Origin of the sequence: Pseudooceanicola lipolyticus, from assembly GCF_002786325.1 — a bacterium.
In the GTDB taxonomy this organism is placed as follows: domain Bacteria; phylum Pseudomonadota; class Alphaproteobacteria; order Rhodobacterales; family Rhodobacteraceae; genus Pseudooceanicola_C; species Pseudooceanicola_C lipolyticus.
This window is the reverse complement of sequence record NZ_PGTB01000002.1, coordinates 113,026-170,374: the sequence shown is the minus strand read 5'-3', so window position 1 is coordinate 170,374 and position 57,349 is coordinate 113,026. Positions and strand designations below refer to the sequence as shown.

Genomic DNA, 57,349 nt, shown 5'->3' with positions numbered 1-57,349 from the left:
TCGTGCGCGAAACCCTGGCCACCACCCCCGAAGCGGCAGCTCAGGCAGCGCAAGAAATGGGATTCCCGGTCGTGCTGAAGATTGCCTCGCCCGACATCTTGCACAAATCCGACATCGGGGGCGTCGCGCTTGATCTGCGTTCGGCCGAAGATGTCCGCTCTGCCGGGGCACGAATCTTGGAATTGGCGTCCGAGAAGATGCCCGGTGCGCGGATCGACGGGCTGGTCGTGGCGGAACAGGCAGCACCTGGACTGGAGGCTATACTCGGCGTGACCCAGGACCCGGCTTTCGGCCCGGTGGTCATGTTCGGTCTGGGCGGGGTGTTTGTCGAGGCCCTCGAAGACGTGTCTTTCCGCGTCGCACCATTCGGACCTGTCGAAGCGCGCCGTATGATTGACGAAATCCGCAGCCGCAAACTGCTGGACGCATTCCGGGGCGCGCCCGAACGCGACATCGACGCCCTCGCCGGCGCCCTTGCCCGACTGTCTGCTTTTGCCGCCCATCACGGGGCCGCGCTTGAGACCATTGATGTCAATCCATTGATCGTCGGAGCAAGCGGGCAGGGAGCCGTCGCCGCTGACGGTGTGATCATACCCGCCAATCGAGGAGGCCACTGACAACCGAACCCGAAATCTTTCCTGATCCCCAAGCCGCTTGCGGCGTGCCCCCGGCAGTTTTCTAACAGTTGACAGAATTTACAAGCGCGGCCATCCTTCCGTATGGAACGCTGTGCATATAACTGCACACGAAGGGAGGAGATCATGGAAACCGCGCATCAGACTTCAGCAAGAACAGGCGGCGATCAAATTGTGAAATCGGTGGCGCGCACCTGTCAGACTTTGGTGTATTTCGATGAAGTTCAGCGACCGCTTTCGGTCGTGGAAGTGTCCAAGGAACTGGGGTACCCGCAGTCAAGTACCTCGGCGCTGCTCAAAAGCTTGGTGAAGCTTGGATTTCTGACCCACGATGCCCGAAAGAAGAGTTATTTTCCCACCGAGCGCGTTCCGCTTTTAGGGTCGTGGATGAATCCAGATCTGTTCGGCGAAGGCACCATCCACCGGCTGCTCAAGGCAATTTCGGAACGCACACGGCATGTGGTGGTTCTGGCAACCAAGAATGGGGACGAAGCCGAGTACGTGCAAGTTGTCCGCCCGAAAGATTCGCCGATCCACCACATATCGCTCGGGACACGTCGTCCGCTGGGTAACTCAGGTGTCGGGCGCGTTCTGATGAGTCGTTTCAGTGACGACGAAGTGCGCAGTCTGTTCCGCAGGATCAACGCCTATCGCGCGCCCGACAAACCGGCAGTGGATGTGAAAGCTTTCGTGGCCTCGTTGGCAGAAACCCGTGCCAAGGGCTATTACCTCTCAACCGATCAGGTGGTTCAAGGGAGCGGCTTGATTTCCATGCCGTTTCCTAACCATCTGAACTCGCGGCTTTTCGCTGTCGGGGTTGGCGCTCCAACTGATGTTATCTTGAGATCCGAAAAAGAGATCGTAGGGATCATGCACGAAGAAATCGTTCGAAATCTGAAGAAGATGGGTCAACAGTCCCTGACCGCCTGACCGCCTGGATCAGCCAGCGCCGTAAAAAATGGCCCGGCTTGACGAAGACGGGACTTGGGGGGCGCGGACGAAACGCGCCACTTGCCAATGTCAGGGTCCGTTTTCAGGCGGCGGAAATAGCCTCTTCGCGTCAGGCTCAAGGTTGAGCCTGACCGGCGGGGCGTCGTTAGCACCGGCATCCCCGAAGGCCGGGCGGTGTAGGATGCGCTGCCCAGAGCAGTGCGACCACGGTTTCGGCCCGCCCCAAGAATACCGGCTTGAAGAGAGGCGCCGCGAAAGAGGCCGACCATCATCGTGTTGATCGTAAGCGGCGTCTACGCCCCACCGGAGTTCAGCTCGACGGCTTGAAGTTCCAGGGTAGCAACTCGTCGATCCGGTTCGCGGGATGCCCTGCCGCGATCGCCTCGAGCGTCGCCTTGAGATAGACAAAGGGTACGATTTCGTTGATCTTTGCTGTGGCGATGAGCGAGGCGATGCGGCCCCAGGTCCGACCACCTTCGTCGTGGCCGGCGAAGAGTGCGTTCTTCCGCGTCAGGGCGATCGGCCTGATGAGATTCTCCACGGCATTGGAGTCGATCTCGACGCGTCCGTCCTGCAGGAAGGTCTGTAGCCCGTCCCACTGCCGTGTCCGTCGTCAGAGTTTTTCGGACTTCTCGGGCCGATTTGTAACGGAGGCTCTGGTTCGGTTTCTGTTCAAGTTTAGGCGGCAGCGGCTTGGTGCTGCAAGCGGCGGTGCCTGATTGTCTGCTTCTTGATCTCCTCTCTCATTTTCAGGATTTTCGCGCCGCGGCCGTGATAGACGTCGGCGGGCGTCAGGTTGGCCAGGCTCTCGTGATAGCGGCGGTTGTTGTAGTGGTCGACGAAGGCGCCGATCTTCCGTTCCAGGTCGCCGGGCAGGAAGTAGTTTTCCAGCAGAACCCGGTTCTTCATGGTTTGATGCCAGCGCTCGATCTTGCCTTGGGTCTGCGGGTGATGCGGGGCGCCACGAACATGGTCCATGCCCTTGTCCTCAAGATAATCGGCTAGATCGGTAGCGACGTAAGACGAGCCATTGTCGCTGAGCAGCCTGGGCTTGTGCATGACCGTGGCCTGATCGCAGCCCGAGACCTGCAGTGCCAGTTCCAGCGTGTCGGTGACATCGGCAGCCTTCATCGTGGTGCAGAGCTTCCAGGCGATGATGTAGCGGCTGTAGTCGTCGAGGATCGTGCTGAGATAGAACCAGCCCCAGCCGATCACCTTGAGATAGGTGAAGTCGGTCTGCCAGAGCTCGTTCGGGCAGCTTGTTTTGTCCCGGAACTCATCCGCCGCGCGGATCACCACATGGGCTGGCGCGGTGATCAGATCCTCGACGCTGAGAATGCGGTAGACCGATGATTCCGAGACGAAGTAGCGCTTCTCGTCGGTGTACTTGACTGCCAGCTCGCGTGGCGTCAGGTCTTCGTGTTCCAGGGCAAAGTCGACGACATCGTCGCGCACCTTGTCCGGGATGCGGTTCCAGACCGCCCCGGGCCGTGGGGAGCGATCAGCCAGGGCGTCGATGCCACCGTCACACCAGCGCGCGTACCAGTCGTAGTACGTGCTGCTTGGGATGCCGAGCATCTTCAGGGTTTGCCGGGTCGGCAGATGCGACGCCTCGATCGTGCGGATGATCTCGAGTTTCTCGGATGCAGAGTACCTCATTCGTCGTCTCCCCCATCCCCGATCATGCTTTTTTTAAGCAATCGGTTTTCCAGGGTCAGCTCGGCCACGACCTCCTTCAGGGTCGCCGACTCCGATCTCAGTTCCTTCACCTCAGGCGCGGTCGCCTGCCTGGCTGTATCCCCCGAAAGCCGAGCTTTCCCGGCTTCCAGGAACTCCTTGGACCAGGAATAGTACAAGCTCTCAGCGATGCCCTCGCGCCGGCACAGCGCTGAAATGCTCTCCTCGCCGCGCAAGCCGGCAAGGACAATCCTGATCTTCTCCTCGGCAGAATAGTGCTTGCGAGTTTTCCGCTTGATACCCCTGACCAACTTGTCAGCGGCGTCCTTCGATGTTCCGGATTTCTTGATCATCTTCGCTCCATAATGGCTTCGATGAACCAGAAATCCTCCGTTGCTCAAACCCCTAATTCTGTCCGGTGGGCGCTGACGTCAGACAGCTATATCTGATGCCCATCATCGTGTTCGGAAGCCTGAGCTATCTGGAAATGTATGATGGCCACGTGCGAGTGGGGATAGTGTTTGATGCTCTGCCCGAAGGGCTGCGGGCCGGTTTCAATGTCGTCTTGCGATTGGCAGCGGCCGCGTTTTTTGCGCTGATCTGTTACGGTGCCTCGCGCGAGGCGCTTAAGGCGTGGGACTTCGGATATCGCACATCCGGCGACATCGACGCGCCTCTCGTCACCACGCTTGTGATTGCGCCGATTGGCTGCGTGCTGATCGTTCTGCGCCTTCTCGTAAATGCGGCGGGTGACGTTCAGCACCTTCGCGGCGCTTCGGATCGGATTGGCTGAGTATGGAATTTCTTGCACCTGTGTCGCTATTGCTGGCGGGGCTTCTCGTCGTCGGGATGCCGATAGGCTTCGCGATGGGCATCGCCGGCACCGTCGGCCTGTATCTGATCGGCGGGCTCAATCTGGCGCTCGGCATCCTGTCGGTGGCCCCGTATCGCAACACCGCCTCTTGGCTGTTGACCGCCATTCCCTTGTTCATCTTGATGGCCGAGATCCTGTCGGCCAGTCGGATTTCGTCGGACATGTTCCGCGCCGCCAACAGGTGGGTGGGCCATTTGCCCGGCGGACTGGCCGTGGCCACGGTCTTTACCAGCGCAGGCTTCGGGGCGGTTTCGGGCTCGTCCACCGCGGCGACGGCCACGATGGCGCGCACCGTCGCGCCCGAGGCTGAGAAATATGGCTATGACCGCGGCATGATCGTAGGCACGGTTGCGGCCGCCGGGACGTTGTCGATCATGATCCCGCCTTCGGTTGTGCTGATGGTTTACGGTATCATCACCGAAACCTCGATCGGCGGGCTGTTCATTGCCGGCATTCTGCCGGGTCTCATTACCGCGCTCAGCTTTGCCGGGATCACGATGGTCTGGGCGACGCTGAACCGCGATCTGGCGCCACCAGTGCAAAGCCATGGGTGGCGTGAGCGCTTCGCGTCACTGCGCGACATCTGGCCGGTGGTTCTGCTGTTCGTCTTTGTCGTGGCCGGGATTTATTCTGGCGCTGTCACCGTGACCGAAGCCGCCGCGGTCGGCTGCTTTGGCGCGATCATGATTGCCGCCGTGTTGCTCAGACGTATGGGCTGGCGCGAATTCATGGGGGCGCTCGAACGTACAACGCGCCCGACTGCAATGATCTTCACCATTATTATCGGGGCGCACATTTTCGGCTATTTTGTCACCCTGACCATGGCACCGCAGGCGCTGGTTTCGTACGTGCAAGGGCTTGAGATCGGGCCGGGCGTGGTGATTTTAATCCTGATCCTGATCTACATCCTGCTGGGCTGCGTGATGGATCAGCTGGCGATCCTGATCCTGACCATGCCGATCGTCTTTCCAATGGTCATGGAGCTTGGCTATTCGCCGATCTGGTTCGGCATCCTGGTGACCAAAACGGTCGAAATCGGGCTGATTACCCCCCCAATCGGAATGAACGTTTTCGTCGCCAGCTCGATCACCGGCGTACCTCTTAAACGGGTCTTTGTCGGGGTGCTGCCTTTCGTGCTGGCCGAGTTCGCGGTCTTGGCCCTGATCGCATTCTTTCCCGAGATCGTAACCGTGTTCTCGGGCGAATACTGACAACCTGAAGGAGCGTAACTTGGAACTGGGACTAAAGGACAAGGTGGCTATCGTCACCGGATCGGGTCGCGGGATCGGCGCAGTGACCGCCCGCGCGCTGGCCGAAGAGGGGGCGAAGGTGGTGATCACCGATATCGACCCCGAAACCACAGAAGCCACCCGCGCCGCTCTTGAGGCCGACGGATACGACGCGATCGGCGTGGTCTGCGATGTCACGAACGAGGCACAGGTCGAAGCCCTCGTCTCGCGCACGATCGAAGCATTTGGCGCCGTCCACATCCTGGTCAACAATGCCGGCTTTCCGCGCGACAACTACATCACCAAGATGCCCGAACAGGACTGGGACGCTGTTGTGGGCGTGATCCTGAAGGGTGCCTATACCTGCTCGCGCGCCGTGGTGCCGTACTTCATGGAACAGAAGTGGGGCCGGGTGATCAACATCTCCTCTCGCGCCTATCTCGGCAATCCGGGACAGACCAACTATGCCGCCGCCAAGGCCGGCATCATCGGCTTCACCCGGGCGCTGGGGATGGAACAGGGGCGCTTCAATGTCACCGTAAATGCCATCGCGCCGGGGTTCATCGCCACCGAGATGATCGAGGCGCTTCCAAACTACGACCGGATAAAGTCGCGCGCTCTGGCAATGAATACCGTGCAGCGCCTTGGCAACGAACGCGACATCGCCAACGGCGTGGTGTTCCTCGCCTCGGATGCGGCGGAATACATCTCGGGCGAGACGCTTCACATCACCGGGGGGCGATATGGCTAAACATGTCCCGGCCTCCGCCTGTGTCGAGGATCAAGAGACGCGGATGCTGCGAGACAGCATCCGGGGCTTCATGGCGCGCGAGCTGACCGAAGAGCGCATCTCGCAATGCGAGGCGACGGGCGATCTGCCCTGGGCGATAATGGGCGAGCTACGCCAGTTCGGCTATCTTGGCGGGCTTCTCTCGGAAGAGGCCGGTGGCTACGGCCTCAGCTATCGCACCTGGGCGATGATGATGGAGGAAGCAGGATACCGCTGGCTTTCACTCCGGGTTCTGCTCAACACCGTGAACATCGTGATCGCACTGTTCCACCACCTGGGCGATGCGCGCCAGAAGGAAAAGTGGCTGAAACCCGTCATGGCTGGCCAGATGCCGGTCTGGGTGGGGATCACCGAACCCGACCACGGCTCTGATGTTGCCTCGGTGCAGACCCGCGCCGAGGACAAGGGCGACCACTGGCTGATCAATGGCGGCAAGCTGTGGACGACGAACGGCGTCAACGGCCGGGTCGGAATCCTGGTGGCACGGACATTCACGGAAGGCTGTGATGGCGATCTGAGTCTGTTCATCGTGGACCTCGAGGAGACCGATTTCGAAGCTTCGCGGGTGGGCACGATGTTCATCAAGGCCACCGCGACATCGCAGCTGGCCTTTCAAGACGCAAAGGTGCCAAAGGAAAACCTGTTGGGTCCTGCGGGAAAGGGCCTCAAGGCGATCCTTACGGGGTTGAATTATGGCCGGCTCAACGTGGCGGCGGGCGCGGTGGGCGCGGCGCAGCGGTCGTTGGACCTGTCCACCGATTACGTCAAGACGCGCAAGCAGTTCGGCAACGTGATCGGAAGCTATCAGCTGGTGCAGAAGCTGATCGTCGACATGACCATCCGCACCGAAGCGGCGCGCGCGTTGACTGACCGTGCCGCCCAAGCGCTGGACGCGGGTCTGCCTGGGCGCAAGGAATGCTCGATTGCCAAGCTCTATGCCAGCGAGGCGGCGCATGAGGTGGCCTCGATGGCGCTGCAGGCGCACGGCGGGCTGGGCTATTCGACCGACTACCCCGTCGAACGGTTGTTCCGCGACACGCGCGGCGGGCTGATCCCCGAAGGCACATCGGAAATCCAGACATTGATCATAGGGCGCGAGGTTCTCGGGATCTCGGCCTTCACCTGAGGAGGCGGCCATGCCGATGACCTTTCTCCAGGCCCTGAGGTTGAACGCGCGGCGGTTCCCCACGAAACCCTCGGTGGTGTTCGAGGGGAGGAGCCAGACCTATACGGATTTCCTTGACCGGGTGGAACGGATGATGACGGTGCTGGCGCGGCGCGGCATCGGACCGGGCGACAAGGTGGCGGTGATCTCGGAAAATCATCCCGATTTCCTTGCCGCCTATGTGGCGGTGACGGGGCTAGGCGCAATTCCCGCACCGATCAACTATCGCATCGCGCCCGAAGTCATGGCCGATGTGGTTGCCCGCTCGGACAGCAAAACCCTGCTGCTGGGCGATGCGGCGCTGGATCATGCCGATCTGTTCCGGACCGTGGTGGACGACATCGTCACCATCGGCGACGGGGCCCCGCAAGGACTGCCGCGCCTGTCGGACCTTCTGGCAGACACACCGCCCGATCCGCCGCAAGGGCAGGACGGCACCACGATCATGCTGCACACGTCGGGGACCACCGGCAAGCCCAAGGGCGCGCTGCGCAGTCTCTTCGGCATGGAGGAACGCGCCATCGAGCAGCGTTTCCGCCCCGACGACCGGGCGCTGTCGGCGCTGCCGATCTGCCTGTCGGCCGGCTGCACCTATACGCTGCTGCCGCTTTATCTGGGTGCCAGCGTCTATCTGATGCGCCGCTTCGACGGGGCCGCCGCGCTACGGCTGATCGAAGACGAGCGGCTGACCGCCACCATGCTGCTGCCCGCCATGCTCCAGCGGATGGTCGAGGCCGAGGGGTTCGCGAGCGCCGATCTGTCGTCGCTGGGGACTTTGCAATCTGGCGGCGGCGAGATGTATCTCGACCTCAAGCGTGCCGCGCTCGACAAGTTCGGCGATGCGCTGATGATCTATGCCGCCTCCAGCGAAGCAGGACCCTATGCCAACCTGACCGCTCGGGATCTGCGCCGCAACCTTGCGGGCAACTGCGTCGGCCGCCCCTTCTTCGGGGTGGAACTCAAACTGCTGGACGACGATGGAAACGAGGTGCCGCAGGGCGAGGTCGGCGAGATCTGCACCCGCAGCGAAAGCCGCTACGACGGGTATTACAAGGATGAGGCGCTGACCGCTGAAACCCGGCGCGGCGACTATCTGACCGTGGGCGATCTGGGCCGGATCGACGACGAAGGGCTGCTCTGGTTCACGGGTCGCAAGCGCGACATCATCAAGAGCGGCGGCATCAATGTCTACGCCCCCGAGATCGAGGAGGCGCTGGCCGGCCACCCGGCGATTGCCGAGGCGCATTGCATCGGCCTGCCCGATCCGCACTGGACCGAGGCGATCTGCGCAGTGATCGTGCCCGCGCCGGGCGCGCAGCTGACAGCGGCCGATGTGATCGCCCATGCCGAAACCCGGCTTGACCGATACAAGCGCCCGCGGCGCGTGGTCTTTATGACGGCGGTGCCGCGCAACCTGACCGGCCGCGTTCTCAAGGCTGAACTGAAAGAGGCAGTGCTAGCGCTGCCAGAGGAGGAAACCCAATGACACGGCCCGATCTTTCGGCCCTCAAGGGCCAGCAACTCTACTGGGAGGACCTGAACGAAGGCGACCAGTTCGATAGCCCCACCCGTACCATCACCGAGGCCGACGTGGCTAATTTCGCCTGCCTGTCAGGCGACTTCAACCGGCTGCACGTCGATGCCGAATATGCCGCCGATTCGGCCTTTGGCCAGCGTATCGCGCACGGGCTTCTGGTGGTGTCGGTGATGTCCGGGCTGACCACGCGGATGCTGATGAACACGTTCCTGGAACCCTCGCTTCTGGGGTTGCTCGACATGCAGTGCAGCTTTCCCAACCCCACCTTCATCGGCGACACGATTGGCGTGCGCGTTACCGTAGCCGAGAAGCGCGAGACTTCGAAACCCGAACGCGGCATCCTGTCGTTCCGGCGCGAGGTCATCAACCAGCGTGGCGAAACCGTGGTGGAAGGGGTCTGGAAACTGCTCGTCCGGCGGGCGCCGCAAGGTGGCTGAGCCGGTGGTCGCCCGCGACTTTCCCGATCTTTCGCGGCTCTTGTCGCCACGCAGCGTGGCGATCCTGGGCGCCAGTGAAAGGCCCCGTAGCGTGGGCAGCGACACCTTGCTGAACCTTGCCGAGCATTCCGACTTCGATGGGCAGATCTTTCCGGTCAACCCCGGGCGTGAAAGGGTGCATGGTTTGCGCGCCTATTCTGCAATGTCGGCCTTGCCTGGCCCCGTCGATGTGGCGGTGGTGTGCCTTCCAGCCGATGCGGTGGTGGGCGCCTTGCGCGATTGCGCGGCAGCAGGAACGGGGTTTGCGGTGGTCTTCACCTCTGGCTTTGGCGAAACCGGGGATGAGGGCCGTGCCGTCGAAGCCGAGATGGCTGAAATCGCCCGGCAAAGCGGGATGCGCATCTACGGGCCGAACTCGCCAGGGCTGAGCAACATCAACCGCCGCCTTGGGCTGACCTTTTCACCGGTATTCAAGAACGACACGCTGGGCGGCGGCATTGGGCTTGTCACCCAGGGCGGCGGACTTGGCCGCGCCTTCATCCAGGCAAGCGAACGGGGTATCGGCGTTGGCCTGTGGTGCTCTACCGGCAACGAAGCCGACCTGACCATGGCCGATGTCGTGTACCACATGGTGGGCGATCCCGACATAAAGGTAATCGCCCTTCTCGCCGAAGGCTTCCGCGACGGGCCGCGCTTTCTGGCAGCTGCCCGCGCCGCTGCTCGCGCCGGCAAGCCGGTGGTGGCGATGAAGGTGGGCAAGTCGGACTATGGCGTTGCTGCCACCCGTTCGCACACCGCCGCGCTTGCCGGATCGGCGGCGGTCACCTCGGCACTGTTTCGCCAGCATGGCATCGTCGAGGTGGAGGATCTGGACGAATTGATCGATACGGTGGCGCTGTTCGAGCGCGTCGGCATCGCCCCGCGGCGGGGGATCTGCGTCTATTCCTTCTCGGGTGGCACAGCGGCGCTGGCCGCCGATATGGTGGGCAGCGCCGGGCTGATCCTGTCCGAACTGGCCCCCGGCACCCGCGCGGGGTTGCGTGCGCTGGCCCCGTCTTATGCGGCGGTCGATAACCCGGTGGACCTGACCACCCAGGTCTTCACCCAAGACAAGCTCAACCGCGATTGCCTGTCGCTGGTGGCGCGGGACCCGGCCACCGATGTTGTGCTTCTGCCGATTCCCGCCGACTACGGCCCGATCACCGACCGGTCCGCCGACGACATGGTCGCGCTGGCGCCGGACAGCCCGGCTCTGCTCCTGCCGGTCTGGATGAGCGGGCATCGCGCCGCTGGCTATGCCACGCTGAACGCGGCAGGGCTGGCGCCTTTTCGCAGCCTCGGCAAGGCAGTGACGGCGTTGAAGCGGCTGATCTGGCGCGGCGACTGGAGCCCCTCGGGGACCTCCACGCTTGCTCTACCCGCATTTCCGCCCGGCGAGCTTGACGAGGCTGCCGCCAAGGCGGTGCTGGCCGACCTGGGTCTGACCGTGCCCGAAGGACGGGTCGTGACCAGTGCCAGACAGGCAGGCGAGGCGGCGCGCGGGATCGGCTTTCCGGTGGTGCTCAAGGCGCTGGTGCCCGGTCTTCTGCACAAGACCGAAGCCGGGGCCGTGGCCGTCGGGCTGATGGATGAGCAGGCGCTGGCGGCGGCCTGGGGCGCGATGATGACATCGCTTTCAGCACAGGGGCACAGGCTGGAGCGCGCTCTGGTTGAGCGCATGGAACAGGGGCCGGGCGTCGAGGTGATGGCGGGACTGCACCGCGATCCGGTGTTCGGCCCGGTGGTGAGCTTCGGCCTCGGCGGCGTGATGGTCGAGGCGCTTTCTGACGTCACGCACCGCGCCGCGCCCTTTGGGCGGGACGAGGCGCTGGCGATGATCGACGAGATCCGCGGACGCGCACTGCTGGGTCCGCTGCGCGGCCGCCCCGGCGCCGATCTGGGCGCGCTGGCCGATCTTCTCGTGATCCTGGCCGCCCTGGGTGCGCGCGGCGACATCGCGGAGATGGATCTCAATCCGGTGCGCGCCGGTCCGGCGGGTGCGACGGTGCTTGACGCGGTGATCCTGCGCGCTCCGACCGAGATAGAAGGAAAGGCAAGGCAATGACGGTAAAGACGGACATCGGTTTCACCACCCGCGACCGCATCTATGTGCGCGGGCGCGATCTGGCCGATGAGATCCTGGGCAAGATGGATTTCGTCGACATGATCTATTTCACCGCCACGGGGAAAGAGCCGGATGCCCGCACCCGCGCGATGACCAACGCGATCATCGTCACCGCCACCGATCACGGCCTTACCCCCAGCGCCATCGCCGCGCGGATGACCATTCTCGGCGCGCCGGAATCGCTTCAGGGTGCGGTGGCCGCGGGCTTGCTGGGCGCGGGGAACCATTTTCTCGGCACCATGCAGAACGCCGCGGCCTTTACCCGCGACGAGATCGGCGAGCTGTCCGACAGCGACGACGACGCAGCCTATGCCGCCCGCGCGCAAGAGGCCGTGCGCGCCTTTCGCGCGGCGCGCCGGATCGTGCCAGGCCTCGGTCATCCGATCCATGTCGACGGCGACCCCCGCACGCCGGTCCTGCGCCGGATCGCCGGCGAGAATGGGTTCGACGGGCGGCACTGGCGCTTCATGGCGGCCGTCGAGGCCGCCGCCCGCGAGGAATATGGACGTCTGCTGCCCATCAACGCCGCCGGCGCGGTCGGGGCCACCGTTTCGGACATGGGGCTTGCCCCGATCTGGGCGCGGGCCTTCGCCCTGATTGGCCGATCCGCCGGGCTTCTGGCGCATCTGATGGAAGAGCTCGAAAATCCGCAGGGTCAGAAGATCTGGGACATGATCCTGGAACAGGACGACTCGGCGGAATGCGCCGGGATTGCCGACCCGGACCGCGCAGACAGCACAGGAGAGCAAAAATGACCGGCACTGCACCGCTTTCGGGGCTTCGCGTTCTCGATCTGACCGAGCTTCTGCCTGGGCCCTATGCAACGCAGCAACTGGCCGAGATGGGGGCCGAGGTCATCAAGGTCGAACGTCCTGCGGGCGACGCCGCGCGCGCCATGTTCCCCGGCCTCTTTGCCGCCGTGAACCGCGGCAAGAAAAGCATCGCCCTGAACCTAAAGGATGACACAGACCGCGCGGCTTTCCTGCGGCTGGCCAAACGGGCGGACGTCGTGATCGAGGGTTATCGCCCGGGCGTGACCGCGCGGCTGGGCATCGACTATGAGACGCTTTCGGCGCTCAATCCCGGCCTCGTCTACTGTTCGGTCAGCGGCTATGGTCAGACCGGGCCGGCGCGCGACTGGCCGGGGCATGATCTGAACTACGCGGCGATGGCGGGCGCGGTGGCGATCTCGGGCGCGCCCGACGGACCGCCTGAATACACGACGGGCGTGCCGATCGGGGATCTCTCGGCAGCCATGTATGCCATCATCACCATTCTTGCTGCGTTGCACGGACGCGACGCCACGGGGCGGGGCCAGTATCTGGACGTGGCGATCACCGACGCGCTGGCCAGCTGGGTCGCCCCGCGCTACGGTGTGTGGGACGCCGGACGCCAGGCCGGGCGCGAGATCACAAAGGCCGATATCCTGCGCCGCGCCGCCTATGGTATCTTCGCGACCGCCGACGGTAAATACATCACCATCGGCGCGATCGAGACGCATTTCTTCCGCCGCCTGATCCGTGCCACCGGGATGACGGGCTTCGACGATCCTGCGCTTGACGACTTCGCCGCACGCACCGACCGCACGGATGATATCCGCGCCGCCCTGACCCCGCTGATCGCCGCGCGTCCCTATGCGCATTGGGCGGAGATCTTCGAGGCCGAGGATGTTCCCTTCGCCCCGGTCAACGGGCTGGAGGATCTGGCCCGGGACCCGCAGCTCAAGGCGCGCGGGATGGTGCGCTCAGCCGGCGCGGCCCAGGTGATGGCCTTCCCGGTGCCGATGGCTGGGATGAGTGATCCGGCGGGCCACGTCCCGGCAGTGGGCGAGCATCAGGCCGAAATTCTGGACCAAGCCGAAAAGCTGGAGTGAGGACCGATGCAGTTTGAGCTGGACGACTGGCAGGAAACGGCGCGGCGCAGCTTCCGCAAATACCTTGACGCCGAGGTGGCGCCCCTGGTCGAGGCGCACGAGGATGCCCACCGTCCGCCGCCGCCCGAAGTGTTGCAGAAGATGGGCGAGTTCGGCCTGCTGGGCGGTCTTTTGCCAGAGGCGCAAGGCGGTGCCGGGCTTGATTATCTGACATATTGCGCGCTGCTGTGCGAGCTGTCTCAGGTATGGCCGTCGCTGCGCAGCATCGTCAGCACGTCGAACCTTGTCCTGATGATCGTCGCGCAGCATGGAACGCCGGAGCAACAGGCAAGGTGGCTGGGCGATCTGGTTTCGGGTCGCAAGACAGCCTTTTTTGCGCTGACCGAGCCGAACGTCGGCTCGGACGCCAGCAACGTGGAAACACGGGCCCGGCGCGACGGTGATGGCTGGCGGCTGAACGGACGCAAACTGTATATCTCCAACGGGACCGGGGCCGATCTCGGGGTGGTTTTCGCGCGGTCGGGCGACGGCGAACGCGCGGAGGTATCGGCCTTCGTGGTCGAGGCGGGAACAGCAGGGTTTTCAACCCGAGAGGTCCGCAGCATGGGCATGAATTCATGCCCGCTAGGCGAGCTGCTGTTTGAGGACGTATTGCTGCCCGCAGACCACCTGATCGGCGCCGAGGGCGAGGCGTTCGCCATCGCCAAGCATTATCTGAACGTGGGGCGCTGTTTCGTTTCTTTCACCTGCCTGGGCCTGTCAATTGCCGCCTATGAGGCGGCGCTGCGATATGCGGGCGCGCGAGAACAGTTCGGACGCAAGATCGGCGGGTTTCAACTGGTCCAGCAGATGATCGCAGATATGTTGACTGGCGTGGAAACCTCGCGGTTGCTGGCGTGCCGGGCCGCTGACGCGCTGGATCGCGGGGCACCGGATCGCGGCCGGGCCTGTTCCATGGCCAAGCGTCACAACTCCGATACGGCTCTGCGGGTTTGCGAGACTGCCCTGCAAGTGCACGGCGGGGCCGGATACACCCGTGATTTCCCCGTCGAGCGCTATTATCGCGATGTGCGACATCTCACGATCGCTGAAGGCACCAACCAGCTTCAGGCGCTGCTTCTGGCACAGGGGGCCCTGGGCATCTCGGCGCTACGGGGCTGATCGGTCCGCAGTTTGCGCACGGTCTGTCGCCGCTGCCGGTCTGAATGGCAGGCGGAATGCGGGCACAGGGCGGGTCAGATTCCCAAATACGAACGGCGCACGTGATCGTCGTGGCGCAAGACGTCAGAGGCTGCGGCGAGGGCGATTGTCCCGTTTTCCAGAACATAGGCGCGGCTGGCGAAATCCAGCGCCATGTAGACATCCTGTTCCACCAGAAGAATGCTCAGGCCGGTGCGGCGCCGACCGTCGAGGGCCTCGTACATCTGCTCGACCATCAGAGGCGCGGGGCCGAGCGACGGCTCGTCGAGCATGATCATGCTGGGCCGGGCCATAAGCGCGCCCGATCGCCAGCATCTGCTGCTGACCGCCTGAGAGCCCTCCGGCAAGTTCGCGGGCCTTCTGGCTCAGCATCGGAAAGGGCGTCCTTTCGGTCTTTCGCGTCGAGTGCGGCGCTCGCACCCACGATCAGATTTTGCTCGACCGTGAGTGACCCGAAGACGTGCCGCGCCTCAGGAACATGGACGAGGCCGAGGCGCGGAATCTCGCTGGCGGCAAAACCGCCGATTTCCTTGCCATCGTGGCGGATCGCTCTGGAACGGGCGGCCACAAGGCCCGAAATCGTGCGCAGAAGGGTGGATTTGCCCGCGCCGTTCGGTCCGATCACAGCCACGACCTCGCCCTCGGCCGATCTCGATGCTGACGCCGTGGAGCGCGTCGAGCAGACCGTAACCGGAGACGAGAGACTCGATCGACAGCTTCATCTTGGGCCCCGGTTATAGTTTTCGCATCAGTTCAGAGGATTGGGCTCTTCCACAGCCACCTCTGGCGGCCAGATCGTGACCTTTTTCGTGCCGCCGTTCTTCCATTGCGCGATCAGGTTCTGCGATCCGACGTTCCTGCCGTGTTCGTCGAATTTGATCCGCGAGAACGGCGAGATCAGCTGATCGCCGGGGATGTCGATCTTAAGGATGGCGGCGCGAAGGTTCTCGGTCGTCAGTTTCTGGCCGGACTCAAGCGTCTTCTCCAGCACGGCCTTCAGCGTGTAGACACCGCGGTTGCACATCGACGCATAGCTTGACGGCACGATGCCGTGCCGTTACTCGTAAGCCTTCACAAAACGCTGGGCGCGGTCCATGTCGGGATTTAAGTAGTCCACCGTGCTGAGATTGACGTCCTCGACGAAGCCCCTGTCCACCAGTTGCGGGGTGCGCACATCAACCGGACCGCCACTGATTCCGACAATGTAGGGCTTGAAGTCATGCTGCTGCATTGCCTGGAGCTTGGTCACCACATCTTCGGTGTAGCCGGCCCAGATCACCATGTTGGCACTCGATGTCTGCACCCGCTTGACCGGCGGCAGAAGGTTGCGATCGCTGCGCGAATACGGCGCGCTGGCGGCGATCTCGATGCCCCGCTCCTCCAGCAGAACTTCGATCCGCTCGATGGTTCCGGCGCCGCGCGGGCTGTCTTCATAAAGCAACGCCGGGACGACGTCGCCTTGCGTCATCAGGTGTTCGAAGAATTCCACGACCGTGGCCGCCTCGGTATCGGCTGTGATCTGATCGGAGAAATACCATTTGTAACCGCGCTCGAGGAGCTCGGCCGACACCGCCGGCGAGTTCAGGTGAGGAACCCGCGCCTGCTCGGCGAACTGCGCCGCAGCCGATGTGCCTGCGCTGATCTCGCAGCCAAGGATGACCGGAGCCCGCTCGAGGCGGGTCAACCGCTCCATCACCTGGCGCACCACCCCGGGATTGCCCTGTGTGTCGTAAAGTTGGATCTTCAGCGGCCGACCGGCGACGCCGCCATCGGCGTTGATGTGCTCAAGGGCAACTGCGATCCCCTTTTGCGCATCCTGTCCGGTCACGGCGATCGCTCCCGACATGGCGACGATCGCCGGCATCACGATTTCTTCGGCTTAGGTGTTTGATCCCACGGTTTAATGGTGTGATCCTTTCGCAGGAATGGAAGGAGGCCCTATGGGACAAGTTCGTCACGGAAGCGCCACGACCACGCGCGCCGTCAGAACAGCAATACAGCGATCGCAAGCTTCGCTCGCGGCGCTGCGCCCTTGGGTCGCGGGTCGACTGACCGCCAGACTACGGCGCGCATTGCTGACTCGAAGGGTGCGATACCGCAAAGGGAAAAGAAAATGGACAGTCAGCCGCAGCAGCCAGCCGAGGGGGACGGACCGCTTGCGGGTTACAGGGTGCTTGATCTTTCGGTCAACGTGCTTGGACCGGTGGCGATCCAGATCCTCGGCGACATGGGGGCCGACGTCATCAAGATCGAGTCACCCGACGGCAACTACACACGCCAGGTGGGACCGTCGCGCAACCCGAAGATGGGGGCACTGTTCCTCAATACAAACCGCAACAAACGCTCGGTCGTGCTCGACCTGAAGAAACCCGACGCGCGGGCCGCGCTCCTTGATCTGGTGCGTTCCGCGGACGTGCTGGTGCATTCGATACGCCCCGGCGCCGCCGAACGGCTGGGCGTCGACTACGAGGCGATCCGCGCGGTCAATTCCCGCATCATTCATGCCTCGTCTTCTGGCTTCCGGCTGGATGGTGAGCGCCGCGACTGGCTTGCTTTCGACGATGTGATCCAGGGCGCCAGCGGCGTAGCCGGGATGATGGCCCGGGCCACCGATGAGCCGCGCTATTACCCACGGTAATCGCCGACAACTATGCGGTTACATCCAGGCATCGTCCATCGCGATGGCCTTCGTCTGGCGCGAGCGCACCGGCCACGGGCAGCAGGTAAACGTGCCGATGATGGATGCGATGGTCAACTTCAATCTGATCGAGCATCTCTGGGGCGCAACGCTCGACCGGCCCGATCTGGGCATGGGTTACAGCCGGGTATTCTCGCCCCATCATCGGCCTTATCCAACGCAGGACGGGCACATCTGTGTGATGGCGGCGATGGACAACCAGTGGCTGCGTCTCTTCGACGCCATAGGCCGGCCCGAGCTGCGCGACGATCCACGATTTGCCACAGCAGAGTTGCGCACCGATCACATTGACTAGTTATATTGGTTCCTCGCCGAGGCAATCGCGGGGAATACAACCGCCGAGTGGCGCCGCCGGTTCGACGCGGCCGACGTGCCGAATGGACCGGCCAACAGCCTGGAGGATCTGCTGGTTGATCCCTATCTGGTTCAAACCGGGTATTTCGAGCGCCACGAGCACCCGACAGAGGGCGCCGTCGTGACGCTCCGGATACCGGTCCAGTTCTCGGACAGCCCCGGCCGGGTGCGCCGGCTGCCACCGCGGCTGGGCGAGCACACGGAGGAGGTTCTGTCCGAAATCCGCCTTCCGCGCGCCGACGCCTGACGGAACCAGGCCAGGCGGGCAGCCGGTGCCCGGCTGGCCAGGATCGGTTCGCGGCCAACCGGACCCGCCTGTCCCAAGCTTCCGGCTCCGCCCATTTTACTGCGCGGTATAGCCGCCATCGACCACCATTTCGGATCCGGTCATATAGGATGCCTCGTCGGACGCCAGAAACGGCACCGCCCCGGCTACTTCTTCCGGTTGGGCCGGGCGCTGCATGATCGTTGTCCCAAGTATATCCTTCTGACCGTCCGGGTCAGCCAGTCTGAAAGGAACCATCGCCGGAATCAAATGTGCGGAAGATCCTGTACGTTATCCATCCAGGATTTCTTTCGAGATGGTCATTCATGCGTCCTTTCGATGAAGCATGGACCGGATCAGTCATACACAAAAGGTCGGACACTCTCGCTGCCGCCCATCTGCGCCATATCGCCGAAACCCAATTCGCCCGCGCCGTTCGCGCATCAACTCGTCGCCGAGATCGGGACCGGCGAGGCGCATCTACGCCAGATCAATGTGGCCGAACGTATGCACGGCTCGCCCGGACTTCAGCTGCATAACGGACGACCAGGCTGAGTGTCGAAGGGCAGGATTCAGATGCACCCACCGGCTGACTTCTGCGCGTTTTTGGTGGCCTGGCCCGACACAGGAGCCGGGCCGACCACGATCTGGTATCAGTTCCTTTTCAGCGCGGACCGGAAGGCTTCCAGGATCTCGGTTCCGGGCTTGCCTTGGGCATCGAGTTGCTCGGCCCATTCGGACCCAACCGTCGACAGGATCTGGTTCAGCTTTTCGACATCTCCGGCGGGCAGGTCAACGAAGGTCACGCCCGCCTCGGCGATCTGCTGCTTGACTTCAAGGTTCTGGCGGTCGGCAGTTTCGCATCCTTCCCTAGTCAAATCTTCGCCGATCTCGGTGATCGCCTGCTGGACGTCTTCGGGCAGACTGTCCCACTTTTCCTGCCTGATCACGTAGGTCGCGACAAAGGAACCAAAGTTCATCCCCTGCGTACCCCAGTCAAGGAATGTTTCCATTCCGTAAGGGGTGACACTGGGATAGGGGAAGAGCCCGGCGTCGATCGTCCCGCGCGACAGCGCCTCGCGCACTTCGGGCGCCGGCATCTGCACCGGCACGCCGCCGATTTTCTGGACGGTCAGGTCAAGCGCGCCGCCAGTGCTGCGGATCTTCAGGCCGTCCATGCTGTCCAAACCGGTGATCTCACGGCTCGACGTCAGCAGGTTGTAGGGCGGCAGCACCATCGCCATCAGCAGGCGCACGCCGTTCGGCGCGAATTCGGCCTGGTCTAGCGCGCCGCCGGGCTTGGCGATCTCCCAATAGGCCATCGTGCCCTCACACGACGTCGAAAACGCCTCGGGCAACTGCCCGACCGCCGAAAGGGGCATCTTGTCGCTGACATAGGAGGGGCCGACATAGCCGATATCGGTCACGCCGGTCTGGGTCAGCGAGAGCAGGTCCTTGGCCTTGCCGAGTTGCTGAGCCGGGAAGTACGCGAACTCGGTTTTCCCGGTCCGCTCGCTCACCCGTTCCATGAAAGGTTCGATCAGGCTCTGGGCAATGTAATGGCCGGTGGGCAGGCTGTCGGCCGCGCGCAGTTCGATCTCCTGCGCTGCAACCGGCTGCACGGCGAGCGGTAGCAAGGCAACGCTCAGGGCCCAGCCCGCTGTCCGTAAGGGCGATGGGAATTTGGATATTCTGGTCATGATTTCATTCTCCTCCTGTCTTTTAGGGTTATGGACTGGCGCTATTGCGCAGGCCGACGTCGTCAGTTCATTGTCGAGGGCAGCCACAGCACCAGCACGGGAAATGCAGTGAGCAACGCGATCACCAGCAAATGCGCCAGAACATGCGGAAACGTCCCGCGAAAGATTTCGCCCAAGGGTCGCCGGGTATATCGGGCCACCACAAAGACATTCATGCCCAGCGGCGGAGTGACCATGCCGACCTCGGCCGTCACCACGACGATCACCCCGAACCAGATCGGGTCGAAGCCCAGCGACAGGACCAGCGGCAAAAGCACCGGCACCGTCAGGATGAGGATGGCGATCTGGTCCATGAAGGCACCCAGAAAGACGTAGATGATCAGGATCACCACCATCACCCCCATCGGCGAAATACCAAGGCCGCCGATCCATTGGGTCAAATCGTTGGTCACCCGCGTGAGGGTGAAGAAATAGCCAAAGATATGCGCGCCGAGGATCACGAAAAGGATCATGCAGGTGGTCTGCGCCGCCCGTCTCAGGCAACCCCAGGCTTGGCTGAATCCCAGTTTGCGCTCGTGCAGCGCCAGCAGCATCGCGCCGAAGGCGCCGATCCCCGATGCCTCGGTCGGCGTGGCAATGCCCGAGTAGATCGTGCCGGTGACGGCCAGGAACAGCAGCAGCATTGGCCCGACACGCGACAGCGACGCAAATTTATCGCGAAAGCTGTAAGGCTGGCCGGCAGGCGCGACCGAGGGATCAATCCGCACCAGAACCGCGACCGTGGCCATGATGGTCAGAGCGACCAGAATCCCCGGTATCACCCCCGCCACCAGCAGCTGTCCGACCGAGACATCGGCAATGATCCCATAGAGAATCAGCGCCACAGATGGCGGAATCAACATCGCCAGTGTGCCCGAAATCGCCACGACGCCGCTGGCCAGCTTGGGGTCGTAGCCTTCGTCGATCATCGCCGGGATCGAAGTGGATGCCAGCGTTGCCGCCGCTGCCGTGCTCGACCCCGAGATCGCGCCAAAGCCCGCCCCGGCTACCGCGGTAGCCATGGCCAGGCCGCCGCGGAGACGGCCGACCCAAATGGTTGCAGCGCGAAAGAGATCTTGCGCCACGCCCGAGATGATCACGAATTCGGCCATCAGGATGAACATCGGGATGGTGATGATTTCGTAGGAATTCGCGGTACTTAGGGGTGCAGTCTTCAGGATGCCGCCCAGTACCGCCATGCCGCCGAACAGATAGAGCCCTACAGACCCCGAAATCGCCATTGCCAAGGCCACCGGCAGCCCGATCACAAGCAGCCCGGCCAGAAGCGCAATTACCAGAGCCACCGTCACAGGACGTCCTCCCCTTGGAGCGCGGTGGTCTCGGGCGGGGGCGGCATTTCAACCAGATCGTGGCGCGAGAAGATGGAAAACGCGTGCCCGACCACCCGGTAGATCAGGCGCAGCGTCAGCAGCGCGGTGCCAATCAGGACGACCAGATAGGCCGGCCAGGTCAGCCATGGGACCAGCGCGGCGATCCGGTCCTGCCCGGCATAGGCGCTCTGGAAGCGGCCCCAGGCCTCGAACGCGATCAGCGCCATGACAACTGCCCCTGCAGCATAGCCCACCGCCTGCCCCAGATGGCGAACCCGTCGCGGAAGTATGTTTTGGAACAGATCGATTGCCACGTGCCCGTGATGATGGAGTGTGTCGGGCAGCATCAGGAAGAATACCGTGACCACAAGGTAGAGACCGATCAGGTCGTAGGACCAGCCCAGTGGCATCGAAAGCGCGTAGCGCATCGCAACATCCACGACCACGATCAGCATGATCACCGCCAGTGCGACACAGGCCAGCGCCGCAAACCCGGTCTCTAGCACGGCCAGCCCCCGCGAAACGGCCAACAGGCCGCGCGCGCCCCCCCTTTTCTTCGGCGGTTCCATTGCGGCCACCCCCCCCCTTTTTTTTGGCGCTATTTCGGGCCATTTCCATCGGCGATTTCCACGCCGGAAACGAGCCGCCTTAGCCTCATTGTGGCGCCAAACTTAGCAAGGCCCCCTTGCATGTCAACGCTCCCCGTGCAAAAAAACTAGCAATACAGTCTTTTAGTCTTTTGTAGCGTGCGGTCGGTGCAGCCGATCCGGTGCCGGGGGGGGGAATCATGTTTCAAATGCTCGACGGGGTGCGCGTGGTAGAGCTGGGCCATATTCTCCTGGCCCCCTACGCCACCCAGTTCCTGGGCGATTTCGGCGCTGATGTGATCAAGGTCGAAGCGCCGGAAGGCGACTATTATCGGCGCCTCGGCGCCTCGCGCGTGCCGGGTATGACCGCTCAGTGGATGGCGGTGAACCGGAACAAACGCAGCATTGCGCTTGATCTCAAATCCCCCGAAGGGCGTGCGGCGCTGCTGGAGATGCTGAGTCAGGCGGACATCGTGGTTCACAATATGCGAGTGCCTGCGATCGAGCGGCTGGGTCTTGGATATGACGCCGTGCGGGAGGTCAATCCGCGCATCGTCTACTGCGCCGCGATCGGGTTCGGGCAGGACGGGCCCTATGCCGACTTGCCCGCCTTCGATGACCTGATTCAGGCCCGGTCGGGTCTGGCCGAGGCCAACGGGCGCAACGCAGGTGCCCCCGCCTTTGTGCCGATGGTGGCCGCCGACAAGATCACCGGGCTGGCGCTGGGTCAGGCGATGCTGGCCGGCCTGTTCCGGCAGCGCACCACCGGCGAAGGGTGCTACATCGAAACGCCGATGTTCGAAACGATGATATCGGTGATGTTGAGCCAGCATTTCAACGGGGCGGCCTTCCGGCCTCCGGAAGGCGGGTTCGGCTATGCGCGGGTCATGAGTCCATTCCGCAAACCAGCGCAAACCAGCGACGGTTTCATCGCGCACGGGATCTACAAATTCGATCAATGGCAGCGGTTTCTGCGTGCTGTGGGTCGCGACGACGTGGCCGACGGCCCCATGATGACCGACGCGGCGACCGCACAGCGGCATTTTCCCGAACTCTATGAACTTGTTGTAACGCATATCCTGCCGCAGCGGACCACCGCAGAGTGGCAGGCGCTGTTCGATGCCCTCGATATTCCCAATGCCCCAGTGATGGCGATGGAGGACCTGCCCGACGATCCGCATGTCCGCGCCGTTGGCCTGATAGAAGATTATGACCATCCCCAGCAGGGGCCGATGCGCCGGGTCCGAAGCCCTTATACGATGCGCGGCGTCGAGATGGGCCCCGATCTTCCGGCACCTGCCCTTGGCGCACAGGGCACGGCGATCCTGGAAGAGTTCGGCTTCTCACCGGAAAGGGTTGCTCAACTGATAAAGGCCGGTGTCGTTGTGCAACCCGAGCAGGACTCGTCGGTAAACGACGGTCTGACAGGAGCGGTGCCTCGGTCCGGCGACCAGCCTTGAGCGGCACCCGGACCACCGGCGTCGGCCACTGTCCCCGCCCGGAGGAAGGCTCGGCCAGGGAACTGCTTCGGCAGCGTGACGGCATCCCCTTGTATCTCAAGCTCGCAAGCCTATTTCGCGAAAAGATTCGCTGCGGCGATTGGCCCATACACAGCCAGTTGCCAACCCTTCCGGCCCTGCGCGACGAATACGGCCTGGCGCGCGAAACCGTCCGCCAGGCTCTTGGGGTTCTGCGCAATGAGGGCATGATCGACAGCACGCGCGGACTGGGCACCTTCGTGACTGCGGCGGCCGAGGAGAGCGAGCCACGTGCGCCCGCCTACGATCCGCTGACGCTCGGGGCACAGGTGCGTATAGATATATTGTCGCGTGCGCCCTGTAAGGAGCTTCCCGATCTTGGCCGCGACCTGACGGGGATGGAAACGCCGCTGGTTCATGTGCGCAAGCGCCATCACGCCGGGCAGCAGCCGTATTCGCTGGTCGATCTGTGGCTGCCGCAACGCTATTTCGAGATGCTGCCCGAGGGCGCTGACGAAACGCAGCTATATTCGCAACTGCTGCGCGACCACACCGGCATGACGGATCTGTCGGGCGACCAGATCATCACCATCGTTCGGGCCGACATCGCCACCGCGCACCTGTTGGGCATCACCCTCAGCGAGCCGGTGGCCCATGTGGTCTCGCGCTTGTTCGATCCCGAAGGCCGCCCGGTCATGGCTCACCTCGTGCAGATCCGCAGCGACGTCTTTTCCGCCGAGCGCCAGTTCGGCAATCTCGCCACAGGAGATCCCGGCTCCTGGCGCCCGCATATGGCGGAACCCGCCCCGCCCGAGCATTCGGGCGAACCACACCCACGTCAGAAGAAGGAGTGATCGCATGGATTTCGATCTCACCGAAGAGCAACGGGCCATCCGCGACGCGGTGGCCAGGATCTGCTCGCGTTTCGACGATGCCTACTGGCTGGAACGCGAACGAACCGGGACCTTCCCCGAAGATTTTGCGGCCGAGATCGCAAAGGGCGGTTTCTATGGCGTCACGATGGAAGAGCAGTATGGCGGATCGGGCCTGGGTATCACAGAGGCATCGCTGGTCATGCAGGAGATCGGGCGTTACGGCGCGGCGGCCAGTTCCGCGGTGCATATCAATATCTTTGGGCTGCAACCGGTGGTCGGCTTCGGCACCGACGAACAGAAGGCTCGAATGCTGCCGCCTCTGATCCGCGGAGAGCACCGCTCCTGCTTCGGCGTAACCGAACCGGACGCCGGCCTTGATACCACGCATATCTCGACCTTTGCGCGCCGACGCGAAGACGGTGGGTATGTGGTCAACGGGCGCAAGGTCTGGACCTCGACCGCACAGCGCGCAGATCACATCCTGCTGGTGACCCGGACCACGCCCATCGAGGACTGCGAGCGACCGACCGACGGCATGTCAGTGTTCTACACCGATTTCGACCGCAGCAAGATCGACGTGCATGAAATTGCCAAGATGGGCCGCAAGGCGGTCGACTCCAACGCTATCTTCATTGATGGGCTGGAGGTGCCCGAAGAGGACCGCATCGGCGCGGAAGGTGAGGGTTTCAAGGTCCTGCTCCACGGGCTGAATGCCGAGCGGATCATTGTCGCCGCGGCTGCGGTCGGGTTTGGGATGTACGTACTGGAAAAGGCGGCCGCCTATGCGCGCGAACGCGTCGTCTTCGACCGTCCAATCGGCCAGAACCAGGCGATCCAGCATCCGCTGGCCTCGGTGTGGATGCGCCTTCAGGCGGCGGAACTGATGACCTACAAAGCCGCCACGCTTTACGATCAGGGCAAGCCCTGCGGGCTGGAGGCCAATACCGCGCGCAACCTCGCCGGCTCGGCGGCCTACGAAGCGGCATTCCGCGCGGTGCGCACCCACGGCGGCTTTGGCTTCGCGCAGGAATACCACGTCGAGCGTTACTTTCGCGAAAGCGTACTGAACTTCATCGCGCCGGTCAGCGAGGAGTTGATCCTCTCCTACGTGGCCGAGAAGGCATTGGGGATGCCCAAGTCCTACTGACTCTTCGCCCGTATCGCGATCACTCCGGGTCGTGCCCACCCTCGACGCTGACGAGCGCCGACGGTGGGGCGGCCAAGGCCCTTTTCAGAACGCGTTAAGCCCGGTCAGGTTGCGCCCGATGACCAGTTTTTGGATTTCGGTGGTGCCATCGGGAATCGGCATGACCTTTGCATTGCGGAAGTGCCGTTCAACGGGGAACTCTTTGGTGATGCCGTTGCCGCCGTGGATCTGCACCGCTTTGCCGGCGATTTCGACGGCCATTTCGGTTGCATACCATTTCGCCATCGAGGTCTGGGTGTCACAGCGCACGCCCAGGTCCAGAAGTTGCAGCCCGCGCTGGCACAACAGGCGCGCGGCATCCAGGTGCGTGGCCATGTCGGCCAGGTAGCCTTGAATCAACTGGTGCCCGCCGATCGGCTTACCATGTTGTTGGCGATCCTGCGCATATTTGACGGCACATTCCAACGCCGCCTGCGCTATGCCAATGCTCGTCAGGCCGACAAACACGCGAGCGCTCTCAAACAGTTTCAATGTCTGGAACAGGCCGCCGCCTGCATTACCCAGAACATGGTCAGCGCTGGTTTCGGCACGGTCGAAAAACAATTCGCAGGTCGATGCACCGACAAGCCCCAGCTTGCGCAATTCGCGGCTCTCGTAGTTGCCGGTATCGCGGTCGACGATGACCATGGAAATACCGTCGTCCAGATTGCAGACAACGATGGCGAAATCCGACTGGGCCCCATTGGAAATCCAGAGCTTCTGGCCAGTGACGAAAATCTTATCGCCCTCGCGGTCCGCACGTGTCTTGACCTCGCGTACGTTCGAACCGACCTCTGGTTCGGAAATACAGGTGGCACAGATCCGTTCGCTGCGCAGGAGCGGCTTCAGATAGGCCTCTTTCTGCGCCACATTTCCCAAGAGGTTGACCGCGAACACGGCATGACCCTGAATCAGCACCGCGATTGCCAGATCGGCCCATATCCGGGCCAGTTCCTCGTATAGGATGCCATAGGTCATGCGGTCGATTCCGGCACCGCCGTCCTCTTCGGGGATCAGGCCGCTGATCAGCCCGAATTCCTCGACCTTGGCGAACAGGGACTTCAGGGTTTTCGCATCGGGGGGGTGGCCGAGGTTCTCGTATTTCTCGGCCAGCGGCGCGAACTCTGCCTCGGCCATCTTGCGGAAGTTTTCCAGCAACATGCGTTGCTCATCTGTATAGATTGCCTGAGCGGCGGCGATCACGTTTTCCATGGTTCGTCTCCTTGTTTCAACGGCCCAGAATGGTGACGCAGGCGGCCGCTTCTTCTACCCCGTGCAACCCCCCGCCGTTTTCGGCGATGGCGTTCTTTGCCCCTTCGACCTGACGCGCGCCAGCTTCGCCGCGTAGTTGCGTGACCAGTTCGAAAACCTGCCCTATCCCTGTGGCACCGACCGGGTGGCCCTTGGATTCCAACCCGCCCGAGGGGTTCACCGGAATGCGTCCACCGATCTTTGTCTCGCCGCGCAGACTGGCGGGACCGCCCTCGCCGAATTCGACAAATCCGAGGTTCTCGATCTGGATCACTTCGCCCACGGCCGTGGCGTCATGCACTTCGGCCACCGATATATCCTCGGGGCCGATCCCGGCCTGTTCATAGGCCTCAAGCGCGGCAAGCCGGGTCAGGTGGTTCTTGTAATCTTCCGGCGGACGATCGGTGCCCGAGCGCAGGATCGCGGCCTTGACCTTGATCGCGCGCGCGGGATCTAGGCCCAGACGTTTTATCCCCTCGCCGGTGCATAAAACGGCCGCAGCGGCCCCGTCCGAGATCGGGGCGCACATCGGCAGGGTCAGCGGATAGGTGATCGGCGGCGCGGCCAATACCCGATCGACGCTCATGGCTTCTCGGTATTGCGCCAGTGGATTATGCACGGAATGCGCATGGTTCTTGGCGGCGACGGCGGCGAACTGTTCCTGAGTTGTGCCAAAGGTCTTCATGTGCAGCCGGGCGAAGCCTGCGTAGACATCCATGAACACGCTGTAGGGCTTGGGCGATTTCGATCCTTCGGGTTCCTCGACCCCTGCACCCAGATCGGCCAGCCGTTGCGCGACCTCTTCGCTGTTGCTGACGTCCCAGCCGCTGTCGAAGGCCGAAAACATCAACGCACGGTCGTCAGAATACATCTTTTCGGCGCCCACGGCGAGACAGCAGTCGCCATTGCCGGCCTTGAGGAAATCGACTGCCAGTTTGAACCCGGTCGAGGCGCTGGCGCAGGCGTTTTCGACATTCACCACCGGAATGCCCTGAATGCCCATTTCACGCAGCGCGATTTCGCCGCGGATCATGTGCTGGCCCTCCATGTGGCCCTGCACCGCGTTCGAGAAGAATGCGCCGTCGATACGATCTGCCGTCACTCGGGCATCGGAAAGCGCGGCGGCGACGGCCTCGCCGGTCATGTCCTTGATGGTTTTGTCCCGGAACTTTCCGAACGGCGTCATCCCGATGCCAACGATGTAAATGTCCTGCATCGTTTGTCCTCCTGACCTAGTATCCGCGAAACTGCGGTTTTCGTTTTTCATTGAACGCCGACAGACCCTCGTGCATGTCCCAGGATCGCATGTGCGCGCGCAGGTTCAGCATCTCTTCGGAAAGCGCGGCGGTTTCGTCCACGTCCAGCGACCGATTGGAAACCGTCTTCATGCGGCGTAAGACCGCCGGGCTTTTTTCTGCCAGCCTGTCGGTAAAGGCCTGCACCGCTTGTCGCAGGTCTTCGTCCGCGATGACCTTGTTCACCAGTCCCCAGTCCATCATGTCCCGTGCCGAAACGTTCTCGCCCGAGAACAGCAGGTATTTCGCGCGGTTCAGGCCAATCCTACGCGGCAGGATCGCCGCACCGCCGGCCCCGGGAAAGACGCCAAAGTTGGAATGTGCGTCGCCCAGTTGCGCGCTTTCGGCGGCAAAGACCAGATCGCAGGCCATCACCATTTCCAAACCGCCCGCCATCGCCAGCCCGTTCACTGCGGCGATCACCGGTTTCGGGCCATGTCGCATCAGCCCAAACGTGTGATCGACAAGATCCAGAAGATCCGGCTCGCCTGGTGCATGTTTGGCGCCAGCAACTTCTTTCAGATCGGCACCGGCGCAGAATGCCCGGCCAGAGCCGGTCAGGACAATTGTACGCACCCCATCGTCGGCCAGCGCCGATTCCAGTGCTGCCGCCATCTCGCGCAGCATCTGCGTTGACATTGCGTTGAGCTGTTCGGTGCGCTGGAAGGTAATCCATTCAGTTTTTGCGACCCGCTCAACGAATAGCGTCTGCTTTGCTTCACTCATGCTAAGCTCCTGATAATTATACATATTATTGGTTTTTCGCCTTGTCTTTTGCGGCGATTTGCGCTGCACTCGGGCGGACCCGCACGTGGAAAACAAAAGAGCTGGAGATTGATATGAGCACTGCACCCCTGGCCGGCCTGAAAATTCTCAGCCTTGCCGAACAGTTTCCCGGTCCCTATGCCACAATGCTGTTGTCCGACATGGGAGCCGAGGTGATCATGATCGAACGACCGGGTGTCGGCGATCCGGCCCGGCAATTTCCGCCCTTGTTCCGGGCACTGAACCGAGGCAAGCGCAGCGTTGCGTTGGATCTGAAATCGGCCGAGGGGCTGGCACGGTTTCGCGAACTGGCCAAGGAATCGGATGTCATCGTCGAAGGGTTCCGCCCTGGCAAGCTTGCGGCCTTGGGTGCCGGTTTCGAGGACATGCGTAGTGTCAACTCGCGGCTGGTTTATGTATCGATTTCGGGTTACGGGCAGGACGGCCCCTATCGTGACAGGGCTGGCCATGACCTGAGCTATGAAGGGGTTGGCGGTTTGCTGGCCGATCAGGCCGATGCAAAGCAGCCCGGCCCTGTGCCGCCGATCCCCCTTGCGGATGTTGGCGCGGCGTTGTTCGCGGCGATCGCAATCCTGTCGGCGGTGGTGTCGAGCCAGCGCACAGGGCAGGGGCGTTACGTGGACGTGTCCATGACGGATGCGGTGGTTTCGATGTTGACCGCATTCCTCGTTCCCGCCGCCAATGGAGCACCGCTGGGCGAATTTATCGCCGAGCCGGGCTATGGCGTGTTCACCTGCAAAGACGGCAAGCTCTTGACCTTGTCCATCGCGCATGAGGACTGGTTCTGGAAACCGTTCTGCGATGTGATCAACAGGGCGGATCTTGCGCCGTTGACAGGCCGCGACCGTGTCGCCCGCAAGGCCGCGCTGCGCGAAGAAATCGCGGCGATTTTGGTCAACAAGACGCGCGCCGAATGGGGCGACCTTCTGGATAAGGCGGGGGTGCCATGGGGTCCGGTCAATTCCCTGGTCGAAACGTTGGACGACCCCCATGTGCGTGCGCGCCAGCTGCTGCGCAAGATTACGCATGACGGCGGCAAGGCCGAGACTTTTATTGTCCAGCCGTTGAAATTCGATGGTTTCGAAACCGCGATACCGGATCTGCCCCCCGAGCTCGGGGCAGATAATGACAGCGTTTTTTCGGACAGCTCCAACTAGAGGCGGCAGCCGTCCGATGGCGGCTCTAGCAGGCAAAAGAATACCCGCCATTCACCGGATAAGTTTGACCGGTGATCCAGCTGGCAGCATCCGAGCAGAGGAACAGGATCATTCCGGCGGGGTCTTCCGGCTCGCCCAGACGGCGGATCACGTATTGCGACAATGCCCGCTTCTCGGTCTCTGCATCCGGGATCAGGTCGGCGACAGCCGGAGTTCTTGTGCCCCCCAAGGCGACGCAATTCGCGGTGATCCCGAACCGACCACCGGCTTTTGCAATTGCCCGCATGAAGCCGGCCGCGCCGGCCTTGGCGCCGGAGTAGACCGCCAGATGCGGCTCGCCCACGCGGCCCGCGTCGGAGATGACCGTCACGATGCGCCCATAGCCGCCCTTGACCATCAGGGGCATTGCGTGACGGGTGCAGTTCAACACGCCGTCGAAATTGGTCGCCATCCAGCGCTTCCATTCCGATGGGTCTGAGTCCCAGAAGGGCACCAGATCATCGAGCCGCGAGGTCGGCCCCGCGTTCCCGGCGTTGTTGACCAGGATATCCACGCCGCCGAACGCGGATTGCGCCTCGGCGAAAGCTGCGCCGACCGCCTCGAAGTTCGAGACGTCAAAGGCGATTGGCAATGCCTTGGCGCCAGCTGCTTCAACTTCTGCGGCAACGCTTTCCGCCCGATCGGCGTGAAAATCATTGATCACAACAGCGCCTGCGCCATGTTCCGCCAGATAAAGCGCGACCTGCCGGCCCACGCCCTGTCCGGCGCCGGTCACCAGCGCGGTGCGGCCCTTGATATCCAGGATGGTGCTCATGAATTCCTTCTCCTCAGCCCAGCCATCTCTTCCGGCGGCGATAGTGTTTGATATCTCGATAGCTTTTGCGCTCGCCCGATGCGGTGACGCCGAGATAGAATTCCTTGATGTCCTCGTTGTCAGCGAGCTTGTCGGCAGGGCCGTCCATCACGATCCGGCCGTTCTCCATCACATAGGCATAGTCGGCGATCGATAGCGCCGCGGCGCTGTTTTGTTCGACCAGGAAGAAGGTCGTGCCTTCTGACTTGAGCTGCTTGAGCACTTCATAAACATCCCGGATCATCATCGGGGCCAATCCCAACGACGGTTCGTCGATCGCGATGATCTTGGGGCTGGCCATCATGGCCCGGCCGATCAGCAGCAGTTGTTGTTCGCCACCAGACATGAAGCCAGAGGTGCGGTTGCGCAGGTCCGCAAGCCGGGGCATCAAGGTGTAAACATGGTCCAGGCGCTTTTTCAGCTCGGCGGAGTTGGGCACCATGTGCCCGCCGACGATCAGGTTTTGCTCTGACGTCAGATGCCGCAAAACGCGCCGCCCTTCCATCACATGGATGAGACCGTTCTTCACGACTTCCGAGGCTTCCATGTTCTGAATGGGAGTTCCGTCCAGAACGATGGACCCCGCCGAAACGGTTCCATCCTCGGATTTGAGCGTTCCCGAGATGGCTTTAAGCGTCGTGCTTTTTCCTGCGCCATTGCCACCGAGCAGAGCAACACATTGTCCCGCACGGACTGTCATGGACACGCCTTTGAGCGCCAGGATGACGTCGGAATATGTCACCTCTACGTTGTTGAGTTCCAGCATGGTCATATTGCCCGGGGCTAAGGATCAGAACGGGCGCCGCGACTGCGGCGCCCGGATTAATTCACCATTTCTCAACTTGCGGAACGTCGACACCCGTTGCCGCGATGGTGATTTTCCCATCTTTGACGGTGCCCACATTCACTTTGAGGCCTTCCAATGGGAACGGTGCTTCTGGCGTAAAGGACAAGGTCGGCAGGAACCCATGGGTTTCTTCGGTGGTGATCGGTTTGGCAAAAAGCGCCTCACGTACCATCTCTCCGGTCAGGCCCTCGGCGCCGTTCGCCTCGATCGCGTGATCGATCACGGTCACGGTATAGAGACCCTGAGATACGCCCATTGCGGTCACTACGTTCCAAGGTGCTTCGAGTCCGTAATCGGCAACCAATGTCTCGTAGAATTGTCGCGCGGGAGTGTCCTCATCGGCCGCAATCGCCATGCCGTAGGCTTCAAAGTCCCCCTCCATTTGCTCAAGCCCGCCAAGCGCGCCACCCGAGGCTGGAAGCCCGTTATGCGAACTCATCATGATCGGGATGTTCGCCCCGTTGGCCTGCAGCCCACGTTTCGCGGCAACCACGATAGAGGTGTTCGTTTGGATTACCAGCGCCTCGGCCCCGGCTCGTACAACGCGGCGCATTTGCCCCGTCAGATCGGTGGGTTGAACTTCGGTATAGATGACCTCGACGAGGTCGATCTCCTCGGGGTGCTCTTCGGCATAGAGTTCAAGGCCCTTTGCCATGTCGACATAGGCAGGCGATGCTTCGGAGGCGAGGATCGCAACCTTGAGCGGTTCGTCTCCTCCGCGCTGTTCACGCATCCAGTTTAGAAAGCCGACACTTTCGTGCGAATAGGTCGGGCGTGGGTTGAAAATCCAGGCATCCGGTTGCCAGGCAAAACCGTAGGCCGCTGTGGCCATGAACATCGGGATTTTGTCTTCCGGCAGGCGTTCGGAAAGGGCCGCGACGTCAGGCCCGCCGAGGCCGACAACCGCAATCGGGTCCAGTTCCGATTTGATCCCGGGCCAGAGACTTGCCACCTGTGCCGCGTCATAGCGGGTTTCGTAGTTTTTGTAGTTCAGCGTGACGCCAAGTTCCTTGCCGCGGGTTTCATTCCACCAGGTGAACACAGCTTCGCGTCCGCCTGCCAGGATGGGCATGATGTCAGCATAAGGGCCGGAAAAGTCCGACAGCAGGGCCAGATTATAGGTCTCTTCGGCCTGCGCCTTCAAAGGCATGGTCGCCGCGGCCGCCAAGGCAGCCGCTGCCAGTAAGCCGCGAAGACCTCGATTCGATTGGTAAGTCATATTCTTCCTCCCAGGTTTAGAGCCGCTCTATTTCTCAGTAAGGAAACGGCCAGATACGGTATGACGACTTCAGGATGTTCCAGCGGTGCATCAGCCCCTTGGGTTCGAGGATCATAAACAATGCGATCACGCCGCCAAGAACGACATTCATGCCAGCGAACACGATGTCACCGCCAAGGAATGATACCGAGTCGGCGATATTGGGGCCGACCGTCGCGATAATTTCCTGGATGATGCGGATAATGAAGACGCCGATCAGGGCCCCCACGATTGAACCCATCCCGCCGACGATGATCATCGCGACGAAGAAGATAGAGTGAAACAGGGTGAACTGGTCTACCCCCACGAAGCGGATCAGATAGGCCCAAAGCGCCCCGCCGACGCCCGCATAGAAAGCGCCGATCAGGAAGGCATTTGCCTTTGTGGCCGCGACATTGATCCCCATTATACCCGCGGCCACGTCATCATCCCTGACCGCCACGAAGGCACGGCCGAAGCGTGACCGAACGATCCCGAACGCGCCCGCCACCATGATCGCGGACACGGCGAAATTCAGATAGAACTGCGAAGATTCGCTGACAAATCGCAGCCCGAAAAGCTCGGCCGGGGGCACGGTGATACCGTTCGATCCACCCAGCCAGGTTGACGGCAGGTTCAATACGGCAAAGTGGAACAGGAACTGAGCTGCAATCGTGGTCAGTGCCAGATAGAACCCCTTGATCCGCGCCGCGGTCAAGCCAAAGAGAAAGCCGAACAGCGCAGCCGAGAGCCCGGCCAGAGGAATGGTCAGCAGAAACGTAAGGCCGGTCTTCGAGGCCAGTATCGAGGCCGTATAGGCGCCGACCCCCATGAACGCCGCCTGACCCAGGTTGATCTGGCCCGCATAGCCGGTGCAGATCTGAAGCCCGACGGCGATGACGGCGCTGATCATCATCATATTCAGGATAGCGATGATACGGCTGCTCACCAGGTAAGGCGCCAACAGCAGTAGAGCCATGAATACGACGAGGGCCAGAAACTGCCAGCGCGTTCGGATCAAACGTCTGTCACTGCGATAGCTTGTCGGGAATACGCCAGAAGGATCCATGGATTACACCCGTTCGATTGTGCGCCAGCCGAACAGGCCGGTCGGCCGGATCAGCAGAATGGCAAGCATTATGATATATGGAACGACACTGCCGAGCGAGCCACCGATCAACGGATCAAGGTAGTTGGTGGTCAAGCTCTGCGCGATGCCGATGATTATTCCTGCCAGGATAAGCCCGCCGATGGATTCCAGCCCGGCAAAGAGCGCCACTGGCAGGGCCGCGAACCCGATATCCGAGGCCAGGAAGGTCAGCGATTTGCCGCTGAGAAAGATCATCGCACCAATTGTGGACAGGATTGCCCCGAGAACCCAGGCAACGGCAATCGAGCCTTTCACCGAAATGCCCATCGAGGAAGCTACGACGTGGTCCTCCGCCACAGCGGTCATACGGAGGCCGGACCGGGTCCGGTTGAAGAACCACGACAGGCCGACGGCCGCGACAATGGTGATGATCCCACCTATCAGGAGGTTCATCGGGATCAACATATCGCCGAGGAACAAGGGTTTCAGCGGAAAAATGATCGGGAAGGGTCTTACCGCGGGACCGAACACAAGCAGCACCAAACCGCGCAGCAGGATCAAAAGGCCGACGGTGACCATGACCATCGAGAAAACCGATTCACCGATCAGCTTTGTCAGGAAAATCCGTTCGATTGCGTACCCGACCAGCCCGGCCAGAACCAGCGAAAGGGGTATCGACAACCAAAGGCTAAGCCCCGCTTGCATCGTTGTGAACCAGACGATGAACCCGCCGATGATCACCAGTTCGCCCTGCGCGAAGTTGAACACCTTGCTGGCGCGGTAAATCACAACAAAGCCCATGGCCACCAGCGAATACAGAAGGCCGATCAAAGCCCCGGTAATGATGTCATTGATGAAATAGACCATTGTCGCCGACCTCCTTTAAGATTTGGACTGCCGCTTGGCAGCCTTCGATGCGTTTTCAACATCCGACACGCGAACCGTGGTCTTGAGAACGCCTTGACGGCCGTCCTGATAGGTCACAGCGATTTCGAGATCTGTCTCGTCATCGCCAGCATAGATCGCCTCGACGAGCTTGGCATACCGTTCCTCCAGAAAGGCCCGGCGAAGCTTTCGGCTGCGGGTCAACTCGCCTTCATCCGGGTCGAGTTCCTTGGGAAAATTCGCAAAACGTGCCACGCGCGAGCCTTCGGGCAGGAGCGCATTGATGCGCGCCACTTCGCCTTTGATAAGGTCCAGAACTTCGGGTTTCTGCGAGAGATCGGTGTAGGTCGAAAAGCTGATCTTGTTCTCTTCCGCCCAACGCCCGAGAACTTCCATATCGATATTGATAAGCGCGCTGACGAAGCTCCGGGTTTCGTCGCCCAAGGTCATGAGATCCTTGATGAAGGGGCTATACCGCAACCGCGTTTCGATGAATTGCGGCGGATAGCTGTGCCCATTTGCCAGGCGGCGCATATCCTTGACACGGTCAAAGAACAAAAGCTCGCCGTCGTCGGTCATCGACACCGCGTCACCGGTCTTGTACCAACCGTCTTCGGTCAATTCCTCTGCGGTCTTTTCGGGCTTGCCGTGATAGCCACCGAAGCCCGATCCGCCACGCACCTGAAGCTCCCCTTCGTCCGAGACCCTGTATTCCAGCGGTTCGCCGTAGTTCGTGTTGCTTTGCATCCAGCTGCCGCTGGTTTCCAGCTGATAGCTTTCGCCGACATGCGCGGTCAGAAGGCCGATTTCGGTCGCGCCATACACGTTGCGCAGCTTAACCCCCATCGCGTGGAACATACGAAAGACGTCAGGTGCCATCAGGGCGCCGCCGCTCATTGCGTTTTTGGCCTTACCAAGGCCAAGATTGTCGCGCAGGTGATGCAGCACCAGAGCTTCGGCAAAGGGAAGCTGCAGGCGTGCGGCAAGGCTGGGGCTACGCCCCTCCAGCCGTTCCACATAAACGTCGTGGCCGACCTTCATGCCCCAGTTGTACATCGCATTGCGGATTTTGCCCGCCCCCAGCATCCGGGCCTGAACGATGGAGGCGAGATTTTCCCACTGGCGCGGGCTGAACACCAGTGCGTCGACCGCCAGTTCGCGAATGTTGGTCAGTACGTCTTCAGGGCCTTCGGGGAAATTGACGACCATGGGCGCGATCAAACCGATCGACAGGCCGAAAATCTGTTCCGTGACCCAGGCCGGCGAAATGTAGGTCAGGTATTCGGTGCCCGGCGCGATTTCGATTGCCCCCATCACCCGCGAGCAATTGTCGAACAGGTAGCGATGGCTGATGACAACGCCCTTGGGTTTTCCCGTGGTACCCGAGGTATAGGACAGCAAGGCGGTATCGTCCGCCCGTCCACGTTTTACGTGTTCTTCAAATCTGGCGGGTTCCTTGGCGTGGATCTGACGCCCTGCCGCGCTCACACTTTCAAACGAATGCAACAGGGGATGATCATAGCCCCACAGACCGGAATCGTCCCAGTAAACGACCGCCAGGGCGCCCGAGTACTTGCCCGCAATCTCGATGCATTTATCGACCTGCTCCTGATCCTGCGCCAGAAAAATCCGCGTTTGCGAGTCTTCGGCCAGATACAGAATCTCTTCAGCGTTTTGATCCGGATAGACAGACAGGACTTTGCCGCCTAACGACTGGACGGCGTATTCAGCCCAGAAATGTTCGGGTTCGTTTTCGCCGATCATCATGACGGATTCGCCAGCCGACAAGCCCAGGTTCTCCAACCCGAGAGCCAGGGCGCGAACCCTATCAAGAACATCGGCCCAGGTGAATTCACGCCAGATGCCCAGGCGCTTGTGCCGTTCGGCGAGGTTGGTCGGTGTGGATGTCGCTCGCGCGAGCAAAACCTGCGGCAGGGTTTCGATATGTGTCACTGCTGGGTCCGAAAAGACCATTGCTGTCCGTTGTTTGACCATGCCGCTACCCCAGATATGCCTTTATGACAGCCGGGTCCTTCTGGATTTCTTCCGGGGTGCCTTCGGCGATGACCCGCCCGAAATCCAGCACCACGATCCGGTCGGCAAGGTCCATCACGACGCCCATGTCGTGCTCCACCAGAACTACCGGAATCTTGCGCGCCTCGCGCACATCGAGAATGAAGCGCGCCAGGTCTTCTTTTTCCTCCGAGTTCATGCCGGCCATCGGTTCATCCATCAGCAGGATCGACGGTTCCTGCGCCAATGCACGGCCCAGATCGACACGCTTGCGCAACCCATACCCCAACGTGCCCACGGGCCGGTTGCGGATTGCCTCGATCTCGAGAAAATCGATGATCTCCTCTGCGGCTTCACGATGTTCCGATTCCTCGCGCATCACGGGACCGAACTGGAAAAAAGCCTGGACTACATTCGATTTCATCAGCATGTGGCGGCCGATCATAATGTTTTCCACCACCGTCTGCCCGGCAAAAAGATGGGTGCCCTGAAACGTCCGCGCCAGACCGCGCCGGGCGATCTGGTCAACACGCAGGCCGGTCACGTCCTGCCCGGACAATTCGACACGGCCCTTCTGCGGACGGTAGAAGCCCGCAGTCACGTTCAGAAGTGATGTTTTTCCGGCTCCGTTCGGTCCGATAATTGCAAGCAATTCATCGTCGGCCACAGAAATGCTCACATCGTCGAGCGCCGTCACACCGCCAAATTTCAAAGTTGCACCACGCACCGCAAGCGGTGAGGATACGTGCCCGTTATTCGTGGTCATGTTGCGGCCCGTGCTTTTGCCCCACACCTCATGGAGGCGCGCATAGCCTGACCGCACGGTTTTTCGTTGGTTACGAGTTTTCCTCGCATTGTTCCTCCTCCCACCTCTAAATTCAGAGGTTTGCCTGGTTTATTTACCAAGTCTCTCCGCGAAGCCTAACAGATGTTAGAAAAATTGGTCAACAACTGAATTCGCTACCGAAGAAGACCGATCAGACGGCCGCGTACTCTGCGGAAAAGCTTCGAAGACCTTTTTGATCCTGACACCAGACTGTCCCGGAGGTGCCGGTCCCTTCATTGTGCAGTTGCAATTCGCAGGGCAGGGTGAGTGGCGCGAGGCCACGGAACGAAAACCGGTGGGGCGATGTTTTCAACGCACCCGCCGCCAGATTCAGAAGCAGCGTGGCCTGCAATGGGCCATGCACAACAAGTCCGGAATAGGCTTCGGTTTCGGTGGCGTAGACGTAATCATAGTGAATGCGATGGGCATTGAACGTCAGCGCCGAATAGCGAAACAGAAGAACAGGATCCGGTGTCAGCGTCGATCTAAGCGTGTTGGGGTCACCCGCGTCAGCTGCGCTCTCGCCCGTGCGGGGGGTGGAAATCTCACGATAAACGATCGTTTGCTGCTCCCGGATACAAAGCCGGTTGCCACTCAGATACTCATGTTCGACGGTCACAAAGACCAATGGTCCACTACGGCCCTGCTTGGCCACAATATTCCTGATCGAAGAGCGTCGGGTGATGGTTTCGCCGATTTTCAGCGGCGCGATATGCGTAACATCGCCGCCGGCCCACATCCGGGCGGGCAGCGGAACAGGGGGCAGAAATCCACCCCTCGCGGCATGGCCGTCTTCTGACAGGGCGGTCGCTGGCACGGTATCAAGGGCAAGGCACCAATGAATTCCCAGCGGGACATCGCCCGCTCCGTCCCAAAGATGCGGACCGAGCGTGGCGCGGAATTTGTCGATCAGCCCGTGCGTCAGAACATCTTCCTTGGTCTCGGTGCGTCCCAGCCAGGGCGCCAGCGCGTCAAGGTCGATCTCACCCATAATCCTAGCCTTCAGAACGATCTTGGCATGCCGAGGATATGTTCTCCGACATATGACAGGATCAGGTTGGTCGAGATCGGGGCGACCTGATAGAGGCGCGCCTCGCGAAACTTGCGCTCAACATCGTACTCCCGTGCGAAACCGAAGCCGCCGTGGGTCTGGATGCAGGCATTGGCCGCTTCCCAGCTGGCTTCCGAAGCCAGCAGCTTGGCCATGTTCGCCTGTGCACCACAATCCAGTCCGGCATCGAACCGCCTGCAGGCTTCAAAGCGCATCAGATTGGCGGCCTCGATGTTCACATAGGACCTGGCGATAGGGAATTGCACACCTTGGTTCTGGCCGATGGGACGGTCAAAGACCACGCGGTCGCCGGCATAGGCGCGGGCCTTGTCAACGAACCAGTATCCATCACCGATGCATTCCGCCGCGATCAGGGTCCGCTCCGCGTTCAGACCGTCTAGGATATGATAGAAGCCACGCCCCTCGGTGCCAATCAGGTTCTCGGCGGGGATTTCGAGGTTGTCGAAGAACACTTCATTGGTTTCGTGGCCGGGCATGTTGGCGATGGGGCGGACCTCCATGCCATTGCCGATGGCCTCTTTAAGATCGACCATGAAGATCGACAGTCCCTGGGATTTCTTCTTGACCTCTTTCAGCGGCGTGGTGCGCGCCAGCAGGATCATCAGGTCAGAATGCTGGATACGGCTGATCCAGACCTTCTGGCCATTGATCTCATACCGGTCACCCTTCTTGACCGCGGTGGTCTTCAGTTTGGTGGTGTCGGTCCCGGTTGTCGGTTCGGTCACGGCCATGGATTGCAGGCGCAACGCGCCGCTGGCGATGCCGGGCAGGTATGTCTGCTTTTGCTCATCCGAACCATGTCGCAGAAGCGTGCCCATGTTATACATCTGCCCGTGGCAATGGCCCGCGTTTCCGCCGCAGCGGTTCACCTCCTCCATGATGATCGAGGCTTCCGTCAGGCCCAGACCCGAGCCGCCGTATTCCTCGGGGATCATTGCGGCAAGCCAGCCCTCGCGGGTCAGCGCATCGACGAATTCCTCGGGGTAGGTTTCGTCTTCGCCGAACTTGCGATGATACTCTGGCGGAAACTGCGCGCAAAGTGCGCGCAAGGCATCGCGCAGATCGGTGTGAGTGTCTGGGGCTGACGTCTGCATCGTTCAAGCCGCTCCCGGGCCGGAGGTTTCGAGGATTTCCTCTTCGGCGCGCTGCCACAATTCATAGGAGATCGGGTTTTCGCTCTCTTCGAGGATATGACCGACCAGGCCGATGGCGCGCGCCATGACGCCAAAGCCCCGCACGATCTTCCAGGGAAAGCCGAATTCACAGCAGATCGCTCCGATCGCACCAGTGGCGTTAATCGGCAGCATCTTACCCGATTTTTCTTCGGCAACGGCCTGAATTTTCTGGATCAACTCGATGTATTCACCGGACTTGCCGTTCTCGGCAGCGATCTGGAACAGGCGCGGGGTGCGCGGATCGACCGGTTTGTGCACCGGATGTCCGAGCCCCGGCACGATCATCTTGCGGGCGCGGAATTTTTCTACCGTCTCGACGGCCAGCGCATCCAGATCGACACCGGTGCCCAACTTGTCCTGTGGCAGTGCCTCGTAAAGCATTTTCGAGGCACCTTCCATAGAACCGACAAAGACGGTGCCCAGCCCACACAAGCCAGCCGCCACAGCCGCCTGAAGCGATTCCGGCGCCCCCATATAGGTCATCCGCGCCGCCAGGGCCGAGGGCGTGATACCATGTTCGACCAGGGTAATGACGATGGCGTTGAACACCCGGCTTTCCTCGGGTGTGGCCTTGCGGCCCGTCAGTTGCAGGAACGCCAGATCGCCGAGGTTCATGTGGCCCAGGATCTCGTTGGGCAGGTCGAGGCCACGCACGCTGATCTTGTCAGGGGTGCTCCAGGCAATGCTGGAGCTGATTTTTTCTTTGCGTTTTCCCATTAGACCGGATCCCATGAAAAGACATCCGCCGAAACTTCGAGCGGCGTGAACTGCGATTTGAGCGCGGGAATGGCGCGATCGGCGATTTCATCGGCGGTCCAGCCATCACCGGAATGAACCGACCGCACCGGGCGGGGCTGGTTGAACAGGAAGATCTCGTTCTTGCGAACCGCAAAGATCTGTCCTGACACGTCAGCCGCGCGGTCGCTCATCAGGAAACAGGCCATCGGTGCAACCTTGGCCGGTGTCATCTCCTTGATCTTTTCGACCCGTGCCACCTGTTCCGGGGTGTCTGTCTTGATCGACGAGATCATCCGGCTCCAGGCGAAGGGCGCGATGCAGTTTGACCGCACGTTCCAGCGCTTGAGATCAAGCGCAACAGATTTTGAGAAGGCCGCGATGCCCAGCTTCGCGGCAGAGTAGTTCGCCTGGGCAAAATTGCCGATCAGCCCCGAGGTCGAGGTCATGTGCACGAGCGTGCCGCTTTCCTGTTCGCGGAAATAGTCGGCGGCCGCGCGGCTGGTATTGAAGGCACCATAAAGATGGACCTTCACCACCGCGTCGAAATCCTCATAGGTCATCTTGTGGAAGTAACCGTCGCGCAGAATGCCGGCGTTGTTTACCACCGCGTCGATGCGACCGAATTCCTTGACCCCGGCTTCGATCATCGCGCGCGCGGCATCGGGATCGGTGACAGAGCCGCCATCGGCAATGGCATCGCCCCCAGCGGCCCTGATCTCTTCGACGACTTTCTGCGCCGCAGTTTCTGTCTGACCGGTGCCTTTCAGGGATGCGCCCAGATCATTGACCACCACGGCGGCGCCTTCGGTAGCTGCCATCAAGGCGATATCACGCCCGATCCCACCGCCAGCCCCGGTGACCAGAACGACCTTTCCGTCAAGTGCTTTTGTCATCTTCTTGCTCCCTCAGCGTGACTTGCGGTATTTGTCCAACCCGCCGGTGTGCATGACCCGGCCCATGAGCGGCACACCGATGATCTCTTCTGCTTTGACCGCCGCTGCGATCAGCTTGTCCAGATCAATGCCGGTTTCGATGCCGAGCTCGTGACACAGGAACACTGCATCCTCGGTGCAGACATTTCCTGCGGCGCGCGCGTGGCCGTGGCCCGCGAAAGGACAGCCGCCAAGACCGGCGACGGAGCTTTCGAACATGTCCACGCCCATCGACAGGGCCGCATAAACGTTGGCGATCCCCAGCCCACGTGTGTCATGGATGTGCATACCGATGCGCGCCTCGGGCGCCAATTCGCGCAGGGCGCCGATCATCCGTTTGACCGCCTCGGGGTTTCCCCAACCCATGGTGTCGGCGACCACGAGGATCGGCACGGGGATGTTCTCTTCTTCGCATAGCTGAAGGATAAAGCGGAAATCGTCCAAGATGCGTTCTTGGGGGATGGGGCCCTCGAGGTTGCAGCCGAAAGCGGTCATCACATAGGCCGCGTCGACGGTATATCCCTCTTCCTTGTAAAGACGGACCCAGTCACGTTGTTTTTCCCGCATCTCGGCCGAGGAACAATTGTTGTTCGATTGGGCGAATGCTTCGGAAGGATAGAACAGCAGACGCGGGTCGATATCGACCTCATGCGCGGTCAGGGCCTTGCGAAACCCTTTGTCGTTCAGCCACAGCGATGTGTAGTTCACGCCCGGTTTGCGCTTGATACGCTGGAACAACTCGCCGGTGTCCGCCATCTGAGGAACGTATTTCGGGCTGACAAAGCTGCCGACCTGAATGCGTTTCAAGCCGGTTTCGCTGAGCATGTCGATCAGTTCGATCCGCTCTTCGATCGGGTAAATCTTCTTTTCGATCTGAAAACCCTCACGCGGGCCTTCTTCACGAAATTCTACGAATTTGGGAAAGTCGCTCATTTCATCACTCCTCGGATGGCAGGATCTCGGCGATGACCTGGCCGCGATCGACCATGTCCCCATTCGAGACGGATATATTGCTGGCGATCCCGGCCGCGGCCGCCCGGATCGAGATTTCGAGTTTCATGGATTCCATGACCGCGACCACGTCGCCTTCGGCCACGCTCTGACCATCGGAGACCTTGATTTCGACAATCATGCCGGTCAGCGGAGAGGTCACGGCGCGATCCGCCGCGGCATCGCCGCCGGCAAAGGCAAGGGGCGCGGCGGGCCGAAAGACCAGGCGGCCTTCGGGCGTATCCAGTTCGATCACGCCCGCGTGCAGGCGCGCGTCGATCAGATGGACGGTGTCGCCTTCGCCGACACGCCAACGGCCCGGGGTCAGTTCACGTGCCGACAGTATCAGCGCCTCGCCTTTCTCCGAATGGATGGTGTACTTGGCACCCGGTTTGACAGGACTGACGCGCAGTTCTTCGGATACCTCGTCAGAATCGGTAAGCGTCACGCGCTGCCCCGCTTCAATCGCATCGCCGCCCAGTCCAAGCCGCCAGCCGGTAAAGGCATCACGGTTGGTCCAGGGATTGGCGTCTGTGTCGCTGCGCGACTGGGTCACGAAGAGAATGGCAGCGGTCGCCTTCCACAGATCTGGGCGGGTCAGGCCGGGTGCCTGTGTCAGCTCATCCAGCCTGCCGTCGATCCAGCGGGTATGCACCTGCATCCGTTCGAATTCATGGTTTCGCGCCAGCGCCGTTAGAAAGGCGCGATTGGTCTCGACACCTTCGACCGCGACATGATCAAGCGCCGTGGCCAGACGTGCCAATGCGGTTTCCCGGTCGGGCGCGTGCACGATCAGCTTGGCGATCATCGGGTCGTAGTAGGGCGTGACGGCATCGCCTTCTTCGACGCCGCTGTCGATGCGCAGGCCCGATGGCAGGCTGAGCGTGGAGAGCGTGCCCGTCGACGGGGCGAATTGCATCGCCGGATCTTCGGCGTAAAGCCGCGCCTCGACCGCGTGGCCGTTGATCGTCAGATCGTCCTGCACCAGTCCAAGGCCCGCGCCTTCGGCAATCCGCAGGTGAAGCGCGACAAGGTCCAGCCCGGTGATCGCTTCGGTGACGGGATGTTCCACCTGAATGCGCGGGTTCACCTCAAGGAAGAAATACTCGCCACCCGCGACCAGAAATTCGACCGTGCCCAGCCCGCGATAGTCCAGCGTTTCGCCCAAGCGCACCGCGTCGCGTGCGATGTCGTCCAGAAGCGTTCGGGGCAGACCCCAGGCCGGGGCTTCCTCGATGACCTTCTGGTGGCGGCGCTGAAGCGTGCAATCGCGTTCGAACAGATGCACCACATGGCCCTTGCCGTCACCTGCGATCTGCACTTCAACATGGCGCGCCTCGGGCAGGAAACGCTCCAACAGCAGCCCTTCGGAGCCGAAGGTGGATTTTGCTTCGCGCAGCGCGCCTTCGATGTCCTCGACCAGCGTGGTCTCGTCAGTGACGAGCCGTTGTCCGCGCCCACCACCGCCGCCGACCGCCTTGAGCAGCACCGGCAGGCCCATTTGGCGCACCTCCTCGGCAATCTGCTCGGGATCGGACCGCGCACCTTCGGCGCCCGAAATCACCGGGACGCTGGCCGCCACGGCGGCCTCTTTGGCGCTAGCCTTGTCGCCGAAACGTTCAAGCGTTTCCGGCGTCGGCCCCATGAAGATCATGCCGGCGGCTTCGACCGAACGAGCAAAATCGGGGTTTTCGGCCAGAAAGCCATAACCGGGATGGATCGCATCCGCGCCCACTGATTGCGCAGCGGCAATCACCGCGTCGATTTTCAGATAGCTCTCGGATGCAGGTCCGGCGCCGATACAGACAGATTTGCCAATCTCGCGGACATGCAGGGCATTGGCGTCGGCCTGCGAATGCACGCCGACGGGAATGATACCGCTTGCCCGCGCAGTGCGCGCGATCCGGCAGGCAATTTCGCCGCGGTTGGCGATCAGAAGCGTCTTGATTTTCACGGTTCGCTCCTCACATCCTGAACACGCCGAAGTTGGTTTCGACCTTGGGTCTGCGCGATGTTACATCCAGCATCAGCGCCATGACGTCACGGGTCTCACAGGGCTCGATCACGCTGTCGATCCAAAGGTTGGAAGCAAAATTATAGGCCCCCTGAAAATCTTCGTATTCCTTGCGGATCGGTGCCTTGAAGGCTTCCTCCTCCTCGGGGGTCCAGCTTTTGCCTTCGCGTTCGTTGATCTGCGCGCGGACCTGAGCCAGCACGCTGGCGGCCTGTTCCGGCCCCATGATTGCCGACCGTCCCGTCGGCCAGGCGAACATTGCGTCCGGCTGGAACGGGCGGCCCAGCATCGCCAGGTATCCCGCGCCGTAAGAGCCACCGGTGATGATTGTGAATTTCGGCACCCGGGCCGAAGACATGGCCGTGATCATTTTAGCACCGGCCTTGGCAATGCCCATCTGCTCGACCTCGCGGCCCACCATGAAGCCGTTCACATCGGCCAGGAACAGCAGCGGAATATCACGCTGGACGCAGAGATTGATGAAATGCGTCGCCTTCAGCGCGGCTTCGACGAAAAGCACGCCTGTATTGGCGATGATCCCGACCTCGTGGCCGTGGATGCGCCCCCAGCCGGTCATGATCGTGTCGCCATAAAGCGGCTTGAATTCGTGAAAATCGCTCTCATCGACCAACCGAGCCACGATTTCGCGGTTGTCGGTCGGCACCTTGGGGTCGCGGCTGATGAGTCCATAAATCTCTTCGACCGGGTAGGCGGGCGCACGGGGCGCTTCGGGCGTCTTGCGGGGTTGGGGTTTTTCGCCAAGATGGCTGACAATTTCGCGCGTGATGGCCAGAGCGTGGGCGTCATCTTCGGCCAAATGGTCTGTCACACCGGAGACGGACGAATGCATCTTGCCGCCACCCAGTTCTTCGGCTTCGACCTTTTCGCCGGTTGCGGCAAAGGTCAATTCCGGTCCGCCCAGATACATAAAGCCCTGACCGCGCACGATCACCACTTCGTCACAGAGCGCGGGGATATAGGCACCACCCGCGGTGCAGGGCCCCATGACCACGGCGATTTGCGGCACACCATCGCCAGACATGCCGATCTGTTGGTGAAAGATGGAGCCGAACTGGCCTTCGTCGGGGAAAAGGTTGGCCTGGTCGGGCAGGAAGGCACCGCCGGAGTCCACGAGGGTGATGACGGGCAGGCGGTTTTTCCAGGCAATTTTCTGTGCCCGGACGTGTTTGCGGCAGGTGATCCCGAAATAGGTGCCGCCCTTTACGGTGGCATCATTGGCGATGATCATGCACTGACGGCCTTCGATCACGCCAATACCGGTAATGATGCCGGCGCCGGGTGGAACTCCCTTGTGCATATTCAATCCGGCCAACTCGCCGAGTTCCAGAAATGGTGTGCCCGGGTCGATCAGCCGTTCGATCCGTTCGCGCGGCAGGATTTTGCCTTTGTCCACATGACGTTTGCGCGCCATTTCGGGGCCGCCGACGCGCTGTGAGAGCCGGAGGGCATGTAGTTCATCGACCTTTTCGCGGTAAGACACGTCGTTGGCGCGGAAGTCGTCCGATCCGCTGTCGAGAAGGGATTTCATTCTAGTCATGGCAGGTCTGGATATTTCCTGAGAACGAAGGCGACCTTAGCGGCGCCAGGTTTTTCGAAAGTGTCGGCCGCAACCAGGTGAACGTCGGCCTTGAAGACCAAGGAGTCGCGAAGCCGCTGCTCAATTTTCTTTTTGAGGGTGACGTCATCGGCCGGATCGCGATCGGGGCCCCGTTCGACAATCACCGTCAGCGCGCCCTGCGTGGTATGGCCCTCGAAATCGGCCACGATGCGCATGACGCCGTTGGTGTCCGGCACCATTTCGGTAATGATGCTGTTGATCGCCGACGGGAAGACATTGGCCCCGCGCACGATCAGCATGTCGTCGGTGCGGCCGGTGCAGCGGATCTTCGGTCCGGTGCGGCCGCAGGAGCATTCGGTATCGATGACCTCGATATAATCACCTGACCGGAACCGCACCAGAGGGCTCGCCTGCCGGCCGATGGCGGTATAGATCATCTCGCCTTCGGCACCTTTTTCCCAAGGTATGATTGCGCCGCTTTCGGGGTCGAGCAATTCGGTGATGATATAATCCATGTTGACCATATGCATCCCCGTCTGGGCGTCGCATTCGGCCCAATAGGTCACGCCCAAGTCGGTGCCGCCCAGCATTTCAGAGCATTTTGCACCCCATGCCTCTTCGATCTTTGCGCGAATTGCAGGGATGCCACCGCCGGGCTCTCCGCCGACGACCACTTGTTCCACGCCCAATTCACTGGCCTTGCATCCCAGCACTTCTGGTGCCTTTTCAGCCAGGTGCAGAACGAAATTCGGAGCGCCGACGATACAACGCGGGCGCGTATCGGCGCAGGCGCGCAGCAGCCGCTCGACACCGCCGTCCGCTCCCACTGGCACATCGATCGTGCCCATGTACTGCAGGCCCTGCATCACCGGAATGCCGCCGACAAAGCCCTTGGCCAGCGAAAATGCATGCAGCACCATGTCGCCGGGGCGCACGCCATTGGCAAAGAAACAACGCGCTGTCATCTCGTGCCACATCTCGGCGTCGGCTTCGGTGAGGGCAACATATGAGGGGCTGCCGGTCGTGCCCGACGAGGCCTGCATCTGGACGATGTCGGCCATCGGCGCGGCGCGGTGCTTGCCGAACGGCGGCGCGGCGGACAGGCTTTCGCGGATCTCGGTCTTGTAAGTGTAGGGTAGCTTCTGCAGGTCTTCGATGGTGCGTATATCGTCGAATTCCATACCGGCCTCGGCGAACTTTTCCTGATAAAAGGTCGAGTTTGCCTTGAGGTAGGCCATCTGATCACGCAGCCGCTCTTCCTGAATACGGTGCACCTCGTCGAGCGGCGTGCCCTCGATCGCGTGCCAGAAGCGATCATTTACCTTGTCGGCGGCATCCTCCCGCCGGAAGCGCATTCCAAATTGCATGTCGTTCTCCGTTCCAAGCCGTGGCGATCAATAGGATCGTGGCAGGCCCATGACCTTTTCGCCGATAAAGCTCAGGCACAGTTCGCGGTTCACCGGCGCTGTGCGCAGCAGGCGGACCAGCGGGTACATTTCGTAAAGTCCCGTATCCTCGGTAAAGCCCGATCCACCATGCGCCTGAAGCGCCGCGTCGACCGCTTCGATCCCGGCTTCGGCGGCGGCATATTTCGCCATGTTCGACGACGCACCGGCAGGCAGCTTGTTGTCGAACTCCCATGCCGCGCGCCGGGTCATCAGACTGGCCATCTCGACCGCTGTGTGCGCCTTGGCCATCGGATGCTGCACGCCCTGGTGCGCACCGATGGGTTGGCCGAACACATTGCGCTCGGAGGCATAGGCCACGCCCTTGTTCAGGGCGAACCGGCCGATGCCGCAGCACAAGGCGGCCAGGATAATACGCTCGGGGTTGAGGCTGTCGAACAGGATCGAGAACCCTTCGTCCACCTCGCCGACCACATCCTCGGGGCCGAGATCCACATCGTCGAAGAACAGTGTCCACTGCTCCTCGGGCAGGGGGATCGAGATCTTCACCCGCTGCTTGTCGACGCCTTTTTTCTTCAGATCCACGGCGAACAGGGTAAAGCCGTCGGTCTTGCGGCTGACCTCGGTATGCGGTTTGGTCCGCGCCACCACGAGGCAGTAGTCGGCCACTTCGGCCCCGGTGATGAAGGTCTTTTCGCCCGACAGGCTGAACCGGTTGCCTCGACGCTTGGCCAGCGTAGTGGCCTTCATCGTGTTCGACCCGGCCCCCGGTTCGGTGATCGCGAAACAGAACTGGATATCACCGCGGCAGGCAGCCGGCAGCAGTTCTTTCTTGTGGAACTCGCTCCCGTGGCTGGCGATATGGGCCAGCGACATGGTCGGCCCGACCACCATCATCAAAAGCGGAATGCCGTGATTGGCGGTGCCCTCCATGAACAGGGCCATTTCGGTCATACCAAGGCCCGCGCCGCCATATTCCTCGGGCACCATGATGCCGAGGAAGCCGTCATCGGCGATCTGGCGGAACATTTCGTGCGGAAACTCGTGCTTGCGTGCGTGTCTCAGCCAGTAATCGTTGTCGAACTTCTGCGCCAGCTGGCCGCCATAGTCGTAAATCTGGCGTTGTTCGTCGTTCAAAATGAAATCCATGTTTCGTCCTCAAGCCTTGAATTCGGGGGCGCGCCGGTTCTCGAATGCATCGAGGCCCTCCGCCACGTCATCGCTGGGCAGTGCGCGCACGGCGGCATCGCGCTCAAGCCGCATCTGCTGGTCGATACCAAGGTCCGCGCCTTCGCGCGCCAACCGCTTCATCTCGGCGATGCCGGGACGTGAACGGGTGGCGATTTTCTCGCAGTATTCCAGCGCAGACTTGTGCAGGTCCGCATCCGGCACGATGTAGTTGACCAGGCCGGACTCTTTGGCCTCGTCCGACTTGAGCCAGCGGGCCGAGAACATCAGGTCGAGCGCCCTGCGCTGCCCCATCAACCGCGTCAGCCGCTGCGAGCCACCCCAACCGGGAATCAGCCCGAATTGCGCATGCTGATCGCCAAACTGGGCGCTTTCGGCCGCAAAGCACACGTCGCAGGCCAGCATCAGTTCGATCCCGCCGGCCAGACACAACCCCTGCACTGCGACTACGACAGGGAGGGAGGAGGTTTCGAGCGCACGCAGGTTTTTCATGCCAAAGGCGATGAAATGGTCCAGCGCGGCGGGATCGTTCAATTTACCTTTCACTTCCACCAGATCGGCGCCGGTGCAAAAGTTCTTGCCTTGCGCCCGGATCAGGATCGCCCGAATATCCGGGTTCGCCTCGAATTCCGACCGCGCAGCAGAAATGCGCTCATGCACGTCAAGTGACAGGCAATTGAATTTCTCGGGGCGGGCCAGTTCGATGATGCCGGTGTTGCCCTCGGAAGTGACGAGGATGGCGTCGCTCATTTCGAGGCTCCCTTCGCCTTCTTGTCATACTGCAGCGCCATGCGACCGACCTTCTCGCGGGCGATCACCAGCTTCTGGATCTGCGCGGTGCCGTCACCGATCTGCAGGCCGAGCACATCGTTGTAGCGCTGGTGGTGGGGCAGGTCGGTGGTGTAGCCGTAATGTCCGTGCAGGATCAGGCACTGGTGCAGGATCTCGCAGGCGGTTTTGGGCAGGTACCATTTGCACATGGCGGCCTGAGAGGTGTGGGGCAGGCCACGGTCGCGCAGGTCCAGCGTGTAATAGCAAAGCTGGCGCATCATGGTCAGTTGGGTCTCGGCCTCGGCCAGGGGAAAGCTGACACCCTGATACTGCACGATCGGAGCTCCGAATGCCTCGCGCTCCTGAACGTAGGCCCAGGTTTCATCCACCGACGCTTGCGCGGCCCCCAGGCACTCCAGCCCGATCAGTGCGCGGGAATAGTCGAAGCCTGCCATGATCGTGCCAAAGGCACGGTCCTGTTCCGCCATCATATTTTCGGCCGGCACGAAAACATCGTCAAAGAACACCGACCCGCGCCCGACAGGCTTGGTGCCGATGTCGTCAAAATGGGTGCGCTTGATGCCGCCCTGGTTCAGATCGACGAAAAAGGCGCTGACCCCGCGTGAGCCGCCGTCAGGATCGCCGGTACGGGCAAAGACGACCGCCGCATCCGCCTGACTGGCAAAACTCATGGATGTCTTTTCACCGTTCAGCCGCCAACCGTTGCCGGATTTCTCGGCTCTCAGAATCAGGTTCGCCGCATCCGAACCGCCGCGCGGCTCTGTCAGGCCCAAGCCAATGACCGCATCACCCGAAACAACCTTGGGCACCCATTCCGACGCGATGTCCTTGGAGGCATGTTTGGCAACCATTCCGCCCATGAGAGAGCCCAGAAGCTGCACGTAACTTGCGTTGAAATCGGCATAGGCGATCTCTTCGACGATCAGCCCTGACGTGACAGAGCTTTCGCCGAGTCCCCCGAATTCCTCGGGCAGATCGGCCCCGATTAGCCCCAGTGCGCCCATCTCCTTGATCAGCGCACGGTCGAATGTATGGCCGCTGGCGCGTTCTTGATATGTGGGCGCAAGCCTTTCAGTTGCGAAGCGCTTTGCGGTCTCGCGAAACGCCTTCTGATCGTCTGTAGGCTGGAATTGCATCGGTGCTCCTCCCCATGAGCGAAAATCTTCTTTCCAAAAAAATCTAACAAATGTTAGAATGTAGATCAAGTGCAGTTTTGAGGAGGAGAACCAAAGTGAAAAATAGACCAGATGGAAGCTTTGAAACCATGCTCTCGCCCATCCGCGCAGGCCAGCATACGTTGCGAAATCGTGTCATCATGGGGTCGATGCACACGCGGTTGGAAACCGAGCCCGACGGCATAGCCAAACAGATCGCATTTTACGCCGAGCGTGCGCGGGGGGAGGCGGCGATTCTGGTCACCGGCGGGTTTTCGCCCAATGCCGAGGGCATATTCGATCCAGAAGGTCCGAGAATCGATGACCCGGAAGAAGCGCTTGACCTGCGCCCGATCTGCGAGGCGGTGCAGGCCGAAGGCAGCCTGATCTGCGCACAACTCCTCCACGCCGGACGCTATGCCAAGATCGAAGGGTGTGTGGCCCCGTCGCCGATCCGCGCTCCGATCAACCGTTTCATCCCGCGTGAAATGACCGAAGCCGACATTCTCCGTACCATCGAGGATTTTGCCGTGGCGGCCGCCAATGCGCAGGCCGCAGGCTTTGATGGCGTCGAGATCATGGGGTCCGAAGGATACCTGATCAACGAATTCACCGTCACCCACACCAACAAGCGCCAAGACGACTGGGGCGGCAGCGCCGCGAACCGCCACCGATTCCCGGTCGAGATCGTGCGCGCGGTGCGCGAACGTTGCGGCCCCGACTTTCTGGTCATCTACCGGATTTCGGCGGCCGATCTGGTCGAGGGCGGCGCGCCCGCCGATGAAATTGCCGCACTGGCCCGCAAGATCGAGGCTGCGGGTGCGGATATCCTGAACACCGGCATCGGCTGGCATGAGGCCCGCGTGCCGACGATCGCCTACCCGGTGCCGCGCGGTGCCTGGCGCAAGGCGGCAGCCAACGTCAAAGCGGCGGTGTCGATCCCGGTAGTCGCCTCGAACCGGATCAACACACCCCAGCTTGCAGAAGACATACTTGCCTCTGGCGATGCGGACATGATCTCGATGGCGCGCCCGTTTCTGGCCGATCCGCATTTCGTGAAAAAGACGCGCGAGGGCCGCGCAGACGAGATCAACACCTGCATTGCCTGCAACCAGGCCTGCCTGGATTTCATTTTTTCGGACCGGCCGGTCGGATGTCTGGTCAATCCAAGGGCCGGGCGTGAAACGGAATTCCGGGATACGCCAACCGACACGCCAAAGAAAGTGGCCGTCGTTGGCGGTGGTGCCGCGGGCATGGCCACAGCCGCCGAGGCGGCGCGGCTGGGCCACGATGTCACCCTGTTCGAAGCGCAGGACAAATTGGGCGGTCAGCTGAATCTGGCCCGCGCCGCACCAGGCAAGGACGAATTCGACGAAACCCTGCGGTATTATGCCGGTCAGATGCAGAAACACGGGGTCACGCAGCGTCTGGGACAGCGGGCAGAGGCGAGCGATCTTGAGGGATTTGACCATGTGGTCATCGCCACCGGGGTCACGCCGCGCATTCCCGACCTGCCGGGTATCGACCATCCCAGCGTCGCGACCTACGCCGAAATTCTGTCCGGTGACCGCGAGGCGGGCGACCGTGTCGTGGTGATGGGGGCGGGGGGCATCGGTCATGATGTGGCCGAGTTCCTAGTGACCAAACCCGCCGAGACCGCGAATTCCGACGTCTTTTGCGAAACCTGGGGTGTGGACCCCGAATTTGTCTCCTCGGGTGCCCTGGCGGGCGACCCTCTGGCACCGAAGCCGTCGCGCCGCAAGGTCGTCATGCTGCAGCGCAAGACCGCTAAACCGGGCGCGGGGCTTGGTGTTTCGACAGGGTGGATCCTGCGCAACGCGCTGCGCAAACATGGGGTCGAGGCAATGGGCGGGGTGACCTATGAACATATCGACGATGCGGGGCTGCACATCGTCGCGGACGGAAACCCGACGGTCATCGCAGCCGATACAATTGTGCTGTGCACCGGTCAGGAACCGGAACGAGCCCTGGCCAAAGAGGTTGTAGCGCGCGGCGTCCCGGTTACGATGATCGGCGGGGCAAAGGAGGCCGCCGAACTGGATGCGCTGCGCGCCATTGATGAGGGCGTGCGCCTGGCGCAGGATCTCTGAACCGAGGCTCGGGCAAGGGGGAAACTATGCTGACCGACGTCATCCGCGCGGGGCGCGCTGATCTGTATTCGATCTTTCGAACCCGCGCACATGACTGCGCCCGCGCCCTCGCCATCGAGGACGGCAGCAGGAAACTGACCTATGCAGAACTGCTGGAGCGGGTCGATCGTCTGGCGGCTGTCTTTCTGGCACGAGGCGTGGCGCCCGGAGACAGGATCGCGATCCTGTCGCATAACCGCTCAGAATACCTGGAGGTCGAACTTGCAGCAGCGGGAATCGGCGCGATCGTCGCCTGTCTGAACTGGCGGCTTGCCCCCGATGAACTGCGGCACTGCATCGATCTGGTCGAGCCGGTTCTCGCGGTTGTCGAACCGGAACTTTCAGAAGCTTACCGCGCCGTCGCGTCGACACCCTGTCTAACCGTCGGGCCAGACCTGGAAACGGCCATTGCCGGGGTCGAGCCGGACCCGCGCACCGGAACCATGGTTGACGACCCCGAGGCCGGTCTGACGATCCTCTATACCTCGGGGACCACGGGCCTGCCCAAGGGGGCGCATATCAGCCACCGCGCGCATATCGCCCGATCCATGGTTTTTGCGGCCCAGCTGGCGCTGGATCCCGGCGACGGGTTCATCGCCTGGGCGCCGATGTTCCACATGGCCTCCACCGATCATGCGCTGGCAACGATCCTGCGGGGCGGGACCGTGGTGATGGTGGACGGGCTGCAGCCCGCCGTCATCAACGAGGCGCTGTCACGCCACAGGATCGGCTGGTTCGTGATGATGCCCGGGGCACTGGAGGCTTTTATTAACGAACGGCACGCCAACCCTTTGCCGTTGAAGGGGATCAAGGTTTGCGGCGCAATGGCTGATCTGGTGCCGCCGCATCAGATCGCGGAACTGACCGGTCTTCTGGACACGCCCTATCTGAATTCCTTCGGGGCGACCGAAACCGGCCTGCCGCCGGGAACCGCCGATCTGATCGCGCCGGGTGTGACCCCGGACCGGCTGTCCAAGCGCATCAGCGCCTTTTGCGAGGTGCGGCTGGTCGATCCCGACGACCGCGAAGTCCCCGATGGAACGCCGGGCGAAATGGCGCTTCGGGGTCCGACGCTGTTTTCCGGGTACTGGAACGCCGACGACACCAATGCCCGTGACTTTCGCAACGGCTTTTTCCACATGGGCGATCTGTTCCGGCGCAATGCGGACGGCACCGTCGACTTTGTGGATCGGGCGAAATACCTGATCAAGACCGGAGGTGAAAACGTCTATCCGGCGGAAATCGAACGTGTGCTTCTTTCCCATCCCGATGTGATCGATGCTGCCGTGGTCAGGGCCTTCGACGCGAAATGGGGGGAAAGCCCGGTGGCCTTTGTCGCCTGTGACGATGACGGGCCGGATGCCGAGGCGCTGCTGAACTTGTGCCGCGAAAGCCTGGCTGGCTATAAGCGACCGCGCGAAATTCGCTTCATCGCGTTCGAGGACTTTCCCAGATCGACCAGCGGAAAGGTCCAGCGGCATATCCTCGAAGCCCGGCTCGCAGATTAATTTTCGCTCTGACCCGATCGTCACCCCGCCACGCCCGTTCGCCCCACTAGCGATATAAGCGTTCCTTTCATCGTTGCGATGAGCTTCTCATCCCCGCCCTTTGGAGTAGCCCCCTGAAAGAGGTCCACCAACTGGGATAGATTGACCCGCGATTGATGTGCTGCCCTCTGTCGGACCACACGGCTGCGGGTATTCCGGGGGATTGAGCTCAGGAGGATTCTTCGATCCCTAAGCCATTAATCAGCGCGATCGGTGGTTTGTTCCAGGTTGCGCTGTGGGAGCAGCAGGTAACCCGGCGCTTCGCACGGACGGGCATGGAATGCCGGCAAGTGCCGGTTGACGCTGCTGCGGGCCTTCAAGGGAAAGTCGGCGACTATCCGATGTGCGGGACAAAGCGGACATTCGCCAAGCGACCTCAAACGTCCGGTTCTGTACTGCGGCCCGACAAAACGATATCAAGTGATCAGCGGTCAGCCGATCGCACCTGTGTAACTGTCTTCTTCGGCCCTCCTGTCTGCATGATCTGGGACAGGTAAGAATTGCGCCGTCTGATGAAGTCACGCAGAAGGGTCGGGTAATCTTCACTGACGGCATTCTTCACAGAAACCCGACGCTCCAGTTCATGTCGCCAGGCCCTTACACGGGCAAGCCCTGTGAAGACGCCAAACTCTCCGATGGTGTCAAAAACGTCGAAATAGCGGAAGACCGGGCCGAATACGACATCGACGAGGCTGAACCGGTGGCCATCGAACCATGGTCCCTCCCCAAGCTCCGCGTCCAGCCGAAGGAACTTTGAGCGGAGCGCCGCCACTTTTTCTTCCAACGCTTTCTCGTTCGGCGCCGAGTAGAACCCCGCAATGTCGTTCAAGACAGCAGATCCAAATTCAATCCAGGCACGGTGGCGGGCGCGATCGAGAGCGTCGTGCGGATGGAGCGCGTGGGGTTGTGTATCCTCAAGATATTCGAGGATAACCGCAGATTCGAAAATCGGCGTCCCGTCCACAACCAGGACAGGCATCTTGCCCAGCGGAGATATGGCAAGAAACCAGTCGGGCTTGTTCGAAAGATCGATGTCAGTTCTCTCGAACGTGACACCTTTCTCAGTGAGCGAGATCGCCGCGCGCTGCACATATGGGCAGAGCGCATGGCTAATGAGGTGGAGGCTCATGTTGTCTCTCCCGCCATCTGCACGTTACCGGGCGCGAAGGAAGGGCTGAGGGCGAAACGGCCGTCGCCCAGAAGCCCTTGCACGATGGCAAGCAGCGTCAGATAGGCCGGGTATTCCCACCCGCCGTTCTCGTATCCGAACATCCAGCCGTTTCCGGAGTGAGCCCAGGTCGCACCGGCCAGGATGGGCACGGTCGCCGATGCGACCCACCGAGCCTGTACGCCGAGGACCAAAAGGGCACCGGCAATCGCCTCGACTGCAAAGACCATATAAGCAAACCAGCCGGGCAGCCCGATCGAAATGAAGAACTGCGCCGTTCCGGGAAGTGTGAAAATGAAGAGCTTGAGAAACAGGCTGTGCGCCAGGAACATGATCCCGAGTGCTATACGGAGCAGGAATATCCCAAATTCTGTGAGGTGCGATTGTGACATGATATGATCCCATATGTCGATGCATTGGCATCTATATATGCCGCGTCATATGCCGCGTCAAGGTTGATGCACTTACATGTACATGATAGGTGCTGGGTATGAACGAGATTGACCATGCTACTGAGGCCGCCTGGACAGCCCTCATGACTAAAAGCCGCGTTTTGCTTGAGGCTGTCGAAACGTCTCTGAAATCGGCAGGATACCCGCCACTTGCATGGTATGACGCGCTTCTGGAACTCGAGAAGGCAGGCCCAGACGGACTCCGGCCATTCGAACTCAAAGACCGGATTTTGTTACCCCAATACGGTACATCGCGGTTGCTGAACCGTATGGTGAAAGCAGGGCTGGTGGACCGACAGGACTGCTTGGAAGATGGGCGAGGTCAAAACATTTCTATCTCTGAAAAGGGTAAATCTGTCAGGAGGGCGATGTGGCCGATCTATGAACGGGTTCTGTCGGAAAGGATCGGCGCAAAGCTGAAACCCAAAGACGCCGCTCAATTGGCCACGCTACTCTCAAGGCTCTGAAGTCTCGGTCGACTGACGCGAAACCTGTCTGTGACTTTCCACGCTAAGTGGCCCTGAATTTTTTTTCACGTTAATTGGCCGACAGTTGCCTATGTCGGTGTGCGAAGGGTGTTTCGGGCTGTTTCGACGTCCTTTCGCATCCAACAGACTTCTGCGTGATCGTTGATAAATCCCATGGCCTGCATGAATGCATATACGGTGGTCGGTCCCACGAATTTGAAGCCAAGCTTTCGTAGGTCTTTGGAAAGGGTCTCGGACGCTGGTGATTTGGACCGCATTTGTGGCAGTGCGTCGTCCTTGGCAGGTTCATATAGCCAGATGAATGGGTCACGTCCCTTGGAGAGGTGTAACTCTGGGTCGCGCCCTTGATGGCGTCCGCGTTCCGCATGAGGCGCTGTAGGACGGCATCAAGGGCGCGGTGGTCATCGGAAAATTTTCGGTAGGGTCGGGTTGCTGAACCAACCTGAACCGAAGGAAGACCCCGATGACCAAACCCATGATGGACCTGCGAGAGCTTGTGGAGAAGAGCGCAGACGCCGATCTTCTTCGAGATATGATCGGTTTTGCCGCCGAGCGGCTGATGGAACTCGAGGTTGGCGCGAAGACAGGCGCCGACTATGGCGAGAAGAATCCGGCACGGCTTGTGCAGCGGAACGGTTACCGAGATCGGGACTGGCAGACGCGGGCCGGGAACGTGGAGTTGCGCATCCCAAAGCTGCGCAGCGGCAGCTATTTCCCGTCCTTTCTCGAGCCGCGCCGGGCCACCGAGAAGGCCCTGACGGCGGTCATTCAGGAGGCCTATGTCCACGGCGTCTCGACCCGATCCATGGACGATCTGGTCCAGGCGATGGGCGGGACCGGCATCTCGAAGAGCCAGGTCAGCCGCCTGTGCGAGGAAATCGACGAACGCGTCGATACTTTTCTCACCCGCCCGATCGAGGGCGAATGGCCCTACCTCTGGATCGACGCCACCTATCTCAAGGTCCGACAGGGCGGTCGTATCGTCTCCGTCGCCGTGACCATTGCCGTCGGCGTCAACACGGACGGGCGCCGCGAGGTGCTGGGCATGTCCATCGGGCCGTCCGAGGCCGAGACGTTCTGGACCGATTTCCTGCGCGACCTAGTGCGCCGCGGACTGAACGGGGTGAAGCTGGTGATCAGCGACGCACACGAGGGGATCAAGGCTGCCACGGCGCGTGTCCTGTCCACCACCTGGCAGCGCTGCCGCGTGCATTTCCAG

Annotated in this window: 53 protein-coding genes and 3 pseudogenes (2 of these 56 running past the window's edge); 22 read left to right on the top strand and 34 right to left on the bottom strand. The window is 61.5% G+C overall.

From position 1 onward, the window contains the following. Both CVM52_RS02015 and CVM52_RS02010 read left to right on the top strand, forming a co-directional pair. Positions 1–617, top strand: partial view of an acetate--CoA ligase family protein gene (locus tag CVM52_RS02015; protein ID WP_027264360.1) — the end only. Its footprint begins 1,498 nt before the window's first position; 617 of the gene's 2,115 nt are visible here — the last part of the coding sequence; its start codon lies off the left edge, out of view; the stop codon is at positions 615–617. 144 nt (positions 618–761) lie between these two features. Then, positions 762–1,565 carry an IclR family transcriptional regulator gene (locus CVM52_RS02010; protein WP_027264361.1) on the top strand — a complete coding sequence of 268 codons (804 nt, stop codon included), beginning with the start codon at positions 762–764 and terminating at the stop codon, positions 1,563–1,565. Between the two features lie 331 nt (positions 1,566–1,896). Here CVM52_RS02010 and CVM52_RS02005 read toward each other — a convergent pair. After that, positions 1,897–2,190: pseudogene (locus CVM52_RS02005) on the bottom strand (transposase domain-containing protein); the annotation flags it as partial. Positions 2,191–2,264: 74 nt separating this feature from the next. Further along, positions 2,265–3,616, bottom strand: a protein-coding gene (locus CVM52_RS02000; RefSeq protein WP_100160976.1) for an IS3 family transposase whose coding sequence is annotated in 2 segments (ribosomal slippage) — positions 2,265–3,280 and positions 3,280–3,616 — 1,353 coding nt in all. Because the reading frame shifts where the segments join, the coding sequence is not laid out codon by codon here. A 95-nt stretch (positions 3,617–3,711) separates the two neighbouring features. Between CVM52_RS02000 and CVM52_RS01995 the strand changes: the two genes are divergently transcribed. Genes CVM52_RS01995 through CVM52_RS01950 form a run of 10 tightly spaced genes read left to right on the top strand, consistent with a single transcriptional unit; the run spans position 3,712 to position 14,493 of the window. After that, on the top strand, positions 3,712–4,056 hold the full coding sequence (locus CVM52_RS01995) for a TRAP transporter small permease (RefSeq protein WP_100160975.1): 345 nt from the start codon (positions 3,712–3,714) through the stop codon (positions 4,054–4,056). Between the two features lie 2 nt (positions 4,057–4,058). After that, positions 4,059–5,348: a TRAP transporter large permease gene (locus tag CVM52_RS01990; RefSeq protein WP_027264367.1), complete on the top strand. Its 1,290-nt coding sequence runs from the start codon at positions 4,059–4,061 to the stop codon at positions 5,346–5,348. Positions 5,349–5,367: 19 nt separating this feature from the next. Continuing rightward, positions 5,368–6,117, top strand: coding sequence for an SDR family NAD(P)-dependent oxidoreductase (locus CVM52_RS01985; RefSeq protein WP_027264368.1), 750 nt, complete (start codon positions 5,368–5,370; stop codon positions 6,115–6,117). Beyond that, positions 6,110–7,282, top strand: a complete 1,173-nt coding sequence (locus CVM52_RS01980; protein WP_048534161.1) for an acyl-CoA dehydrogenase family protein — start codon at positions 6,110–6,112, stop codon at positions 7,280–7,282. Before CVM52_RS01985 ends, CVM52_RS01980 begins: the two co-directional genes overlap by 8 nt. A 10-nt stretch (positions 7,283–7,292) precedes the next feature. After that, the gene (locus CVM52_RS01975; protein WP_027264370.1) at positions 7,293–8,807 is read left to right on the top strand and encodes a class I adenylate-forming enzyme family protein; all 1,515 of its coding nucleotides are present in this window, start codon (positions 7,293–7,295) and stop codon (positions 8,805–8,807) included. After that, complete coding sequence (locus CVM52_RS01970) at positions 8,804–9,295, top strand: MaoC family dehydratase (RefSeq protein WP_027264371.1); 492 nt, start codon at positions 8,804–8,806, stop codon at positions 9,293–9,295. The genes CVM52_RS01975 and CVM52_RS01970 overlap by 4 nt, the downstream gene beginning before the upstream one ends. Beyond that, on the top strand, positions 9,288–11,399 hold the full coding sequence (locus CVM52_RS01965) for an acetate--CoA ligase family protein (protein WP_198952314.1): 2,112 nt from the start codon (positions 9,288–9,290) through the stop codon (positions 11,397–11,399). Before CVM52_RS01970 ends, CVM52_RS01965 begins: the two co-directional genes overlap by 8 nt. Further along, positions 11,396–12,214 (top strand): citryl-CoA lyase, encoded by an 819-nt coding sequence (locus CVM52_RS01960; RefSeq protein WP_036051583.1) that lies wholly within the window; start codon positions 11,396–11,398, stop codon positions 12,212–12,214. Before CVM52_RS01965 ends, CVM52_RS01960 begins: the two co-directional genes overlap by 4 nt. Further along, positions 12,211–13,332, top strand: a complete 1,122-nt coding sequence (locus tag CVM52_RS01955; protein WP_027264373.1) for a CaiB/BaiF CoA transferase family protein — start codon at positions 12,211–12,213, stop codon at positions 13,330–13,332. The genes CVM52_RS01960 and CVM52_RS01955 overlap by 4 nt, the downstream gene beginning before the upstream one ends. 6 nt (positions 13,333–13,338) lie before the next feature. Then, positions 13,339–14,493 carry an acyl-CoA dehydrogenase family protein gene (locus tag CVM52_RS01950; RefSeq protein WP_027264374.1) on the top strand — a complete coding sequence of 385 codons (1,155 nt, stop codon included), beginning with the start codon at positions 13,339–13,341 and terminating at the stop codon, positions 14,491–14,493. Between the two features lie 74 nt (positions 14,494–14,567). Here CVM52_RS01950 and CVM52_RS27405 read toward each other — a convergent pair whose 3' ends face one another. The 4 genes from CVM52_RS27405 to CVM52_RS01935 all read right to left on the bottom strand — a co-directional run bounded on the left by CVM52_RS27405 (position 14,568) and on the right by CVM52_RS01935 (position 16,396). After that, positions 14,568–14,810 carry an ATP-binding cassette domain-containing protein gene (locus CVM52_RS27405; RefSeq protein ID WP_205964847.1) on the bottom strand — a complete coding sequence of 81 codons (243 nt, stop codon included), beginning with the start codon at positions 14,808–14,810 and terminating at the stop codon, positions 14,568–14,570. After that, positions 14,807–15,163, bottom strand: a complete 357-nt coding sequence (locus tag CVM52_RS27400) for an ATP-binding cassette domain-containing protein (protein WP_198952313.1) — start codon at positions 15,161–15,163, stop codon at positions 14,807–14,809. The genes CVM52_RS27405 and CVM52_RS27400 overlap by 4 nt, the downstream gene beginning before the upstream one ends. A 117-nt stretch (positions 15,164–15,280) precedes the next feature. Continuing rightward, positions 15,281–15,577: a hypothetical protein gene (locus tag CVM52_RS01940; protein ID WP_133119767.1), complete on the bottom strand. Its 297-nt coding sequence runs from the start codon at positions 15,575–15,577 to the stop codon at positions 15,281–15,283. 12 nt (positions 15,578–15,589) lie between these two features. Beyond that, the gene (locus tag CVM52_RS01935; protein ID WP_071974356.1) at positions 15,590–16,396 is read right to left on the bottom strand and encodes an ABC transporter substrate-binding protein; all 807 of its coding nucleotides are present in this window, start codon (positions 16,394–16,396) and stop codon (positions 15,590–15,592) included. Between the two features lie 249 nt (positions 16,397–16,645). Here CVM52_RS01935 and CVM52_RS27935 point away from each other — a divergent pair, with 249 nt between their 5' ends. Together CVM52_RS27935 and CVM52_RS27930 are read left to right on the top strand one after the other, a co-directional pair. Further along, on the top strand, positions 16,646–17,170 hold the full coding sequence (locus CVM52_RS27935) for a CoA transferase (protein WP_250637868.1): 525 nt from the start codon (positions 16,646–16,648) through the stop codon (positions 17,168–17,170). Continuing rightward, a pseudogene (locus tag CVM52_RS27930) lies at positions 17,145–17,831 on the top strand (CoA transferase). The gene CVM52_RS27935 and the pseudogene CVM52_RS27930 overlap by 26 nt, the downstream one beginning before the upstream one ends. Before the next feature lie 96 nt (positions 17,832–17,927). Here the strand turns inward: CVM52_RS27930 and CVM52_RS01925 are convergent. The 4 genes from CVM52_RS01925 to CVM52_RS01910 all read right to left on the bottom strand — a co-directional run bounded on the left by CVM52_RS01925 (position 17,928) and on the right by CVM52_RS01910 (position 21,488). Further along, positions 17,928–18,107, bottom strand: a complete 180-nt coding sequence (locus tag CVM52_RS01925) for an SDR family oxidoreductase (protein ID WP_027264377.1) — start codon at positions 18,105–18,107, stop codon at positions 17,928–17,930. Positions 18,108–18,502: 395 nt separating this feature from the next. After that, positions 18,503–19,549 (bottom strand): TRAP transporter substrate-binding protein, encoded by a 1,047-nt coding sequence (locus CVM52_RS01920; RefSeq protein ID WP_036051585.1) that lies wholly within the window; start codon positions 19,547–19,549, stop codon positions 18,503–18,505. A gap of 62 nt (positions 19,550–19,611) precedes the next feature. Then, positions 19,612–20,898 (bottom strand): TRAP transporter large permease, encoded by a 1,287-nt coding sequence (locus tag CVM52_RS01915; protein WP_027264380.1) that lies wholly within the window; start codon positions 20,896–20,898, stop codon positions 19,612–19,614. Continuing rightward, entirely contained in the window at positions 20,895–21,488 is a 594-nt protein-coding gene (locus CVM52_RS01910) for a TRAP transporter small permease (RefSeq protein WP_083545805.1), read from the bottom strand. Before CVM52_RS01910 ends, CVM52_RS01915 begins: the two co-directional genes overlap by 4 nt. 227 nt (positions 21,489–21,715) lie before the next feature. On the opposite strand from CVM52_RS01910, the gene CVM52_RS01905 reads away from it, so the two are divergent. From CVM52_RS01905 to CVM52_RS01895, 3 genes are read left to right on the top strand one after another with little or no spacing between them, the layout of a single operon-like run. Next, entirely contained in the window at positions 21,716–22,966 is a 1,251-nt protein-coding gene (locus tag CVM52_RS01905) for a CaiB/BaiF CoA transferase family protein (RefSeq protein WP_051372697.1), read from the top strand. Next, a complete protein-coding gene (locus CVM52_RS01900) occupies positions 22,963–23,838 on the top strand; it encodes a GntR family transcriptional regulator (protein ID WP_027264381.1) in 876 nt (291 codons plus the stop codon). Before CVM52_RS01905 ends, CVM52_RS01900 begins: the two co-directional genes overlap by 4 nt. Before the next feature lie 4 nt (positions 23,839–23,842). Then, a complete protein-coding gene (locus tag CVM52_RS01895; RefSeq protein ID WP_027264382.1) occupies positions 23,843–25,006 on the top strand; it encodes an acyl-CoA dehydrogenase family protein in 1,164 nt (387 codons plus the stop codon). A gap of 84 nt (positions 25,007–25,090) precedes the next feature. Here the strand turns inward: CVM52_RS01895 and CVM52_RS01890 are convergent, their stop codons facing one another. From CVM52_RS01890 to CVM52_RS01880, 3 genes are read right to left on the bottom strand one after another with little or no spacing between them, the layout of a single operon-like run. After that, on the bottom strand, positions 25,091–26,257 hold the full coding sequence (locus CVM52_RS01890) for an acyl-CoA dehydrogenase family protein (protein ID WP_036051588.1): 1,167 nt from the start codon (positions 26,255–26,257) through the stop codon (positions 25,091–25,093). A 16-nt stretch (positions 26,258–26,273) separates the two neighbouring features. Continuing rightward, positions 26,274–27,512, bottom strand: a complete 1,239-nt coding sequence (locus CVM52_RS01885; protein ID WP_027264384.1) for a thiolase family protein — start codon at positions 27,510–27,512, stop codon at positions 26,274–26,276. A gap of 16 nt (positions 27,513–27,528) precedes the next feature. Next, positions 27,529–28,386, bottom strand: a complete 858-nt coding sequence (locus tag CVM52_RS01880; RefSeq protein ID WP_240620826.1) for an enoyl-CoA hydratase/isomerase family protein — start codon at positions 28,384–28,386, stop codon at positions 27,529–27,531. A gap of 44 nt (positions 28,387–28,430) precedes the next feature. Between CVM52_RS01880 and CVM52_RS01875 the strand changes: the two genes are divergently transcribed. After that, entirely contained in the window at positions 28,431–29,534 is a 1,104-nt protein-coding gene (locus tag CVM52_RS01875) for a CaiB/BaiF CoA transferase family protein (protein WP_240620825.1), read from the top strand. Between the two features lie 25 nt (positions 29,535–29,559). Here the strand turns inward: CVM52_RS01875 and CVM52_RS01870 are convergent, their stop codons facing one another. The 18 genes from CVM52_RS01870 to CVM52_RS01785 form a co-directional block, all read right to left on the bottom strand. Then, complete coding sequence (locus tag CVM52_RS01870; RefSeq protein ID WP_028288590.1) at positions 29,560–30,348, bottom strand: SDR family NAD(P)-dependent oxidoreductase; 789 nt, start codon at positions 30,346–30,348, stop codon at positions 29,560–29,562. Positions 30,349–30,361: 13 nt separating this feature from the next. Further along, on the bottom strand, positions 30,362–31,153 hold the full coding sequence (locus CVM52_RS01865; RefSeq protein ID WP_028288589.1) for an ABC transporter ATP-binding protein: 792 nt from the start codon (positions 31,151–31,153) through the stop codon (positions 30,362–30,364). Between the two features lie 61 nt (positions 31,154–31,214). Then, positions 31,215–32,453 (bottom strand): ABC transporter substrate-binding protein, encoded by a 1,239-nt coding sequence (locus CVM52_RS01860; protein ID WP_051630972.1) that lies wholly within the window; start codon positions 32,451–32,453, stop codon positions 31,215–31,217. 34 nt (positions 32,454–32,487) lie between these two features. Beyond that, complete coding sequence (locus tag CVM52_RS01855; RefSeq protein ID WP_100160973.1) at positions 32,488–33,540, bottom strand: branched-chain amino acid ABC transporter permease; 1,053 nt, start codon at positions 33,538–33,540, stop codon at positions 32,488–32,490. A gap of 3 nt (positions 33,541–33,543) precedes the next feature. Further along, entirely contained in the window at positions 33,544–34,428 is an 885-nt protein-coding gene (locus tag CVM52_RS01850; RefSeq protein ID WP_028288586.1) for a branched-chain amino acid ABC transporter permease, read from the bottom strand. A gap of 15 nt (positions 34,429–34,443) precedes the next feature. Continuing rightward, positions 34,444–36,399 carry an AMP-binding protein gene (locus CVM52_RS01845; protein ID WP_240620824.1) on the bottom strand — a complete coding sequence of 652 codons (1,956 nt, stop codon included), beginning with the start codon at positions 36,397–36,399 and terminating at the stop codon, positions 34,444–34,446. Positions 36,400–36,445: 46 nt separating this feature from the next. After that, the gene (locus CVM52_RS01840; RefSeq protein ID WP_028288584.1) at positions 36,446–37,225 is read right to left on the bottom strand and encodes an ABC transporter ATP-binding protein; all 780 of its coding nucleotides are present in this window, start codon (positions 37,223–37,225) and stop codon (positions 36,446–36,448) included. A 211-nt stretch (positions 37,226–37,436) separates the two neighbouring features. Then, a complete protein-coding gene (locus CVM52_RS01835) occupies positions 37,437–38,276 on the bottom strand; it encodes an HTD2 family dehydratase (protein ID WP_100160971.1) in 840 nt (279 codons plus the stop codon). 11 nt (positions 38,277–38,287) lie between these two features. Then, positions 38,288–39,451, bottom strand: a complete 1,164-nt coding sequence (locus CVM52_RS01830; RefSeq protein ID WP_100160970.1) for an acyl-CoA dehydrogenase family protein — start codon at positions 39,449–39,451, stop codon at positions 38,288–38,290. A 3-nt stretch (positions 39,452–39,454) separates the two neighbouring features. Next, positions 39,455–40,249 carry a citryl-CoA lyase gene (locus CVM52_RS01825; protein WP_100160969.1) on the bottom strand — a complete coding sequence of 265 codons (795 nt, stop codon included), beginning with the start codon at positions 40,247–40,249 and terminating at the stop codon, positions 39,455–39,457. Beyond that, complete coding sequence (locus tag CVM52_RS01820) at positions 40,249–41,163, bottom strand: SDR family NAD(P)-dependent oxidoreductase (protein ID WP_100160968.1); 915 nt, start codon at positions 41,161–41,163, stop codon at positions 40,249–40,251. The genes CVM52_RS01825 and CVM52_RS01820 overlap by 1 nt, the downstream gene beginning before the upstream one ends. A 12-nt stretch (positions 41,164–41,175) precedes the next feature. Continuing rightward, positions 41,176–42,135 (bottom strand): hydroxymethylglutaryl-CoA lyase, encoded by a 960-nt coding sequence (locus CVM52_RS01815; RefSeq protein WP_027264398.1) that lies wholly within the window; start codon positions 42,133–42,135, stop codon positions 41,176–41,178. Between the two features lie 4 nt (positions 42,136–42,139). Further along, entirely contained in the window at positions 42,140–44,146 is a 2,007-nt protein-coding gene (locus tag CVM52_RS01810) for an acetyl/propionyl/methylcrotonyl-CoA carboxylase subunit alpha (RefSeq protein ID WP_100160967.1), read from the bottom strand. A gap of 10 nt (positions 44,147–44,156) precedes the next feature. Then, a complete protein-coding gene (locus CVM52_RS01805; protein WP_100160966.1) occupies positions 44,157–45,764 on the bottom strand; it encodes an acyl-CoA carboxylase subunit beta in 1,608 nt (535 codons plus the stop codon). Next, a complete protein-coding gene (locus CVM52_RS01800; protein WP_100160965.1) occupies positions 45,761–47,152 on the bottom strand; it encodes a phenylacetate--CoA ligase family protein in 1,392 nt (463 codons plus the stop codon). The genes CVM52_RS01805 and CVM52_RS01800 overlap by 4 nt, the downstream gene beginning before the upstream one ends. Positions 47,153–47,179: 27 nt before the next feature. Continuing rightward, positions 47,180–48,340 (bottom strand): acyl-CoA dehydrogenase family protein, encoded by a 1,161-nt coding sequence (locus CVM52_RS01795; RefSeq protein ID WP_027264402.1) that lies wholly within the window; start codon positions 48,338–48,340, stop codon positions 47,180–47,182. A 9-nt stretch (positions 48,341–48,349) separates the two neighbouring features. Beyond that, positions 48,350–49,129: an enoyl-CoA hydratase/isomerase family protein gene (locus tag CVM52_RS01790; RefSeq protein WP_100160964.1), complete on the bottom strand. Its 780-nt coding sequence runs from the start codon at positions 49,127–49,129 to the stop codon at positions 48,350–48,352. Then, entirely contained in the window at positions 49,126–50,376 is a 1,251-nt protein-coding gene (locus CVM52_RS01785) for an acyl-CoA dehydrogenase family protein (protein ID WP_306372742.1), read from the bottom strand. Before CVM52_RS01785 ends, CVM52_RS01790 begins: the two co-directional genes overlap by 4 nt. 59 nt (positions 50,377–50,435) lie before the next feature. On the opposite strand from CVM52_RS01785, the gene CVM52_RS01780 reads away from it, so the two are divergent. Together CVM52_RS01780 and CVM52_RS01775 are read left to right on the top strand one after the other, a co-directional pair. After that, complete coding sequence (locus CVM52_RS01780) at positions 50,436–52,436, top strand: NADPH-dependent 2,4-dienoyl-CoA reductase (protein WP_036051597.1); 2,001 nt, start codon at positions 50,436–50,438, stop codon at positions 52,434–52,436. Positions 52,437–52,462: 26 nt separating this feature from the next. Continuing rightward, on the top strand, positions 52,463–53,983 hold the full coding sequence (locus tag CVM52_RS01775) for a class I adenylate-forming enzyme family protein (protein WP_100160962.1): 1,521 nt from the start codon (positions 52,463–52,465) through the stop codon (positions 53,981–53,983). A gap of 463 nt (positions 53,984–54,446) precedes the next feature. Here CVM52_RS01775 and CVM52_RS01765 read toward each other — a convergent pair whose 3' ends face one another. Continuing rightward, positions 54,447–55,151, bottom strand: coding sequence for a glutathione S-transferase family protein (locus CVM52_RS01765; RefSeq protein WP_100160961.1), 705 nt, complete (start codon positions 55,149–55,151; stop codon positions 54,447–54,449). Beyond that, on the bottom strand, positions 55,148–55,582 hold the full coding sequence (locus tag CVM52_RS01760; protein WP_036051600.1) for a DoxX family protein: 435 nt from the start codon (positions 55,580–55,582) through the stop codon (positions 55,148–55,150). The genes CVM52_RS01765 and CVM52_RS01760 overlap by 4 nt, the downstream gene beginning before the upstream one ends. A 98-nt stretch (positions 55,583–55,680) precedes the next feature. Here CVM52_RS01760 and CVM52_RS01755 point away from each other — a divergent pair, with 98 nt between their 5' ends. Then, positions 55,681–56,109, top strand: coding sequence for a MarR family winged helix-turn-helix transcriptional regulator (locus tag CVM52_RS01755; RefSeq protein ID WP_036051603.1), 429 nt, complete (start codon positions 55,681–55,683; stop codon positions 56,107–56,109). A gap of 89 nt (positions 56,110–56,198) precedes the next feature. On the opposite strand, the gene CVM52_RS01750 is transcribed toward CVM52_RS01755, so the two are convergent. Next, positions 56,199–56,396 carry a DNA-3-methyladenine glycosylase I gene (locus CVM52_RS01750; RefSeq protein WP_258095275.1) on the bottom strand — a complete coding sequence of 66 codons (198 nt, stop codon included), beginning with the start codon at positions 56,394–56,396 and terminating at the stop codon, positions 56,199–56,201. Between the two features lie 197 nt (positions 56,397–56,593). Between CVM52_RS01750 and CVM52_RS01745 the strand changes: the two are divergent. Next, positions 56,594–57,349 (top strand): annotated as a pseudogene (locus tag CVM52_RS01745) (IS256 family transposase) (it continues 446 nt past the right edge of the window).

Bases quoted from the DNA above. Each gene is read 5' to 3' on its own strand.
- CVM52_RS01920 (WP_036051585.1), bottom strand. From the start codon at position 19,549: ATGACCAGAATATCCAAATTCCCATCGCCCTTACGGACAGCGGGCTGG.
- CVM52_RS01890 (WP_036051588.1), bottom strand. From the start codon at position 26,257: ATGGAAAACGTGATCGCCGCCGCTCAGGCAATCTATACAGATGAGCAA.
- CVM52_RS01935 (WP_071974356.1), bottom strand. From the start codon at position 16,396: ATGCCGGCGATCGTCGCCATGTCGGGAGCGATCGCCGTGACCGGACAG.
- CVM52_RS01840 (WP_028288584.1), bottom strand. From the start codon at position 37,225: ATGACCACGAATAACGGGCACGTATCCTCACCGCTTGCGGTGCGTGGT.
- CVM52_RS01850 (WP_028288586.1), bottom strand. From the start codon at position 34,428: ATGGTCTATTTCATCAATGACATCATTACCGGGGCTTTGATCGGCCTT.
- CVM52_RS01795 (WP_027264402.1), bottom strand. From the start codon at position 48,340: ATGGATTTCATTTTGAACGACGAACAACGCCAGATTTACGACTATGGC.
- CVM52_RS01990 (WP_027264367.1), top strand. From the start codon at position 4,059: ATGGAATTTCTTGCACCTGTGTCGCTATTGCTGGCGGGGCTTCTCGTC.
- CVM52_RS01870 (WP_028288590.1), bottom strand. From the start codon at position 30,348: ATGAGCACCATCCTGGATATCAAGGGCCGCACCGCGCTGGTGACCGGC.
- CVM52_RS01995 (WP_100160975.1), top strand. From the start codon at position 3,712: ATGCCCATCATCGTGTTCGGAAGCCTGAGCTATCTGGAAATGTATGAT.
- CVM52_RS01860 (WP_051630972.1), bottom strand. From the start codon at position 32,453: ATGACTTACCAATCGAATCGAGGTCTTCGCGGCTTACTGGCAGCGGCT.
- CVM52_RS01775 (WP_100160962.1), top strand. From the start codon at position 52,463: ATGCTGACCGACGTCATCCGCGCGGGGCGCGCTGATCTGTATTCGATC.
- CVM52_RS01975 (WP_027264370.1), top strand. From the start codon at position 7,293: ATGCCGATGACCTTTCTCCAGGCCCTGAGGTTGAACGCGCGGCGGTTC.
- CVM52_RS01865 (WP_028288589.1), bottom strand. From the start codon at position 31,153: ATGCTGGAACTCAACAACGTAGAGGTGACATATTCCGACGTCATCCTG.
- CVM52_RS01910 (WP_083545805.1), bottom strand. From the start codon at position 21,488: ATGGAACCGCCGAAGAAAAGGGGGGGCGCGCGCGGCCTGTTGGCCGTT.
- CVM52_RS01950 (WP_027264374.1), top strand. From the start codon at position 13,339: ATGCAGTTTGAGCTGGACGACTGGCAGGAAACGGCGCGGCGCAGCTTC.
- CVM52_RS01760 (WP_036051600.1), bottom strand. From the start codon at position 55,582: ATGTCACAATCGCACCTCACAGAATTTGGGATATTCCTGCTCCGTATA.
- CVM52_RS01755 (WP_036051603.1), top strand. From the start codon at position 55,681: ATGAACGAGATTGACCATGCTACTGAGGCCGCCTGGACAGCCCTCATG.
- CVM52_RS01980 (WP_048534161.1), top strand. From the start codon at position 6,110: ATGGCTAAACATGTCCCGGCCTCCGCCTGTGTCGAGGATCAAGAGACG.
- CVM52_RS01855 (WP_100160973.1), bottom strand. From the start codon at position 33,540: ATGGATCCTTCTGGCGTATTCCCGACAAGCTATCGCAGTGACAGACGT.
- CVM52_RS27405 (WP_205964847.1), bottom strand. From the start codon at position 14,810: ATGATCATGCTCGACGAGCCGTCGCTCGGCCCCGCGCCTCTGATGGTC.
- CVM52_RS01815 (WP_027264398.1), bottom strand. From the start codon at position 42,135: ATGAGCGACTTTCCCAAATTCGTAGAATTTCGTGAAGAAGGCCCGCGT.
- CVM52_RS01895 (WP_027264382.1), top strand. From the start codon at position 23,843: ATGGATTTCGATCTCACCGAAGAGCAACGGGCCATCCGCGACGCGGTG.
- CVM52_RS01800 (WP_100160965.1), bottom strand. From the start codon at position 47,152: ATGCAATTTGGAATGCGCTTCCGGCGGGAGGATGCCGCCGACAAGGTA.
- CVM52_RS27935 (WP_250637868.1), top strand. From the start codon at position 16,646: ATGGACAGTCAGCCGCAGCAGCCAGCCGAGGGGGACGGACCGCTTGCG.
- CVM52_RS01875 (WP_240620825.1), top strand. From the start codon at position 28,431: ATGAGCACTGCACCCCTGGCCGGCCTGAAAATTCTCAGCCTTGCCGAA.
- CVM52_RS01820 (WP_100160968.1), bottom strand. From the start codon at position 41,163: ATGACAAAAGCACTTGACGGAAAGGTCGTTCTGGTCACCGGGGCTGGC.
- CVM52_RS01960 (WP_036051583.1), top strand. From the start codon at position 11,396: ATGACGGTAAAGACGGACATCGGTTTCACCACCCGCGACCGCATCTAT.
- CVM52_RS01830 (WP_100160970.1), bottom strand. From the start codon at position 39,451: ATGCAGACGTCAGCCCCAGACACTCACACCGATCTGCGCGATGCCTTG.
- CVM52_RS01925 (WP_027264377.1), bottom strand. From the start codon at position 18,107: ATGGTTCCTTTCAGACTGGCTGACCCGGACGGTCAGAAGGATATACTT.
- CVM52_RS01825 (WP_100160969.1), bottom strand. From the start codon at position 40,249: ATGGGAAAACGCAAAGAAAAAATCAGCTCCAGCATTGCCTGGAGCACC.
- CVM52_RS01780 (WP_036051597.1), top strand. From the start codon at position 50,436: ATGCTCTCGCCCATCCGCGCAGGCCAGCATACGTTGCGAAATCGTGTC.
- CVM52_RS01835 (WP_100160971.1), bottom strand. From the start codon at position 38,276: ATGGGTGAGATCGACCTTGACGCGCTGGCGCCCTGGCTGGGACGCACC.
- CVM52_RS01805 (WP_100160966.1), bottom strand. From the start codon at position 45,764: ATGACTAGAATGAAATCCCTTCTCGACAGCGGATCGGACGACTTCCGC.
- CVM52_RS01765 (WP_100160961.1), bottom strand. From the start codon at position 55,151: ATGAGCCTCCACCTCATTAGCCATGCGCTCTGCCCATATGTGCAGCGC.
- CVM52_RS01955 (WP_027264373.1), top strand. From the start codon at position 12,211: ATGACCGGCACTGCACCGCTTTCGGGGCTTCGCGTTCTCGATCTGACC.
- CVM52_RS01885 (WP_027264384.1), bottom strand. From the start codon at position 27,512: ATGCAGGACATTTACATCGTTGGCATCGGGATGACGCCGTTCGGAAAG.
- CVM52_RS01970 (WP_027264371.1), top strand. From the start codon at position 8,804: ATGACACGGCCCGATCTTTCGGCCCTCAAGGGCCAGCAACTCTACTGG.
- CVM52_RS02010 (WP_027264361.1), top strand. From the start codon at position 762: ATGGAAACCGCGCATCAGACTTCAGCAAGAACAGGCGGCGATCAAATT.
- CVM52_RS01905 (WP_051372697.1), top strand. From the start codon at position 21,716: ATGCTCGACGGGGTGCGCGTGGTAGAGCTGGGCCATATTCTCCTGGCC.
- CVM52_RS01790 (WP_100160964.1), bottom strand. From the start codon at position 49,129: ATGAGCGACGCCATCCTCGTCACTTCCGAGGGCAACACCGGCATCATC.